The 57,671-nt window shown below is 68.6% G+C and carries 45 protein-coding genes and 1 tRNA gene (1 of these 46 running past the window's edge); 24 read left to right on the top strand and 22 right to left on the bottom strand.

Annotated elements, in window-relative coordinates:
• A protein-coding gene (locus tag QLH51_RS12500) for an SRPBCC family protein (RefSeq protein ID WP_125659677.1) crosses the window boundary here: on the top strand, positions 1 to 251 show its 3' end. Its footprint begins 322 nt before the window's first position; 251 of the gene's 573 nt are visible here — the last part of the coding sequence; its start codon lies beyond the left edge, outside the window; the stop codon is at positions 249 to 251.
• A gap of 13 nt (positions 252 to 264) precedes the next feature.
• The gene (locus tag QLH51_RS12495) at positions 265 to 1,491 is read left to right on the top strand and encodes a zinc-dependent alcohol dehydrogenase (RefSeq protein ID WP_125659680.1); all 1,227 of its coding nucleotides are present in this window, start codon (positions 265 to 267) and stop codon (positions 1,489 to 1,491) included.
• A gap of 9 nt (positions 1,492 to 1,500) precedes the next feature.
• On the opposite strand, the gene QLH51_RS12490 is transcribed toward QLH51_RS12495, so the two are convergent.
• The 5 genes from QLH51_RS12490 to QLH51_RS12470 form a co-directional block, all read right to left on the bottom strand.
• A complete protein-coding gene (locus QLH51_RS12490) occupies positions 1,501 to 2,388 on the bottom strand; it encodes a copper resistance protein B (protein ID WP_125659683.1) in 888 nt (295 codons plus the stop codon).
• Entirely contained in the window at positions 2,385 to 4,217 is a 1,833-nt protein-coding gene (locus QLH51_RS12485; RefSeq protein WP_125659686.1) for a copper resistance system multicopper oxidase, read from the bottom strand. The genes QLH51_RS12490 and QLH51_RS12485 overlap by 4 nt, the downstream gene beginning before the upstream one ends.
• Positions 4,218 to 4,278: 61 nt before the next feature.
• Positions 4,279 to 4,845 carry an RNA polymerase sigma factor gene (locus tag QLH51_RS12480; RefSeq protein WP_206429124.1) on the bottom strand — a complete coding sequence of 189 codons (567 nt, stop codon included), beginning with the start codon at positions 4,843 to 4,845 and terminating at the stop codon, positions 4,279 to 4,281.
• Positions 4,842 to 5,285 carry a periplasmic heavy metal sensor gene (locus tag QLH51_RS12475; RefSeq protein ID WP_206429125.1) on the bottom strand — a complete coding sequence of 148 codons (444 nt, stop codon included), beginning with the start codon at positions 5,283 to 5,285 and terminating at the stop codon, positions 4,842 to 4,844. The genes QLH51_RS12480 and QLH51_RS12475 overlap by 4 nt, the downstream gene beginning before the upstream one ends.
• Positions 5,282 to 5,545, bottom strand: a complete 264-nt coding sequence (locus QLH51_RS12470; RefSeq protein ID WP_125659689.1) for a hypothetical protein — start codon at positions 5,543 to 5,545, stop codon at positions 5,282 to 5,284. Before QLH51_RS12470 ends, QLH51_RS12475 begins: the two co-directional genes overlap by 4 nt.
• A gap of 600 nt (positions 5,546 to 6,145) precedes the next feature.
• Between QLH51_RS12470 and QLH51_RS12465 the strand changes: the two genes are divergently transcribed.
• Positions 6,146 to 6,619, top strand: coding sequence for a hypothetical protein (locus QLH51_RS12465; RefSeq protein WP_206429126.1), 474 nt, complete (start codon positions 6,146 to 6,148; stop codon positions 6,617 to 6,619).
• Positions 6,620 to 6,643: 24 nt separating this feature from the next.
• Here QLH51_RS12465 and QLH51_RS12460 read toward each other — a convergent pair.
• A tRNA-Cys gene (locus tag QLH51_RS12460) sits at positions 6,644 to 6,717 on the bottom strand.
• 169 nt (positions 6,718 to 6,886) lie between these two features.
• Between QLH51_RS12460 and QLH51_RS12455 the strand changes: the two genes are divergently transcribed.
• Genes QLH51_RS12455 through QLH51_RS12440 form a run of 4 tightly spaced genes read left to right on the top strand, consistent with a single transcriptional unit; the run spans position 6,887 to position 12,547 of the window.
• Positions 6,887 to 7,558: a protein-L-isoaspartate O-methyltransferase family protein gene (locus QLH51_RS12455; RefSeq protein WP_125659693.1), complete on the top strand. Its 672-nt coding sequence runs from the start codon at positions 6,887 to 6,889 to the stop codon at positions 7,556 to 7,558.
• A 7-nt stretch (positions 7,559 to 7,565) separates the two neighbouring features.
• Complete coding sequence (locus QLH51_RS12450; RefSeq protein WP_125659696.1) at positions 7,566 to 9,137, top strand: TolC family outer membrane protein; 1,572 nt, start codon at positions 7,566 to 7,568, stop codon at positions 9,135 to 9,137.
• A 32-nt stretch (positions 9,138 to 9,169) separates the two neighbouring features.
• A complete protein-coding gene (locus QLH51_RS12445) occupies positions 9,170 to 9,703 on the top strand; it encodes a DUF2497 domain-containing protein (RefSeq protein WP_125659785.1) in 534 nt (177 codons plus the stop codon).
• Between the two features lie 45 nt (positions 9,704 to 9,748).
• Positions 9,749 to 12,547 (top strand): valine--tRNA ligase, encoded by a 2,799-nt coding sequence (locus QLH51_RS12440; protein ID WP_125659699.1) that lies wholly within the window; start codon positions 9,749 to 9,751, stop codon positions 12,545 to 12,547.
• Positions 12,548 to 12,830: 283 nt separating this feature from the next.
• Here QLH51_RS12440 and QLH51_RS12435 read toward each other — a convergent pair whose 3' ends face one another.
• The 7 genes from QLH51_RS12435 to QLH51_RS12405 all read right to left on the bottom strand — a co-directional run bounded on the left by QLH51_RS12435 (position 12,831) and on the right by QLH51_RS12405 (position 23,275).
• On the bottom strand, positions 12,831 to 15,218 hold the full coding sequence (locus tag QLH51_RS12435; protein ID WP_206429128.1) for an ATP-binding protein: 2,388 nt from the start codon (positions 15,216 to 15,218) through the stop codon (positions 12,831 to 12,833).
• Positions 15,215 to 16,696: an ATPase domain-containing protein gene (locus QLH51_RS12430; protein ID WP_206429129.1), complete on the bottom strand. Its 1,482-nt coding sequence runs from the start codon at positions 16,694 to 16,696 to the stop codon at positions 15,215 to 15,217. Before QLH51_RS12430 ends, QLH51_RS12435 begins: the two co-directional genes overlap by 4 nt.
• 98 nt (positions 16,697 to 16,794) lie before the next feature.
• On the bottom strand, positions 16,795 to 19,137 hold the full coding sequence (locus QLH51_RS12425) for a xanthine dehydrogenase family protein molybdopterin-binding subunit (RefSeq protein ID WP_125659705.1): 2,343 nt from the start codon (positions 19,135 to 19,137) through the stop codon (positions 16,795 to 16,797).
• Entirely contained in the window at positions 19,134 to 20,123 is a 990-nt protein-coding gene (locus QLH51_RS12420) for an FAD binding domain-containing protein (protein ID WP_125659708.1), read from the bottom strand. Before QLH51_RS12420 ends, QLH51_RS12425 begins: the two co-directional genes overlap by 4 nt.
• Complete coding sequence (locus tag QLH51_RS12415; RefSeq protein WP_125659711.1) at positions 20,120 to 20,626, bottom strand: 2Fe-2S iron-sulfur cluster-binding protein; 507 nt, start codon at positions 20,624 to 20,626, stop codon at positions 20,120 to 20,122. Before QLH51_RS12415 ends, QLH51_RS12420 begins: the two co-directional genes overlap by 4 nt.
• A gap of 86 nt (positions 20,627 to 20,712) precedes the next feature.
• The gene (locus QLH51_RS12410; protein WP_206429130.1) at positions 20,713 to 22,341 is read right to left on the bottom strand and encodes a Na+/H+ antiporter; all 1,629 of its coding nucleotides are present in this window, start codon (positions 22,339 to 22,341) and stop codon (positions 20,713 to 20,715) included.
• Between the two features lie 70 nt (positions 22,342 to 22,411).
• Complete coding sequence (locus tag QLH51_RS12405) at positions 22,412 to 23,275, bottom strand: 3'-5' exonuclease (RefSeq protein WP_125659714.1); 864 nt, start codon at positions 23,273 to 23,275, stop codon at positions 22,412 to 22,414.
• A gap of 121 nt (positions 23,276 to 23,396) precedes the next feature.
• On the opposite strand from QLH51_RS12405, the gene QLH51_RS12400 reads away from it, so the two are divergent.
• The 12 genes from QLH51_RS12400 (at position 23,397) to QLH51_RS12345 (ending at position 36,814) form a co-directional block, all read left to right on the top strand.
• Positions 23,397 to 25,784, top strand: coding sequence for a TonB-dependent receptor (locus QLH51_RS12400; protein ID WP_206429131.1), 2,388 nt, complete (start codon positions 23,397 to 23,399; stop codon positions 25,782 to 25,784).
• Between the two features lie 19 nt (positions 25,785 to 25,803).
• A complete protein-coding gene (locus QLH51_RS12395) occupies positions 25,804 to 26,487 on the top strand; it encodes a Fe2+-dependent dioxygenase (RefSeq protein ID WP_125659718.1) in 684 nt (227 codons plus the stop codon).
• Positions 26,484 to 27,116, top strand: coding sequence for a PepSY-associated TM helix domain-containing protein (locus QLH51_RS12390; RefSeq protein ID WP_125659722.1), 633 nt, complete (start codon positions 26,484 to 26,486; stop codon positions 27,114 to 27,116). Before QLH51_RS12395 ends, QLH51_RS12390 begins: the two co-directional genes overlap by 4 nt.
• Positions 27,117 to 27,136: 20 nt before the next feature.
• On the top strand, positions 27,137 to 27,625 hold the full coding sequence (locus QLH51_RS12385; RefSeq protein ID WP_125659725.1) for a DUF2271 domain-containing protein: 489 nt from the start codon (positions 27,137 to 27,139) through the stop codon (positions 27,623 to 27,625).
• A 26-nt stretch (positions 27,626 to 27,651) separates the two neighbouring features.
• Complete coding sequence (locus QLH51_RS12380) at positions 27,652 to 28,497, top strand: DUF4198 domain-containing protein (protein WP_125659728.1); 846 nt, start codon at positions 27,652 to 27,654, stop codon at positions 28,495 to 28,497.
• Between the two features lie 2 nt (positions 28,498 to 28,499).
• The gene (locus QLH51_RS12375) at positions 28,500 to 29,462 is read left to right on the top strand and encodes an FAD:protein FMN transferase (protein ID WP_206429132.1); all 963 of its coding nucleotides are present in this window, start codon (positions 28,500 to 28,502) and stop codon (positions 29,460 to 29,462) included.
• A 148-nt stretch (positions 29,463 to 29,610) separates the two neighbouring features.
• Complete coding sequence (locus tag QLH51_RS12370; protein ID WP_125659731.1) at positions 29,611 to 32,040, top strand: TonB-dependent receptor plug domain-containing protein; 2,430 nt, start codon at positions 29,611 to 29,613, stop codon at positions 32,038 to 32,040.
• Positions 32,041 to 32,114: 74 nt separating this feature from the next.
• On the top strand, positions 32,115 to 32,822 hold the full coding sequence (locus tag QLH51_RS12365; RefSeq protein WP_125659734.1) for an NAD-dependent deacylase: 708 nt from the start codon (positions 32,115 to 32,117) through the stop codon (positions 32,820 to 32,822).
• 44 nt (positions 32,823 to 32,866) lie between these two features.
• Positions 32,867 to 33,187 (top strand): hypothetical protein, encoded by a 321-nt coding sequence (locus QLH51_RS12360; protein WP_125659737.1) that lies wholly within the window; start codon positions 32,867 to 32,869, stop codon positions 33,185 to 33,187.
• Positions 33,188 to 33,419: 232 nt separating this feature from the next.
• A complete protein-coding gene (kdgD, locus tag QLH51_RS12355) occupies positions 33,420 to 34,355 on the top strand; it encodes a 5-dehydro-4-deoxyglucarate dehydratase (RefSeq protein WP_125659740.1) in 936 nt (311 codons plus the stop codon).
• A gap of 33 nt (positions 34,356 to 34,388) precedes the next feature.
• On the top strand, positions 34,389 to 35,276 hold the full coding sequence (locus tag QLH51_RS12350; protein WP_125659799.1) for a LysR substrate-binding domain-containing protein: 888 nt from the start codon (positions 34,389 to 34,391) through the stop codon (positions 35,274 to 35,276).
• On the top strand, positions 35,255 to 36,814 hold the full coding sequence (locus tag QLH51_RS12345) for a carboxylesterase/lipase family protein (protein WP_125659743.1): 1,560 nt from the start codon (positions 35,255 to 35,257) through the stop codon (positions 36,812 to 36,814). The genes QLH51_RS12350 and QLH51_RS12345 overlap by 22 nt, the downstream gene beginning before the upstream one ends.
• A gap of 36 nt (positions 36,815 to 36,850) precedes the next feature.
• Here QLH51_RS12345 and QLH51_RS12340 read toward each other — a convergent pair whose 3' ends face one another.
• Genes QLH51_RS12340 through QLH51_RS12330 form a run of 3 tightly spaced genes read right to left on the bottom strand, consistent with a single transcriptional unit; the run spans position 36,851 to position 40,305 of the window.
• Positions 36,851 to 38,689: a hypothetical protein gene (locus QLH51_RS12340; protein ID WP_125659746.1), complete on the bottom strand. Its 1,839-nt coding sequence runs from the start codon at positions 38,687 to 38,689 to the stop codon at positions 36,851 to 36,853.
• Positions 38,686 to 40,026 (bottom strand): MFS transporter, encoded by a 1,341-nt coding sequence (locus QLH51_RS12335; protein ID WP_125659749.1) that lies wholly within the window; start codon positions 40,024 to 40,026, stop codon positions 38,686 to 38,688. Before QLH51_RS12335 ends, QLH51_RS12340 begins: the two co-directional genes overlap by 4 nt.
• A gap of 54 nt (positions 40,027 to 40,080) precedes the next feature.
• Complete coding sequence (locus tag QLH51_RS12330; protein WP_125659752.1) at positions 40,081 to 40,305, bottom strand: hypothetical protein; 225 nt, start codon at positions 40,303 to 40,305, stop codon at positions 40,081 to 40,083.
• A gap of 12 nt (positions 40,306 to 40,317) precedes the next feature.
• Between QLH51_RS12330 and QLH51_RS12325 the strand changes: the two genes are divergently transcribed.
• On the top strand, positions 40,318 to 43,167 hold the full coding sequence (locus QLH51_RS12325; RefSeq protein WP_206429134.1) for a TonB-dependent receptor: 2,850 nt from the start codon (positions 40,318 to 40,320) through the stop codon (positions 43,165 to 43,167).
• Between the two features lie 98 nt (positions 43,168 to 43,265).
• On the opposite strand, the gene QLH51_RS12320 is transcribed toward QLH51_RS12325, so the two are convergent.
• From QLH51_RS12320 to QLH51_RS12310, 3 genes are read right to left on the bottom strand one after another with little or no spacing between them, the layout of a single operon-like run.
• A complete protein-coding gene (locus tag QLH51_RS12320) occupies positions 43,266 to 43,442 on the bottom strand; it encodes a hypothetical protein (protein WP_164516183.1) in 177 nt (58 codons plus the stop codon).
• Positions 43,443 to 43,476: 34 nt separating this feature from the next.
• Positions 43,477 to 44,232 (bottom strand): acid phosphatase, encoded by a 756-nt coding sequence (locus QLH51_RS12315; protein ID WP_125659755.1) that lies wholly within the window; start codon positions 44,230 to 44,232, stop codon positions 43,477 to 43,479.
• Positions 44,232 to 46,898, bottom strand: a complete 2,667-nt coding sequence (locus tag QLH51_RS12310; RefSeq protein ID WP_125659758.1) for a TonB-dependent receptor — start codon at positions 46,896 to 46,898, stop codon at positions 44,232 to 44,234. The genes QLH51_RS12315 and QLH51_RS12310 overlap by 1 nt, the downstream gene beginning before the upstream one ends.
• A gap of 113 nt (positions 46,899 to 47,011) precedes the next feature.
• Between QLH51_RS12310 and QLH51_RS12305 the strand changes: the two genes are divergently transcribed.
• The 3 genes from QLH51_RS12305 to QLH51_RS12295 all read left to right on the top strand — a co-directional run bounded on the left by QLH51_RS12305 (position 47,012) and on the right by QLH51_RS12295 (position 50,231).
• Positions 47,012 to 47,911, top strand: coding sequence for a DUF6528 family protein (locus QLH51_RS12305; protein WP_125659761.1), 900 nt, complete (start codon positions 47,012 to 47,014; stop codon positions 47,909 to 47,911).
• Between the two features lie 11 nt (positions 47,912 to 47,922).
• Positions 47,923 to 49,065, top strand: a complete 1,143-nt coding sequence (locus tag QLH51_RS12300; protein ID WP_125659763.1) for a hypothetical protein — start codon at positions 47,923 to 47,925, stop codon at positions 49,063 to 49,065.
• Positions 49,066 to 49,199: 134 nt separating this feature from the next.
• Complete coding sequence (locus QLH51_RS12295; RefSeq protein ID WP_336620699.1) at positions 49,200 to 50,231, top strand: ROK family protein; 1,032 nt, start codon at positions 49,200 to 49,202, stop codon at positions 50,229 to 50,231.
• Between the two features lie 55 nt (positions 50,232 to 50,286).
• On the opposite strand, the gene QLH51_RS12290 is transcribed toward QLH51_RS12295, so the two are convergent.
• Both QLH51_RS12290 and QLH51_RS12285 read right to left on the bottom strand, forming a co-directional pair.
• Complete coding sequence (locus QLH51_RS12290) at positions 50,287 to 53,088, bottom strand: glycosyl hydrolase 115 family protein (RefSeq protein WP_206429135.1); 2,802 nt, start codon at positions 53,086 to 53,088, stop codon at positions 50,287 to 50,289.
• Positions 53,075 to 56,107 carry a glycoside hydrolase family 2 protein gene (locus QLH51_RS12285; protein WP_206429136.1) on the bottom strand — a complete coding sequence of 1,011 codons (3,033 nt, stop codon included), beginning with the start codon at positions 56,105 to 56,107 and terminating at the stop codon, positions 53,075 to 53,077. The genes QLH51_RS12290 and QLH51_RS12285 overlap by 14 nt, the downstream gene beginning before the upstream one ends.
• A 291-nt stretch (positions 56,108 to 56,398) precedes the next feature.
• Between QLH51_RS12285 and QLH51_RS12280 the strand changes: the two genes are divergently transcribed.
• The gene (locus QLH51_RS12280) at positions 56,399 to 57,109 is read left to right on the top strand and encodes a glycine-rich domain-containing protein (RefSeq protein ID WP_241217955.1); all 711 of its coding nucleotides are present in this window, start codon (positions 56,399 to 56,401) and stop codon (positions 57,107 to 57,109) included.
• A 32-nt stretch (positions 57,110 to 57,141) separates the two neighbouring features.
• Here QLH51_RS12280 and QLH51_RS12275 read toward each other — a convergent pair whose 3' ends face one another.
• Positions 57,142 to 57,606, bottom strand: coding sequence for a tetratricopeptide repeat protein (locus QLH51_RS12275; protein ID WP_125659773.1), 465 nt, complete (start codon positions 57,604 to 57,606; stop codon positions 57,142 to 57,144).
• Between the last annotated feature and the right edge of the window lie 65 nt (positions 57,607 to 57,671).

Below are 57,671 nucleotides of genomic sequence, written 5' to 3'. Positions count from 1 at the left end.
GTGCCGAACGGGGCGACGTGCCCAACAGCGGCTGGGTGTCGTTCACCCCGGCGGCACCCGGACGAGGCACGGTGGTGACGGCGATGATCGCCTATTCGCCGCCCGCCGGCATCGTCGGCAAGCTGGTCGCCAAGGTGACGCAGAAGGAGCCGGCGATCCAGGCAAGGCGCGACCTGCGCCGCTTCAAGCAGCTGATGGAAACCGGCGAGATCGCGACGACCACGCCCCCCAACCGCGAACCCAGATCGTAAAGGAACGTCAGCCATGCGCGCACTTACCTGGCACGGCAAGCACGACGTCCGCGTCGACACCGTCCCCGATCCCGAAATCCTCAACCCGCGCGACGCGATCATCAGGATCACGTCGACCGCGATCTGCGGGTCCGACCTGCACCTGTACGACGGCTATATCCCGACGATGCAGGCGGGCGACATCCTCGGCCACGAATTCATGGGCGAGGTGGTCGAGACCGGCCCGAAATCGACGCTCACGAAGGGGCAGCGCGTCGTAGTTCCCTTCGTGATCGCGTGCGGCAGCTGCTATCATTGCTCGAAACAGCAATATTCGGGCTGCGACAACGGCAACCCGGCCGACAATCAGGACATCGCGCAGGAACTGTGGGGACAGGTCGCGCCCGGCCTGTTCGGCTACAGCCACATGACCGGCGGCTATCCCGGCGGGCAGGCGGAATATGTCCGCGTACCGTTCAGCGACGTCGGCCCGATCGTGATCCCCGACGGGGTCGATGACGACAAGGTCCTGTTCCTGTCGGACATCCTGCCCACCGGATGGATGGCGGCGGAGAATGCCGATATCGAGGATGGCGACATCGTGGCCGTGTGGGGCTGCGGCCCGGTCGGGCTGTTCGCGATCCAGTCGGCGTTGCTGATGGGCGCGCACCGGGTGATCGCGATCGATCACTTCCCGCACCGGTTGTCGCTGGCGAAGGGATTGGGGGCGGAAGTCCTCAACTTCGAGGAAACCGACATCTACGACGCGCTGATGACGATGACCGGCGGGATCGGGCCCGATGCGGTGATCGACAGCGTCGGGCTCGAAAGCCACGGGCTGTTCGTCGACAACATCGTCGACCAGATCAAGGCATCGACCTTTCTCGGCACCGATCGTCCGCACGCCTTGCGCCAGGCGATCATGGCGTGCCGCAAGGGCGGTCGCGTGTCGGTCCCCGGTGTCTATGGCGGGATGATCGACAAGTTCCCGTTCGGCGCGCTGATGGAAAAGGGGCTGACGCTCAAGACCGGGCAGACCCATGTTCAGCGCTATCTGCCCGCGTTGCTGACCGCGATCATGGAGGAGAGGATCGACACGACCTTCATGATCTCCGACCGGATGGCGCTGGAGGATGCGCCGACCGGCTACCGGAAGTTCCACGACGAACAGAATGTCTGCACCAAGGTCGTGCTGAAGCCCGACTGGGCGAAGGGCAAGGTGCAGGCGACACCGGGCCGCATCACCCCCGACGGCGGATAATCGCCGCCGTCAGAACCACGCGCGAATGCCGGCGACCAGTTCGAGGCCGCCGGCATCCGCGCCACGATCGCGGGCGAAGCGCCGGGTGTCGCCGAAGCGCCGCTCCCATGCGACCCCGACATAGGGCGCGAATTCGCGGGCGATCTCGTAACGCAGGCGCAGCCCCAGTTCGGCGGCGGTGATGCCCGATCCGATGCCGACCGCACGAACGTCCTGCGCCGACAGGTTCACTTCGGCGCGGGGCTGCGCGATCAGTCGCTGGGTGATCCGCTGGTCGTAATAGCCCTCGACCCGCCCGGTCAGTTCGCCGCGGGTCGACAGGAAGGCATGGGCCTCCACCTCGAACCAGTATGGCGCCAGACCTTCGACCCCGACCGCGGCATGGGTGCGCGCCGGGGTGGGGCGGATGTCCTGCCGGACGCCGGCCTGCAGATTGAAATAGGGGCCGATCGCGCGCGAATAGAGCGCCTGCACCTCGGCGGACCCGAGCCGGTCGCCGCCTTCGCCCTCGCTCTTGACGACGAGGCGGTGGAGGTCGCCGCCATACCAGCCTTCGCCTTCCCACCGATAGCCGCCGTCGCGCCATTCGATGCGGTCGAGCAGCAGCTGGCCGAAACGCTGCCCGCCGCCTTCCTCCGCCATCATCGTCGCGCGCGACCGTGCCATGGCGTCGGCACCCCAGACGCGATCGGCGGCGTGCGGCATCGGCACCGGCGGGGCGGGGGCGCCGCCGGGGGGCAGGTCGGTACCTGAAGCCGCCGGGTCGACAGGGGGCGCGGGCGTGGCGTGGTCCATTTCGGAATGGTCCATCTGGCCATGGTCCATCTGGCTATGGTCCTGCGCCGGCGCCGGAGCGGCCGTACCGATGGCGAGCAGCAGCGCGAGCCCGGCGGTCATGCCGCGCCTCCCGCCGCGCGGACGGTGACGACGCGCATCATCCCCGCCAGCATGTGGTAGAGCATGTGGCAATGGAACGCCCAGTCGCCCGGCGCATCGGCGGTCAGGTCGACGCTGACGATCCCGCCGGGCTGGACGATAACCGTGTGCTTGCGCGGCGCATGGTCGCCCTGCCCGGTGACCAGTTCGAAGAAATGGCCGTGCAGGTGGATCGGATGCGCCATCATCGTGTCGTTGATGAGGTTGATCCGCACCCGTTCGCCCAGGGTGAAGGCAAAGGGTTCGTGGGTATCGACCATCCGCTTGCCGTCGAAGCCCCACATGAACCGTTCCATGTTGCCGGTCAGGTGGATGTCGATCTGCCGCCCCGGCGCGCGGACATCGGGGTTGCGCTCCAGCGCGCGCAGCTGGCGATAGGTCAACACGCGGTGGCCGACATCCTCCAGCCCCTGTCCCGGAAACCCGGTGCGGTCGGCGGGCATGGGGGAAATGGTCTGGACCCCTGGCGACTTCGCCACCTGCGGTGCCGCGGCGAAGTCGCGCATCTTCATCGCGCCATGATCCATGCCGCCATGGTCCATCGCGCCATGGTCCATCGCGCCGTGATCCATGCCGCCATGATCCATCCCGCCATGGTCCATCGCGCCGTGCTCCGGCGCATCGGCGGTGGCGAGACGGCGCGAGGCGTTCTGTTCGGCGGTCGGATCGGGCGAGCGGGGCGTGGCGTGGTCCATCGCCCCCATGCCCATGTCGGTCATCGTCGCCAGCGGACGCGGGCGCAGCGGCGGGACCGGCGCGACTATGCCGGGGCGCGGGCTCAGCGTCGCGCGTGCCATGCCCGACCGGTCGACGCTCTCGCCGACCAGCGTATAGGCACGGTCGAGCGGGGTCACGATCGCGTCATAGGTTTCGGCCACGCCGATCTGGAATTCGTCGACGGTCACCGGCGCGACGTTCAGCCCGTCGGCCTGCACGATGGTCAGCGGCAGGCCCGGAATACGCACGTTGAAGGTCGTCATCGCCGAGGCATTCACGATCCGCAGCCGCACCCGCTCGCCCGCGCGGAACGTGCCGGTCCAGTTGTCGGCCGGGCCATGGCCGTTGACCAGATAGCGATAGGTCGCCCCCGTCGCGTCGGCGATGTCGGCCGGGTCCATCCGCATCGCACCCCAATGCGCGCGGTCGCCGGCCGGCTGGTCGCGCCCGGTCAGCAGGCCGGCCAGCGTCTGCCGCTGGAAATTGTAATAGCCCGGCTGAACCTTCAGGCGGCGGAAGATCGCGTCGGGGCGCGACCGGCTGTGATCCGACAGGACGATGACGTGTTCGCGGTCATAGGCGACGGGGTCGGGCGCGGCGGGATCGATCACGATCGGCCCGTACAGTCCGGTCTGTTCCTGTCCGCCCGAATGGCTGTGATACCAGTAGGTGCCGTTCTGCCGCACCGGGAAGTCGTAGAGAAAGCTCTCTCCCGGGGCGATGCCGGGAAAGGACACGCCGGGCACGCCATCATACTGGAACGGGACGAGCAGCCCGTGCCAGTGGAGCGAACTGTCGACGTCGAGGTCGTTGGTCACGCGGATACGTGCGCGCTGCCCCTCGCGCAGGCGGATCAGCGGGGCGGGCGACATGCCGTTGATCCCGATCGCGCGCGACGGCCGCCCATCGATCACGCGGTTCAGCCGGCCGATGCGCAGCTCGATCAGGTCGCCGGACACTACCGGCGTCGCATCGGGCGCGGTGGCGCCGAGCGGCGTCCACGCCCCCAGCATCAGTCCGCCGCCGCCCAGTGCCGCGCCGCGCAGCAGCGCGCGGCGGTCGATCGTCGTCATCGTGTCGAACCCCGTCGAAAGCCCCTGTCGTTCCCCGATACGCAGGGCATCGCCGCGCCCCTCAGCGTTCGAGCAATTCGTTCAGCCGCGCGCGGGCGCGGCGGATGCGCGTCTCGACCGCTTTGGGCGTGATGCCGAGCAGCGTCGCGGCCTCGGCATGGCGCATTTCCTCGACGGTGCATAGCAGCAGGGGTTCGCGCAAGGCCGCGGGCAGGCCGGCCATCGCCGCACGCACCCGCGCCAGTTCCTGCCGGTCGGCGGCGGAGCGGGCCGGATCGGCGTCGCCCGCGGCGAGGGTGTCGGCAAGGTCGTCGATCGGCCGCGCCCCGAAGAAGAAGGCGCGCAGCGCGCGGCGGCGGGCCCGGTCGCGGCATTTGTTGAGCGTGATCGCCGCCAGCCATGTCGCCAGCGACCGCTCCGGATCGTAGCGCGATAAGGCGCGATACGCCGACAGGAAGGTATCCTGCACCACGTCGAGCGCTTCGTCGGGATCGGCGATGCTGTTGAGCGCGAGGCGGTACACCCGCCCCTTGTACCGCTGCATCAGCGCGGCGAACGCGGCCTCGTCCCCGGTCCGCGCCAGCGCCACCAGGGCATCGTCGCGCGTACTGGCATCGATCGCCGTCACTGAGTCGGCTGGGTAAGCGCGCGGTCCACCGCCCGGTCGAACGCGGGCAGCTGGTCCGGGCGCAGCAGCCGCCGCATGGCAAAGACATGCGCCAGCGTCGCCTTCTGCAACGTCCCCATGGTGCGGTGACAGGCATCGACCGCTGCGGCGACGCGCGGCCCCTCGCCATGTTCGGCGGCGATCGCGGCGGACAGCGCGGCATTGTCGGCGCGCATCTGCGCCTGCAACGCGCCGCGCCGCCCGGCAAAGTCGGTCTCGAGCGCGTCTAGCCGCCGGCGCTGGTCATCGCTCAGCGCCATGCCGTCATGCAGCAGCGCGTGCAGTTCGTTGCCATGGCTGCTGCCCTGCCGATCGTTGATCGCGCGCCCGGCCAGCACGCCCGCCACCGCCGCCACGAAGGCGACCAGCGCGACCATGATCGTCCAGCGACGCCGGCTCACCGGTCGCCCAGCAGGGTCGAAGGGGCGAGGGCGAGGTCGTCGGCCAGCGCCGGCGGTACGGGGCGGGGCAGGGGATCGGCGGCGATCAGCCCCAGCGTCACCGCGCCGATCGCGGCGATGCCGGCCAGCCGCAGCCCGGCACCGCGCGCTGCCCGCTCGCCGTGCAGGCGGTCGAACACGCCCGATTCGACGCCGTGCAGGCCGGGATGGTCGGGCGTCCGCGACAACAGCCGCAACGATCGGTCGAGAGGGTCGGTCATGTGCATGGTTCCTCGGCGGTCGGGACGGAATACGCACCCGGCCGGTCTTTCCCTCACCAACGCGGACGGCGCCATCCTGTCAAACATGGCCCGCCCGCGCCAGCGCCTATCGACCCGCAGCCCGAGCGGTGGCGGCAATTGCCCCCCGGCGGGGATATTCTTGCGAAGGTCGAAAGGTCCGCCCCGGTCCTGCCGTACCCCCGCGCAGGCGGGGGTCCAGAGTAACGGCAGGACGACATTCGTGGCTCTTGTACCCCCGCCTGCGCGGGGGTACGCGGGATGCGATCAAGGCGGCGGTTGCCGCATCGTCTGGACCCCCGCGCAGGCGGGGGTACGTGAACCAGAAAGGCTCCTGATCCTGCTGGATGGCGCTTCAATTCGCTGAATGTCGATCGGTCCCAAGGTTTGCGCCTCTGGCCGCTGGCCCCGCCTGCGCGGGGGTGCGAAAAACGGATTTTCGCGAAGGGACTTATGTCGGGAAGGGGGAGCAAATGGCGCACATGCTCCGCTGAACGTCGACCGCCCTTCGCATGGTCGCTGGCGTCGCCATCCCGGTGCGATATACCGATGGTCCGATTTTTCCGCGCGAAAGGTGGTTCCATGCCCGTGATGCTCGCTGCCCTGCTCCTGCTTCAGGCCGCTGCCGCGCCGTGCCCCGCCGTCGCGCCGCCACCGGTCGAACTGGCCGGATGGGCCACGCCGCGTCCGATCGATGCCGCCCGCGATACGGTGCTGACCCCCGGCGTCGCGGTTCGCGCGAAGCTGGTGGCGCAGTCGACGTTGCGCTTCGCCGTGCCGCCGCACAAGCCGGGGGATGCGGCGGCCCGGGGCGGCATCTTCCGTTTCGTCACGACGCAGCCGGGACGCTACCGCGTGGCGCTGGGCAGCGGTGCGTGGATCGATGTGGTCGATGGCGGCCGGGCGCTGGCGTCCGTCGGCCATGGTCACGGCCCGGCGTGCAGCGGCATCCGCAAGATGGTCGATTTCGACCTGCCCGCCGGGACGCATGTGGTGCAGATCGCGGGAAGCCGCGAGGCCGTGCTGACGATGATGGTGGTGCGCCTGCCCGGCTGAACGGACGGCGAATCGACCGTCCGTTGGAGGCGCGACCGGGAATCGAACCCGGGTGCAAGGATTTGCAGTCCTCTGCGTCACCACTCCGCCATCGCGCCTCGATACGGTGGGAGGCGGGCATTTGCGGGGCGCGCGGGCCGGTGTCAACCGTCCCGCTGCAAATTATACCCGGCCGCATCCTTGGCGTCGGCGCTTCGTCGCGATAGACAGCGGCTGGCGCGCGATGTGTGTTGCGCGGGTAAAACAGTTGTGCGACAGGATTGCACCATGACCGATTCGATGCAGACCCGACCCGATTTCGACGCGATGCGCCATGCGATGGTCGTCAGCCAGCTGCGCACCAGCGCGGTCAGCGACCCGCGCGTCATCGACGCCATGGCCGAAATTCCCCGCGAAGGCTTCGTGCCGGCTGCCCAGGTCGATGTCGCCTATCGCGACGCGCCGCTGCCGCTCGCCGGGGGGCGGGCGATCAATGCGCCGCTGATTACCGGACGGCTGCTGACCGCGGCCGGGATCCGGCCGACCGACCGCGTGCTGCTGGTCGGTGCGGCGATGGGCTATGCCGCGGCGGTGCTCGCCCGGCTGGCCGGTTCGGTCGTCGCGGTCGAGGAGGATGCGACGCTGGCCGCCGCCGCGCGCGATGCGATCGCCGATGCGACGGTGACGCTGGTCGAAGGGCCGCTCACCGCCGGCGCACCCGACGGTGCGCCCTATGACGTGATCATCATCGACGGCGCGGTCGAATCGGTGCCCGATGCGATCGTGCAGCAGCTCGCGCCGGGCGGGCGGTTGACCACCGGACTGGTCGATCGCGGCGTCACCCGGCTGGCGCTGGGCCGGCGGAGCGAGGGTGGCTTCGGCCTTGTCGATTTCGCCGATCTCGACTGCGTCGTGCTGCCGGGCTTCGCCCGGCCCAAGACATTCCAGTTCGCAAGGTAAGGGGCATATGCGGGGGGGCAAGTTCATCGGCGGGGTCGCGGTGCTGGCGTTGCTGGCCGGGCCGGCGCACGCGGAAACGCTGCGCGAGGCACTGGCGCGCGCCTATGCGACCAATCCGCAGCTGACCGGCGCGCGCGCCAACCAGCGTGCGAACGACGAAGCGGTGCCGCTGGCGCGGTCGCAGGGGCTGCCGCAGGTCACGACGCAAAGCTCGGTGATCGAGAACGTCATCACCCCGGCCAGCCGTGGCTTCACGCAGGCGCCGCGCTCGGGCACGGTCCAGCTGAACGTGTCGCAGTCGCTCTATGCCGGCGGTGCGGTCCGCAACAACGTGCGGGCGGCGGATGCGCGGGTCGATGCCGGCCGTGCCAACCTGCGCAGTACGGAGGCGAATGTCTTCACGCTGGTCGTCGCCGCCTATAACGACGTCATCCGCGACGAGGCGATCGTGCGGTTGAACCAGCAGAATCTGCGCGTGCTGGAGGTCAATCTCCAGGCGTCGAAGGACCGGTTCCAGGTCGGCGACCTGACCCGCACCGACGTCGCCCAGTCGGAGGCGCGACTGGCATCGGCGCAGGCGCAGTTGCGCAACGCCGAAGCCGCGCTGATCCGCAGCCGCGAGAATTACGTGGCGACGACCGGCGCACCCGCCGCGACGCTCGACGCGCCGCCGGCGCTGCCGAACCTGCCCGCCGATCCGAACGCCGCGGTTGGCGTGGCGGTGGCCAACAACCCGTCGCTGATCGCCGCACGCCGTACCAGCGATGCCGCCGGCTTCGACGTGCGCGTGGCGCGCGCCAGCCGGCTGCCGACGATCAACGCCATCGGCGGCGGCAGCTATACCAGTTTCCTCGGATCGGCGCAGTCGGTGCAGGGCACAGTGCTGCAACAGGACGGCGGACAGGCGCAGGTCGGCATGCAGGTGAGCCTGCCGCTGTGGCAGAGCGGCCGCCCGGGCGCGCAGATCCGCCGGGCACAGGCGCTGGAAGGGGCGGCGATCGAACAGGTCACGCAGGTCGAGCGCAGTGTCGTGTCCGACGCGCGATCGGCGTTCGCGGCGTGGCAGTCGGCGCTGCGCGTGATCCAGTCGTCGGAGGTGCAGGTCGCCGCCAACCGCCTGTCGCTGGAGGGTGTCCGCGCGGAGAACAGCGTCGGCACGCGCACGATCCTCGACATCCTGAACGCCGAACAGGAACTGCTCAATTCGCAGGTCCAGCTCGTCTCGGCGCGCCGCGACGCCTATGTCGCGGGCTTCGCGCTGCTGGCGGCGATGGGCCGGGCGGAGGCGCGCGATCTCGGGCTCGACGGCGGAGCGCTGTACGATCCGACGGTGAACTACAACCGCGTGCGCAACTCGGTGTGGGACTGGAAGGACGATCCGGCCCCGGTGCCGGTCGCGCCGAGCACGGTCAACAGCCCGGCACAGACCCCGGTCGTGACGCGCGAACTCGATCCGTCGCTGCAACGCAGCCCCAATCCCTACACCCCGACGCAGGGGCTGGACGCACCCAATCGACAGGGCGGCGCCCCACGGGCGACGCAAGGCGTTGACACGCCGCGCGCCAACCCCGAAGGCTAGGGGTTCGAGAGGCGCAAGACATGAGGGTTGCGATGGGGGATATCAGCAACGAATCGTCGATGGAGGACATCCTGTCCTCGATCAAGCGGATCATCGCCGAGGAGGGCGAGGGGTCGGCCCAGGCGTTGCGCGGACGCAAGTCGATTCGCACGGCGCAGGTCCGCGACCTCGACGACCGTGACGAGGTGCTCGAACTGAACCAGAGTGTCGCCGCCCCGCCGCCACCGCCACGGGTCGAGACGCTGCGGGCCGAGGCGCCCCGTGCCGAGGCCCCGCGCGCGCGTGCCCCCGAACCGCAGGACGAACCCGCGCCTGCCGCCGCAGCACCGGCCGCGACCGGCGATGCGTCGATCGTGTCGGACCGCGCCGCCGAAGCCAGCCGCGGCGCGCTCGACCAGCTGTCGCGGATGCTGGTGAAGCCCGAGACGCCCGGCAACGATTCGCTCGAAGGGCTGGTGCGCGAGCTGCTCCGCCCGATGCTGCGCGAGTGGCTGGATGCGAAACTGCCCGGCATCGTCGAGGCGATGGTATCGCGCGAGATCGCCCGGATCAGCGGGCGCGAATAACCCGCTCTCTTGCAACGCCGCCGCATCCGCGCCATGCGGCGGTGCATGAGCGAACTGCCCAAGACCTTCGACCCCGCCGCCATCGAGGCGCGCTGGTATGCCCATTGGGAACAGGAAGGGCTGTTCCGCCCCGAACGTCCCGGCGCGACGCCGTGGACGATCGTCAATCCGCCGCCCAACGTGACCGGCAACCTCCATATCGGCCACGCGCTCGACAACACGTTGCAGGACATCCTGGTGCGCCACGCCCGGTTGCAGGGCAAGGACGCGCGCTGGGTCGTCGGCACCGACCATGCCGGCATCGCGACGCAGATGGTCGTCGAGCGGCAGATGGCGAAGCACCAGCAGAAGCGCACCGACTTCACCCGCGACGATTTCGTGGCGAAGGTGTGGGAATGGAAGGCCGAGAGCGGCGGGCAGATCACCGGGCAGCTCCGCCGGCTGGGCTGTTCGATGGACTGGGCCAATGAACGCTTCACCATGGACGAGGGCTTTTCCGCCGCCGTCCTGAAGGTGTTCGTGCAGTTGCACCGCGAAGGGCTGCTCTATCGCGACAAGCGACTGGTGAACTGGGACCCCGGTCTCGGCACCGCGATCAGCGACCTCGAGGTCGAAACGCGTGAGATCCGGGGCAGCTTCTGGCGCCTGCGCTACCCGCTCGCCGACGGATCGGGGTCGATCGAGGTGGCGACGACGCGGCCCGAGACGATGCTGGCCGACATGGCAGTCGCGGTGCATCCCGACGACGCGCGCTACACCGCGCTGATCGGCAAGCAGGTGCGTTTGCCGATTACCGGGCGTCTGATCCCGATCGTGGCGGACGAACATGCCGACCCCGAACTGGGATCGGGCGCGGTCAAGATCACGCCCGGCCACGACTTCAACGATTTCGAGGTCGGCCGCCGCGCGGGAATCGAGGCGCGCGACATGCTGAACATGCTCGATGCCAAGGCGCGCATCGTGCAGACCGCCGACGGGCTGATCCCCGACGCCTTTCTCGGCCTGACGACCGCCGATGCGCGCAAGGCGGTCGTCGCGCGGCTGAAGGACGAAGGCGTCCTGATCCCGCATGTCGACAAGGACGGTGCCGAGCACGACGCCGAACCGCGTACCATCCAGACGCCGTTCGGCGACCGCTCGGGCGTGGTGATCGAGCCGTGGCTGACCGACCAATGGTATGTCGACGCCAGGACGCTGGCCCAGCCGGCGATCGAGGCGGTGCGGTCGGGCGCGGTCAGGATCGTGCCGAAGTCGTGGGAGAAGACGTACTTCAACTGGATGGAGAACATCCAGCCATGGTGCGTGTCGCGCCAGCTGTGGTGGGGGCATCGCATCCCGGCGTGGTTTGGACCAGCGAAAGACTTTGAAGCGGGCGTCGGCAATGCCGCCACATTTGTGGGTTTGGACAGCGCCGATATTCGCGAACAGGCTGCGGCGTTTTACGGCTTGCCCGCAGATCGTATTGTTCTGTCGGAGGATGGAGAGAACGCGGGTTTGCGGTGGTTGGATGAACCCGATCCTGCGGTAGTGCTGTGGCAAGACCCCGACGTGCTCGACACGTGGTTCTCCTCCGCGCTGTGGCCGTTCGCGACGCTTGGCTGGCCGGAAAACACCGATGCCACCCTCGGCGGGCGCTACAGCAACGACGTGCTGATTTCGGGCTTCGACATCCTGTTCTTCTGGGACGCGCGGATGTTGATGCAGGGCATCCATTTCATGAAGGAGGTGCCGTTCAGGACGCTGTACCTCCACGGCCTCGTGCGCGCCGCCGATGGCGCGAAGATGTCGAAGTCGAAGGGCAATACCGTCGATCCGCTGGGGCTGATCGATGCCTATGGCGCCGATGCGCTGCGCTTCTTCATGGCGGCGATGGAAAGCCAGGGCCGCGACATCAAGATGGATGAGAAGCGGGTCGAGGGCTATCGCAACTTCGCTACGAAGCTGTGGAACGCGACGCGCTTCGCGCAGGCCAACGGCATCGGCGCGTCGGCGACGCTGGAACCGCCAAGGGCCGAGCTGGCGGTAAACCGCTGGATCATCGCCGAGACGATCGAGACGGTGCAGGCGCTCGACCTCGCGCTGGCCGACCTGCGTTTCGACGGGGCGGCCAACACCATCTACCAGTTCACGTGGAGCCGGTTCTGCGACTGGTATCTCGAACTCATCAAGCCGGTGTTGCAGGGCGGCGCCGACGGTGGCGAGGAAACGCGCGCGGTCGCGGGCTGGGTGCTCGACCAGATCCTCGTCATGCTCCATCCGTTCATGCCGTTCATCACCGAGGAACTGTGGCATGCGTTGTCCGATCCCGCCCACCCCCGCGCGAACGACCTGATCGTCGCGCGCTGGCCGATGGCCGATGCCCGCGCGATCGATCCGGCGGCACGGGCGGAGATCGACTGGCTGATCCGGCTGGTCGGCGAAATCCGCGCGGCGCGGACCGAGCTGAACGTACCGCCGGGCGCGCGGCTGCCGCTGCACGTCCGCGACCAGTCCGCCGCGACGACCGGGCGGCTGGCGCGGCAGGGCGCGGTGCTCGCCCGGCTGGCGCGGATCGATGCGGCGGACGGAGACGCGCCGACGGGCGGTGCGCTCCAGATCGTGGTGGACGAGGCGACCTTCGTCCTGCCGCTGGGCGACGTCATCGATCTCGATGCGGAGCGCGCGCGCCTGACCAAGGCGATCGCGGCGGCGGAGAAGGAGCGCGATGCCCTGGCCGGGCGGCTGGGCAATGCGAGCTTCGTCGAGCGTGCGAAGCCCGAGGCGGTCGATAAGGCGCGCGCCGACCATGGCGACAAGATGGCCGAGGCGGCACGGCTGCACGCGGCACTCGGGCGGTTGGGGTAGCTTCCAGCGGGACGTCGGTCCGGCTATCCCGCAACCGCGCGATGGAATCGAGCGGGCTCGGTCGATCATCGAGGTGTCTGATCCATCCATATGGAACCGTCACCCCGGCGAAGGCCGGGTCTTCTTCGGCTCCTGCCGCGCGCTGTCACCGGGAAATCCCGGCGTTCGCCGGGATGTCGGCCGGTTCAACAGGGATGGATCGAACGCCAGCGGATGGGGTCCCGGCCATCCTCTCCGGCACCCGCGGCAATCCTGCGATACGCCGGTGCTGCCCGCCCGCCGGCTACCCGGTACGGGAAGTCTCTTGCGATGCGGCGTCGCCCGATCGCCCGGTAGCAGGCGTCAGGGCCGACAGGCTGCGTGCAAGGTCGGCGCTGCGGAACGGCTTGGTCAGATGCGGGATCGCGGCCTCGATCCCCGCCGCTTCGGCATAGCCCGACACGATCAGGCTGCGCAGCGCCGGCCGCTCCTCGCGAAGCAGGCGGACCAGTTCGGCGCCGGTCATGCCGGGCATCAGATGGTCGGTGACCAGCATGTCGGGGGCCAGCCCGCCGCGGATCAGCGCCAGCGCATCCTCCGCCGATGGGGATTCCACGACCTCGTATCCGATATCGCTCAGCATGTGCGCGGTGCTCATGCGCACCAGATCCTCGTCATCGACGACCAGCACGACCCCGCGGCCGCCCGGCGCCGCTTCGTGGTCGACCGGCGCCGGATCGGCTTCCGTCACGGTGCTGCCGACCGGCAGCCACAGGGCCATGGTCGTGCCGTGTCCGGGCTGGCTGTCGATCTTCAGCGCGCCGCCCAGCTGCCCGGCAAGGCCGTGGACCATCGACAGGCCCAGCCCGGTGCCCTTGCCGATGCCCTTGGTCGAAAAGAACGGCTCGATCGCGCGCCGCCGTGTCTCCTCGTCCATCCCCTTGCCGGTGTCCGACACCGACAGGCGGACATAATGACCGCGCGCGAGGTTCGCCGTCGTCGTCCGCTGGCTCTCGCGCGATGCCGCGATCGTCAGCGTACCGCCGCCGTCCATCGCATCGCGCGCATTCACCGCCAGGTTCAGCAGCGCCATCTCCAGCTGGTTCGGGTCGGCCAGCGCGGGCGGCAGGTCGTCGGCCAGACGTACCTGCAACTCGATCGTCGGGCCGACCGTCGACCCGACCAGGTCGACCATGCCGCCGACCAGTTCGCGCAGGTCGACCGCCACCGCCTGAAGCGGCTGGCGTCGGGCGAAGGCCAGCAGCCGCTGCACCAGCGTCTTGGCGCGCTCGGCCGATTGCAGGGCGCCGTCGATCAGACGCTGGTCGCGCTCGCTGCCCAGCGCCTTGCGGTGGAGCATGTCGAGCGATCCGATGATCGGCGTCAGCAGGTTGTTGAAGTCATGCGCCACGCCGCCGGTCAGGCTGCCCATCGCCTCCATCTTCTGGCTCTGGCGCAACGCTTCCTGCGCCGCCTCCAGCTCGGCCTCGCGCGCCTTCATGTGGCTCAGGTCGCGACCGACCGCGATGAAATTGTGACCGTCGGGCTCGGGCGCGACGATCCATTCGATCGGTTTCCAGCCGCCGTCTCGCATGGCGATGCGGTTCTCGAAGCGCGTCGGCCCGGCGGTCGCGGCCATGCGCGCGATCGCTTCCAGCGTCGGCGGGGCGTCCTCGGGATGCATGAAGCTGGCATAGCCGCGCGACAACAGCTCGTCTTCGGTCCAGCCGAGGACCCATTCCCATGCCGGGCTGACGGCCGACATCATGCCGGTGAAGTCGGCGCGCGCCAGCATGTCCTGCGACAGGTTCCACAACCGGTCGCGCTCCGCCGACTTCGCGGCGACCAGCGCTTCCAGCGTCTCGTTCATCTCCTGCAACCGCAATTCGGCGTTGCGCCGCGCCGTGATGTCGCTGAACAGCGCCGCGACCCGGCGCTGTTCCGGCCTGCCGACGCGAAAGGCGTGGACATCCCACCAGCGGCCAAGCGCTGCCGAACCCTGTTCGACGCGGCCTGCGATGCCGGTCGTCGCGACGGCACCGTAGAAATCGAACCAGTGCTGTTCGTGATCGGGGACGATTTCGCGCACCCGACGTCCGGCGGGATCGAACCCCGCCTGGGTCTCGAACGCGGGATTGGCTTCGACGAATCGATAATCGACCGGGTTTCCGTTGGAGTCGAGGATCATCTCGATGATGCAGAAGCCGACCTCGAGATTTTCGAACAGCGTCCGGTAGCGTGCCTCGCTCTCCTGCAGCGCGAGCAGCCGGGCGCGCGCCTCGTACTGGCGCCGCCGGGCGCGGATCGCCGATCGGGCGAGGCTGACCAGCGTCGTCGGGTGAAACGGCCGTTCGAGGAAGGTGACGTTGCCCAGCACATCCAGATGGCGCGCCGCCGCCGGATTGCGTTCCAGCCCGCCGCCCCGACTGGTCAGCAGGATGATCGGCAGGTCGGACCATTCTTCCTGTACGGCGATCCAGTCGGAAAAGGGGGCGAGGTCGGCGGTCGCGATCGCTTCCTCGGTCATCACCACCAGCCCGGCGCCGTGATCGAGTTCACCGATCAGGGCGGCGAGGGCCGGGCACGCCGCCGCTTCCAGCCCCGCTTCGGCTAGGATTCCCGTCGCGATCGCGGCATCGCGCCCGATCGGCGCGAGGACCAGCGCACGTTCCGACACCGTCCGTTGCTTCACGCGTGCTCGCCGTCCAGCAGGTCGCCGTTGCCGTGCAGCACGGGCACGCCGCGCAGCACCCCCTGAAACTTCGTCAGGGGCTCGCCCAGCGTGATGCCGTCGCTGCTGATGCGGTATTCGCGGATGGTGTTCTCGTGCGGACCGGTCCGCTTCTTGACGATCGAGATCGCACGCCGGACCCGGCCCAGCGCCTCGAAATAGCGCAGCAGGATGACGGTGTCGGCAAGGTAGGTGACGTCGACCGGCGTCTTCATGTCGCCGACCAGCCCGTGCTGTGCGACGGTCAGGAACGTCGTCGCCCCCTGCCGGTTCAGATATTGCAGGACTTCGTGCAGGTGCAGGACCAGCGCCTGTTCGCCCGGCATCGCCGCCTGATAGCCGTTGAGGCTGTCGATCACCACGGTCCGCGCGCCATGTTCCTCGACGCACCGCCGCACCCGCGACGAGAACTCGCCCGGCGACAATTCGGCGGCATCGACCTGTTCGAGGATCAGCGCGCCGCTGTCGAGCATCCCTTGCAAGTCGATGCCGAAGCTTCTGGCCCGCTGGATCAGCAGGCCGACCTCTTCATCGAACACGAACATCGCCGCGCGCTCGCCGCGGGCCACCGCGGTCTGGACGAAGGTCAGCGCGATCGAACTCTTGCCGGTGCCGGCCGGGCCCAGCACCAGCACGCTCGACCCGCGTTCGATCCCGCCGCCCAACAGCGCGTTGAATTCGGGCGAATCGGTGGTCATCAGATAGCGGTCGAACTCGCGCCGATGCTCCGCGGAGATCAGCCGGGGGTATACGCATACCCCGCCGGTCTCGATCGTCGCGTCGTGGAATCCGCCGCGGAACCGCCGCCCGCGATACTTGACCACGCGCACCCGCCGTCGCTCGGCGCCATATTCGGGCGCGAGTTCCTCCAGCCGGATCACGCCGTGCGCGACCGAATGGACGGTCTTGTCGTTGACGTCGGTGGTCAGGTCGTCGAGCATCAGGACGGTGGCGTTGCTTTTGGCGAAATAATGCTTGAGCGCCAGGATCTGCCGCCGGTAGCGCAGCGAGCTTTGCGCGAGCAGCCGGATTTCGGACAGGCTGTCGAGGACCACGCGGTCGGGCTGCACGCGCTCGAACACCTCGAAGACCCGCCTGGTCGTCTCGCCGAGTTCAAGGTCGGACGAGTATAACAGGCTCTGCTGCTGGTCCTCGTCGAACAGGTTTTCGGGCGGGATGAGTTCGTACACCTCGATCCCGCTCAGGTCCCAGCCATGCGAGGTCGCCGATGCGCGCAGTTCGTCCTCGGTTTCGGACAGGGTCACGTACAGGCAGCGCTCGCCCGCCGCGGCGCCGGTCATCAGGAACTGCATCGCGATCGTCGTCTTGCCGGTGCCGGGGCTCCCCTCCAGCAGGAAACTGCGCGCGCGATCGAAGCCGCCGCCCAGGACGTCGTCGAGGCCGGCTATGCCCGTCGCTGCATCCTTCGAAATCGTCACCGGCAACTCCTGACTGCGCCACTCATCCATCCTGCACAGCCTATGCCACAATCCGCCGGCAATAGTCATTGCGACAGATCAACCGCGGACGTACCCGGCTACAGCAGTCGATCGAGCGTGATCGGCAGGTCGCGGACGCGTTTGCCGGTGGCGCTATAGACCGCGTTGGCGACCGCCGCGGCGACCCCGGTGATGCCGATCTCGCCGATGCCGTGCGCGCCCATCGGGGCATGCGGATCGGCGATGTCGGTCCAGATCACGTCGATCTCCGGCACGTCGAGATGCACCGGAACGTGATATTCGGCGAGGCTGGGGTTCATGATCCGGCCGCTGCGTTCGTCGAACTGCGTTTCCTCCATCAACGCCATGCCCAGCCCCATGATGATGCCGCCACGGAACTGGCTGGTCGCGGTCACGGGGTTGAGGATGCGGCCGCAGTCGAACGCGCCGAGGAAGCGGCTGACGCGGACCTCGCCGGTCACGCTGTTCACCCGCACCTCGCAGAACAGTGCGCTGCGCGAATGCATCGACCAGTGCATGAATTCGAACGGCATCGACCCGGCCTTCGTCACGCTCACGCTGTCGCGCTGCGCACGGGCGAGGATCGAGGCGTAGCTCTCGCGCCGCGCCGGATCGTCGAGCTTGGCCAGCCCGCCGCCGTCGCTGCCGACCTCGTCCACCGACAGTCCGGCGAGCGGGGAATCGTTGCCGGCCAGCTTCAGCAGCGTCGCGACCAGTTCGCCATGCGCGGCGATGACCGCCGCGCCGATCGCCGCGGTCTGTTGCGAGCCGCCGGCCATGATCGCGCCGGGAATGTCGCTGTCGCCATAGCCGACCTCGATCCGATCGATCGGCAGGCCAAGGCGTTCGGCGGCGACGATCGCGGTGGTGGTCGACGTGCCCATGCCCATCTCCGCCGCCGCGACCTCGACCTTCGCACGCACGTCGTCGCCGTCGCGGACCAGCGTCAACCGCGCCTTGGCGCCCGGCATCCGGTAATAGGGATAGGTACCGGTGGCACAGCCCATGCCGATGCGCCATTCGCCCTCGGTTCGGGTGCCCGGCGTCGCGGGGCGGGCGTCCCAGCCGAACCGCGCCGCGCCATCGCGCCATGCCTTGACGATGTGCCGCGAGGAGAAGGGCAGGCCGCTGGTCGGGTCCCGGTCCGGTTCGTTTCGGATGCGCAGTTCGACCGGGTCGATGCCCAGATCGACCGCCAGCTCGTCGATCGCCGATTCCAGCGCGAACGTGCCGACCGCTTCGCCCGGCGCGCGCATGAAGGTGTTGGCGAGCATGTTCATCCGCGCCACCTCCACCTGCAACAGGATGTTGGGCACGGCATAGGCGCTGCGGGTGCCGAGGATGAACGGTTCTGGCATGTTGTTGTGCGGCGTCATCACCGACAGGCCGGTATGGACCAGCGCCTCGAACGTCCCGTCGGCATCGGCGCCGATCGCCACGCGCTGTTCGGTCAGCGTCCGCCCGCCGACGGTGCGGTACATGCCCTCACGCGACAGGGCGATGCGGACCGGCCGGCCAGCGAGGCGCGATGCAGCGGCGGCGATCACCTGATGGTCCCAAAGCCCCTTGCAGCCGAACCCGCCACCGACATAGGGCGAGGTCAGCCGCACCTGTCCGGGCTTCAGCCCGAACACGTCGGCCATGGTCTGCGCCTGCTGCGTCACCATCTGGCTGGCGTCGTGGATCACCAGCGTGTCGCCGACCCATGCCAGCGTCGCGGCGTGCGGCTCGATCGGATTGTGGTTGTGGCGCGGCGTGCGATAGCGCTGGTCGACGCGGTGTGCCGCCCTGGCCAACGCCCCCTCCGCATCGCCGATCGCGTTGCGCAGCGGCTGTCCCATGAACAGCCCCTGTTCCAGCCCGTTGCCCTTCGCGCCCGCCAGATCGGTGGTCGACGGCTCCTCGGCATAGGTCACTCCCAGCAGCGCGGCGGCATGATCGGCCTGTTCCTGCGTCCCGGCGAGGACGCAGGCGATCGGCTGTCCGTTCCAGTGGACGCGGTCGTCCTGAAAGATCGGCAGGTCGGCCGGCCCGACCGCATTGGCCGACGATCCGAACACCGGGGGCGTCGCCATGCGTGGCGCGTTCCGGTGCGTCATGACCAGCACCACGCCCGGCGCGGCCTCCGCCGGACCCGTGTCGATCGCCGTGATCCGCCCGCGCGCGATCGTCGAATAGGCAAGCGCCGCATAGACCATGTCGTCGAAGCGATGCTCCGCCGCGAACGCCGCGCCGCCGGTGACCTTCAACGCGCCGTCCAGCCGCGACACCGGCTTGCCGATCAGCCCGTGCTTGCGCGCGATCAGCGGGTCGGGCCTGCCGCCCGGCATCCAGCTGTCGGGGGCGAGCGGGACGACCCTTTGCAAGGCGCCCAGCATCAGCCCCTGCATCTTCTGCCTCGCGGAATCGACGATGCTCATGCCGCTTCTCCGGTGGTGAGGGCGCCCAGCACGGCGACGAGGGTCCGCGTGGCGAGGGCAGGCTTGAAGCCGTTGTCGCGCAGGGGCCGAGCATCGGCGAATTCGGCGGTGGCGGCGGCGTGGAACGCTTCCGGCGTCGCCGGACCGCCGCGGAGCGCCGCCTCGGCGATCGATGCGCGCCATGGCTTGGGTGCGACGCCGCCGAACGCGATCCGGACGTCGCCGATACGGTCGCCGTCCATCTCGATCGCCGCCGCGACCGAGACCAGCGCAAAGGCATAGCTCGCCCGGTCGCGTACCTTGCGATAGGTCGAACGCGCACCGAAGCGCAGCGGCGGCAGCTCGACGGCGGTGACGAGGTCGCCGGGCGCCAGCACCGTGTCGCGATCGGGGCGGTCGCCGGGCAGGCGGTGCAGGTCGCCGAACGGCAGCGTCCGGCGGCCCGGCGGACCATCGACATGGACGATCGCCTCCAGCGCGCTCAGCGCCACGCACATGTCGGACGGATGGGTCGCGACGCAGGCATCGGACGTGCCTAGCACCGCGTGTATGCGATTGAACCCGCCCATCGCATCGCAGCCCGATCCCGGCACGCGCTTGTTGCAGCGCGACCCCTCCACATCGTAGAAATAGGTACAGCGCGTCCGCTGGAGCAGGTTGCCGCCGACGGTCGCCATGTTGCGGATCTGTGCCGACGCCCCGGCAAGGATCGCGCGGGCCAGCACCGGATAGCGTGACCGTACCAGCGGATGTTCGGCCAGCGCGGTGTTGCGCACGGCGGCCCCGATCATCAGTCCGCCGTCGCCGGTTTCGGTGATCGTCGCGGGCAGGCTGCTGACATCGACCAGCGTGTCGGGCTGCGCGATCCGCTCGCGCATCAGGTCGACGATATTGGTCCCGCCGCCGAGATACGCCGCCCCCTTCGCTGTGCCCATGCGCACCGCTTCGGCCGGGTCGGCGGCGCGGGCATAGTCGAACGGGGTCATGCCGCCACCTCCGCGGTGAGGGTCGCGCGGATCGCGTCGATGATCCCGTTATGCGCGCCGCAGCGGCACAGGTTGCCGCTCATCCGTTCCTGGATTTCCTCGCGGGTCAGGGTGACGCCGGCGGACAGGTCGTGGCTCACGACGCTGGGCACGCCGCGCCGCGCCTCCGCCGCCATGCCGATCGCCGAACATATCTGTCCGGGCGTGCAATAGCCGCACTGGAAACCGTCATGCTCGATGAACGCGCTCTGCAACGGATGCAGCGCGTCGCCGTCGGCCAGCCCCTCGATCGTCGTGATGCTCCGGCCGTCATATTGCACCGCCAGCGCGAGGCAGGACAGGATGCGCTCGCCTTCGACCAGCACCGTACAGGCGCCGCAGGCACCCTGGTTGCAGCCCTTCTTGGTACCGGTCAGGTGCAGCCCCTCGCGCAGATGGTCCAGTAGCGAGACGCGGGGATCGTCGGGGATTGCCACTTCGATTCCGTTGACGATCAGCGACATGGCAAACCCTCCGATGGCAGCGATGCGCGAAGAGAACAGCTTGCGATGCGGGCGTCCACCATATTCGGATATGGTCCGAGTTCGGCCTACCCGCGATACCGCGCCTCCGCCAGATCGAGTTCGCGCACCAGTTTCCTCGCGGTCTCGCTGCCGATCGTCCGGCTGCGGATCAGCCGGCTCAGCTCGTCGCGTTCGGCCTTCACCCCGATCAGGCGGAGTTCGGCCGACAGCCGTTCCTGCGTGCGCAGCGCATCGGGCGCCCCCCCGGCCAGCCCGTCGATCCGCTCGCGATAAACGTCCATCACCCGCGCACCGGCGGCGATATACAGGTCGGGATCATCATGCGCTTCGGCCAGCGCATGCTGCTGCCGCTCGATCGCGCGCACCGCCGCCCGGGCGGTCGTGATGCGCGCGGCATCCTCCTGCGCCTGGTGCGAGGGCTCGGCGGGCAGCGTCAGCCCTTTCAGCAGTACCGGCAGCGCGAACGTCGCGAGCAGCAGCGACACGATGATGACCCCCGCCGCGAGGAAGATGGCAAGGTCGCGCGCGGGAAACGGGCTACCGTCGGTCAGCGTCAACGGCAGCGTCAGCACACCCGCCAGCGTGATCGCCCCGCGTACCCCGGCGAACGACGTCGTCGCCACCAGCCGCCAGTCGGGGCTGCGCAGCGCGCCCGGCGGCGCCTTGCGCAGGATGGTCAGCCGAAGCGACACCCACACCCAGCAGAAGCGCAGCAGCGCGAGGCCGGCGACGATCGCGAGGATATAGACCGCCAGCCACCATGGCGAGGCATGGCCGGTCAGCGCCACCGTATCCTTAGCCCCCTCGATGATCGCGGGCAGTTGTTCGCCCAGCAGGACGAAGATGATGCCGTTCAGCGCGAACTGCACCATGTCCCACACCGAATTGCGGCGCATCCGCGTGGCGGCCATCGTCTGCCGCGAAATCTCGACATAGGTCATCGTCACGCCCGCGCCGACCGCGGCAAGGATGCCGGAGGCGTGGAAATGCTCGGCCAGCAGATAGGAGCCGAACGGGATCAGCAGGCTGACGAGGATCTGCGATCCGCTGTCCTCGCCGAAGCGGCGGGTCACCCAAGCCTTGGCGCGCGACACGACGATGGTCAGCACGACGCCGATCGCGAGGCCCGCGCCCGCGACCCACAGGAAATTGACCGCGGCGGCGGTGGCGGAAAAGGTGCCGGTCAGCGCGGCGGCGATGGCGAAGCGCAGGCAGACGAGGCCCGATGCGTCGTTCAGCAGCGATTCCCCTTCGAGGATGTGCATCATCCGCTTCGGGATCGGCACGCGCGCCGCGATGGCCGATACCGCGATCGGATCGGTCGGCGACACGACCGCCGCCAGCGCGATCGCCACCGCCAGCGGCATGGCGGGGATCATCCAGTGGATGAAGAACCCCATGCCGACGACGGTCAGCAGCACCAGCCCCAGCGCCAGTTCGACGACGGTCGACAGATCCTTGAACAACTCGTCCTTGGGGATGCGCCACCCGTCGAGGAACAGCAGGGGCGGCAGGAACAGGAACAGGAACAGTTCGGGATCGAGTTCTACCCGGTGTTCGGTCGACAGGCCGATGACCCCGCCGAGCGCGATCTGGACCAGCGGGGTCGGAACCGACCAGGGGAGCATTCGGGCAACGGCGCCGCTGACGACGACCGCCAGCAGCAGGAACAGACTGATCGATACGACTTCCAAACATCCTCTCCCGCGATCCTGCCGGGGGTGTAGAGGGTCGTCGTCGCACGCCGCAACCCGTATCGACCGGCTATTCCCCGGTCGGCGCGGGCAACGCGTCCTCCGCGACGATCGCGATCGCCGCGCCGCCGCGGCGCAGCTGTTCCGCCCGGCGATACTCGGCATGGGCATGGACGAACCGGCCGAAGGGCTGTGCGTTGCTGATGACCAGCATGGTCGATGTAGCACCGACGGCGGCCATGATCCGCGCGCCCTGCGCCGCGAGGCGGCAGGCGAGCGGGCCGTCCCTCGGTGCGCCGAGGATCGCGATCCGGTGTCCTTTCAGCGGTCCTTCGGCCGCGGGTCGCGGTGCCGGTATCTTGGGCGTCGGCGGCGGGTTCAGCCATTCGGCCAGCGACACGCCGGTATGAGCCATCGCGCGCACCACCACCAGCCCGGCGGTGCGGGCATCGCTTAGCGCATCGTGGTGGCGGTGACGGATATTCAACGAGCGGCTGAGGGTGTTCAGCTTGTGATTGGGCAGTTCGGGCCAGGCGCGGCGCGCGACGCGGACGCTGTCGAGCCAGTTCGCCTCGATCGCGGGCAGGCCGTGCCGATGACATGCCGCCGCCAGTGCGCCCTTGTCGAACGACGAATGCGCGACGGTCGTCCGGCTCGACAGATGGCCGCCGACGATCGCATGCACGTCGGCGAAGGTCGGCTTGCCGGCGACGTGTTCGCTGGCGATGCCGTGGATACGCGTGTTGAACGGCGAGAAGTCGTCGCACGGATCGAGCAGCGTGTCGTAGGCGAAGACTTCCACGCCGTCGCGAAAGCCGACGATGCCGATCTGGCAGATGCTGCTGACGCGCGAGCAGGCGGTTTCGACATCGATCGCCACGAAATCGACCGGTGTCGCGTGCGGGGCGGCATGAAACGGGGGACGGGGGCTCACCGGCGCGGCCTAGCACAATCCCTTCCCCGGCGAAAAGAATGCGACAATGATAAGAATAGGTCGCAATAGCATTGACTCTGCGACTAGGTCGCAATAGCTGGCCCTCAACCAGGGGGACGACATGATCGAACAGAAGAGTTTTCTCGCAATGGCCTGTGTCGGGTTCATTGCGTCGGCACCGGCCATCGCCGCCGAGCCGGAGGGGGGCAAGCCCGACCGTCCCGTCGCGATGCAGGACCGCGTCGACGACCGCGACGTGATCGTTGTCAACGGACAGCGCACGGCGGGCGCGAAGGTCGAAAGTCCGAAGGGGACATCGGCGCTGATCGATACGCCGCAGACGATCACCGTCCTGAACGACCAGACGATCCGCAAGCAGAACCTCCAGACGCTGCGCGACGCGTTGCAGACCATCCCGGGCATCACCTTCGGCGCGGGCGAGGGCGGCGGCGGCTATGGCGATTCGATCAACCTGCGCGGCTATGCGGCGGCCAACGACATCACCATCGACGGCGTGCGCGATTCGGCGCAGTACAGCCGCACCGATCCGTTCAACCTCCAGCAGATCGAGGTCTATAACGGCGCGAACACCGTCTTCAACGGATCGGGGTCGGTCGGCGGCACGATCAACCTGGTGTCGAAGGTGCCGGGTGTCGAGGACCTGTCGATCGTGCAGGCGTCGGTCGGCACCGACGAATATTACCGCGCATCGGTCGACGCGAACAAGCGCGTGTCCGATCTGGTCGCGGTGCGGCTGACCGGCGCCTATCACCACAACGACGTGCCCGGTCGCGATGTCGAGAAGTTCGAACGCTGGGGCATTGCACCCTCGGTGACGATCGGCATCGGTGGCCCGACCAGCCTGACGCTGGCCTATGTCCATCAGGAGGATCGCAATACCCCGCTGTACGGCGTGCCCTTCTATCAGGGCCCGATCGGGGGCGGGGTGCTGCCCGGTGTCGACCGGTCCGACTATTACGGCATCGCGAACCTCGATCGGCAGGACCAGACGGTCGACCGCTTCACCGCGACGTTCCGCCATGCGATCGACGACCGCCTGTCGGTCCGCAACCTGACCCGGTGGCAGCGTGTCGCGCAGGACAGCGTCACCAGCGCGCCGCAGGGAACCTATTGCCTGGGCACCACCGGGTTGCAGCCGGTCGGCGCGAACGCGGCGGCGACCGTCGGTATCGCCTGTCCCGCAGGCCTCGCCCGCGGCAACTGGCGGCCGTCGGGACCGCGCGGGCTGGTACGCGATCAGGTCAACGACCTGCTGTACGACCAGATCGACCTACGCCACGAAGCGGGCGAGAAGGGCCGGGTCCGCAACGTCGCCAATATCGGCGTGTCGGGGACGATCGAGAACTATCGCATCACCAGCGGCAGCCTGCTGCGCACCGCTGCGGGCGCCGCGGTGACCGCGCCGGACCTGACCATCGCCAGTCCCGACACGCGCTGGACCGGTCCGGTCAACCGGACCGTCACGTCGCAGGCGCGCTCGGAAACGCAGAACCTTGCCGTCTATGCGTTCGACACGCTGGAACTGGGCCGGTATTTCGAACTGAACGGCGGGGTCCGCTGGGAGGTGCAGGACGCGACGTTCCGCAACCTGCCGCTCGCCTTCGTCCCGCCGGGCACCACGCCGCTGACCGCGCTGCAGCAACGCCCGCAACGCTCGACCGAGCGGCTGTTCTCCTATCGCGGCGGGGCGGTGTTCCACCCGGTCGAAACGGTCAGCATCTATGCCGGATACGGCAAGTCGAAGACGCCGTCGTCGCAGACGGTGCGGCTGGGCTGCGGCGTGCTCGCCACCGCCAGTGCCGCCGATCCGTGCGCCGTGGCACCCGAGACCGCCGAGAATATCGAGGCGGGGGTGAAGGCCGCGCTGTTCGGCCGCAAGCTCGAACTGACCGCCGCGGTGTTCCGCAACGAACGCACCAACTACCGCGTGCCCTCCAACGATCCGGCGCTGCCGGCCGGGTTGCAGGTGCTCGACGGTCGCGCGCGGGTCGACGGCATCGCGCTGGGGCTGTCGGGATCGATCCTGCCGGCATGGACCATATTCGCCAACTACACATATCTCGACGGCCGGGTCCGGCAGTCGATTTCCGACCGCGATCTGGCCGCCGGCGTCCGCGATCCACAGTCGGAGGCGCGACTGGTGCAGACGCCCGAACATTCGGGATCGCTCTTCACCACGTACAAGCTGCCGTTCGGGCTCGAGATCGGCTATGGCCTGACCTATCAGGGGGCGATCGCGCTGAACGTGCCGAATGCGTTGCAATCGGTGCAGTTCCGCGCCGACGACTATCTGATCCACCGGGCCTATCTGGCCTATACGATCGCGGAGCGGGCAACGGTGCAGCTGAACGTCCAGAACTTCACCGACGAACGGTATCTGACCGGCATCCGCAGTAACGTAAACGCCACGACCGGCGCGGTCACCGGCGGCTGGGCGATGCCCGGCGACCGGCGGCAGGCGGTGCTCAGCCTCTTCTATAACTTCTGACGGGGACGGGCGGCGTTCCATGCTGATCGCAATTCCGCAGGTGCTGGACGCCGCCGCCCTGAACCGTGTCCGCGCGTTGATGGCGGACGGCGACTGGATCGACGGCAACGTCACCTCCGGTCCGCAATCGGCACTGGCCAAGCGCAACCGCCAGCTGGCCGAGGACAGCGCGGCGGCGCGCGAGGCGGGTGCCGTCGTGCTCGACGCGCTGGGCCGGTCGCCGCTGTTCGTCGCCGCCGCGCTGCCGCTGAAGGTCTTTCCGCCGCTGTTCAACCGGTACGAGGGGGGCGAGGCGTTCGGGCTGCATGTCGACAACGCCATCCGCATGAAGCGCGGCACCGATTTCCGCATCCGCAGCGACCTGTCGGCGACGCTGTTTCTCGAAGACCCCGCCAGCTATGACGGCGGCGAACTGGTGATCGAGGACCGGTTCGGCCCGCAGACGGTCAAGCTGCCCGCCGGGCACATGGTGCTGTATCCCGCCTCCAGCCTGCACCGGGTGACGCCGGTCACGCGCGGCGTGCGCACCGCCGCCTTCTTCTGGTTGCAGTCGATGGTGCGCGACGATGGCGAGCGCCGGCTGCTGTTCGACCTCGACCAGTCGGTGCAGGCGCTGGGTGGCGAGCGGGGGCAGGGCGATGCCGTCGTCGTGCAGCTGACCGGGCTGTACCACAATCTGCTGCGCCGCTGGGCCGACGCATGACCGGCGTTGCCGCCAGGCGCCGGCGCAACTGGCGCGCATGGTGGGCGAAGCAGCTGATCGCGTGGCACTGGATCAGTGCCGGCGTGTCGCTGGCGGCGATGCTGCTGTTCGCGATCACCGGCATCACGCTGAACCATGCCGGGGCGATCTCCGCCGAACCGGTCGTCGCCGAACGCACGGCGCAACTGCCCGGCAGCCTGTTGCGGACGCTGACCGCCGCCGCCGCGACGAAGGGCACGATCCCTGTTCCGGTCGCGACCGATATCGAACGGCAGGTGGCGCTGGACGTCGCCGGACGGCCGGTGGAATGGTCCGATGGCGAGGCCTATGTCGCGCTGCCGCGGCCCGGCGGCGACGCGTGGGTCAGCATCGACCTGACCAGCGGGGCGATCCGCGCCGAGATGACCGATCGCGGCTGGATCAGCTACCTGAACGACCTGCACAAGGGGCGCAATGCCGGCTCGGCTTGGTTCTGGTTCATCGACGTGTTCGCCATCGCCTGCGTCCTGTTTTCGATCACCGGGCTGCTGCTGCTGCAACTGCACGCCAAACGCCGCCCGTCGACCTGGCCGCTGGTGGCGGGCGGGGTGGCGTTGCCGGTGGTGCTCGCCGTGTTCCTGATCCATTGAAGTCCGGGGGAGATAAACCGATGCGTATCCTGTCACTGGCGGTACTGGGCGGCGCGACCGTCGCCGCCGCGCCCGCGCCGCCCGCGGGGACGATCACCGTCACCATCCCGCGCCTGTCGGTCGCCGAATATCACCGCCCCTATGTCGCGGTGTGGGTCGAACCGGCGGGCGGCGGCGCGGGGCGCACGCTGGCGCTGTGGTACGACGTGCGGAAATCGGGGGCGGAGCCGGGCACCAAATGGCTCACCGACCTGCGCGCGTGGTGGCGCAAGGGGGGCCGCAGCATGAAGCTGCCCGCCGACGGCGTCAGCGGCGCGACCCGCGCGCCCGGCACCCACAGCATCGCGCTGCCGACCGACCTGCGCCCCGGCAATTACGTGCTGAACGTCGAGGCGGCGCGCGAAACCGGTGGCCGCGAACTGGTGCAGGTGCCGCTGACCGTACCGCTCAAGGCCGCGCGTGCCACCGGATCGCACGAACTGGGCGCCGTCACGCTCGCCGCCCGCTGAAACCCCTTCGCCCGAGGATTAGTCCCATGACCCGTTTCGCCCGGCACCTGCTCGCCGCCGCCGTCCTGCTCTCCGTTCCGACCATCGTGTCCGCCCATCGGCTGTGGATGCTGCCGTCGGGCACTGTCTTCTCCGGCACCGACAGCTGGGTGACGGTCGATTTCGCCGCATCGAACGACCTGTTCTATGCCGACCACCAGCCCGGCCGGCTGGACGGGGTAAAGGTGTGGCAGCCCGACGGCAGCGCGGGACAGGTTCAGAACGGTGCGACCGGGCGCTATCGATCGGTGTTCGACGTGAAGCTCGACAAGCCAGGGACGTGGAAGATCGGGACCGAAATGTCGGGCCTGATGGGCAGCTTCAAGGTGAATGGCGAGGAGAAGCGAGTCGGCGGGCGCGGCGGACCGCCGGGACCCGACGGAGTGCGTCGTCCGCCGCTGACCGTCGCCGACATTCCCGCCGACGCGACCGAGGTGAAGCTGACCGAAACCAGCAACCGCAACGAGATCTTCGTGACCGCGGGTGAGCCGACGCGCACGGTGCTGAAACCCACGGGCAAGGGGCTGGAGGTCGACTTCGTGACCCATCCCGACGAACTGGTCGCCGGCGAAGCGGCGCGGTTCCGCTTTCTGGTCGACGGGCGGCCGGCGCCGGGGCTGAAGGTGACGGTGGTGCCGGGCGGCAAGCGCTATCGCAACGCGGAGGGCGCGCGCGAGCTGACGACCGGGGCCGATGGCGTGCTGGCGGTCGATTGGCCGGCGGCGGGAATGTATTGGCTGAGCGCCGCATACGAGGATGCGAAGCCCACCGCACCGCGCGCGACCGGACGGCGGATGGCCTATGTCACCACGCTGGAGGTGATGACGCCCTGACCTTGCCGCCGCGTATCGTGCTGCCGACCGGGCCGTCGGCGGCCGCGCTGGCCGGGCACGATCCGGATGCGCCGGTCGCGACCCTGTCGGGGGTCGCGATGGGGACGGAGTGGCGCGTACGGTGCGCGTTGCCGAAGGACGCCGATACCGGCGTGTTGCAGGACGCGATCGAGGCGCGGCTCGGCGAACTCATCGCGCAGATGAGCCATTGGGAGCCGGCGTCAGACCTGTGCCGTTTCAACGCGCTGCCCGCCGGTGGCTGGGCGGACCTGTCGCCCGACTTCGCGGCGGTCGTCGACCTGTCGCTGCGGGTGGCCCATGCCGGCGGCGGTGCCTTCGATCCTGCGATCGGGCGACTGGTCGATCTGTGGGGCTATGGCCCCCCTGGGCCGCAGGACGCTCCCGACGCGGCGGCGATCGACGCGGCGCGCGCGGCATCGGGGTGGCAGCGGCTGCGGCGCGACCCGATGGGCCGCCGCCTCCGCCAGCCCGGCGGACTGTCGCTCGACCTGTCGGGGGTGGCGAAGGGATATGCGGTCGATGCGGTCGCCGACCTGCTGGCGGGGCGGGGGGTGCGGCATTGCCTGGTCGAGATCGGCGGCGAACTGGCCGGGCGCGGGATGCGGCCCGACGGCGATCCGTGGTGGGTCGAGCTTGAGCCAGCGGCGGGCCTGCCGCCGCTGCGGCTGGCGCTGCACGAATATGCCGTCGCGACCTCGGGCGACTATGTGCGCGGGGGCCATTCGATCGATCCCCGCACCGGCCGGCCGGCGACGAACGGGGTGGTGGCGGTCAGCGTCGTGGCCCCGACGGCGATGCTGGCCGATGCGCTCGCGACCGCGATTGCGGTGGGCTATCCCGACATGGGCACGTTCGACGTCGCTGCACGGATAGTGGTTCGCGACGGTTCGGGTTTGCGCGAGGTGCTGACACCGCGCTTCGCGGCAATGCTGATCCCGTCGTGAGGCGATGGCCGAGGGAACGGTCGGGCCAGCCGGTCCATTCAATTCCTACCGACCTTATAGAATTTCTTTGGCTTCAAGCCCGCGGGCGCACGGTATGCGGTGGCCGGCCGCCGCCGACCCATGCGGCAAGAAACAAGGAATTCAGGGAATGACCAAGGGCCGCACCATCGCCCTGCTCGGGGCGTCGCTGCTGACGCTCGCCGCAACGGGCGCCGTCGCGCAGACCGTCGCACCGTCGCCGGAAGCTGCGCCGCCGACGCAGGACGACCCGGCACAGACCGCGACTCCCGCCGACGAAGGCGACGCGATCATCGTCACCGGCACGCGGACCGCCGGGCGTACCCGGCTCGACAGCGTATCGCCGGTCGACGTGCTGAGCGGCTCCAGCCTGCAGCGGCAGGGAACGACCGAACTGGCGGCGGCGCTGGCGACGGTGGCACCGTCGATCAACTTCCCGCGCCCCTCGGCCAACGATGCCACCGATGCGATCCGCCCGGCGACGCTGCGCGGCCTTGCCCCCGACCAGACGCTGGTGCTCATCAACGGCATCCGCGGCCACACCTCGGCCAATCTCAACACCAACGGCACGGTCGGGCGCGGATCGGCGGCGGTCGACCTGAACACCGTGCCCACCGCCGCGCTCGACCGGATCGAGGTGCTGCGCGACGGCGCGTCGGCGCAATACGGGTCGGATGCGATCGCCGGCGTCGTCAACCTGCGCCTGCGCGAGGCGCGGCAGGGCGGCGGCGCGTCGGTCACCTACGGCTTCTACGACACGCAGGTCGATACCGCGAACAACCGGCGCAGCGTCACCGGCGAGCCGGTCGTCACCGCGACCGCGTGGCAGGGGATCGGCTTCGGCGCCGACGGCTTCGTCACCGTGTCGGGCGAATATACCAGACGGCAGCCGACGAACCGTGCCGATATCGACCGCCGCGTGACCCCGAACCGCGTCACCGGCCGCTATGGCGATCCCGCGGTCGAACAATATACCGGTTTCGTCAACGCGGGCACGTCGCTCACCGACAATGTCAGCCTGTATGCGTTCGGCGGCTATCAGGATCGCGACACGCGCAGCGCCGCATTCCCCCGCAACGCCAATGCCCAGACGACGCTGGCCGGCTATCCGAACGGCTTCGTGCCGCTCATCAACACCAAGACGAAGGATATCAATTCGGCGGTCGGGCTGCGCGGCGATTTCAGCGGGTACAATGTCGACCTGTCGTTCAGCTATGGCCGCAACACCGTCGATTTCCGGACGCTCGATTCGGCCAACTACGCGTTCGGCGCGGCGACCCCGCGCAACTTCTACGACGGGCAGGTGGCGTACGACCAGTATGTCGCCGGCCTCGACGTGACGCGCAGGTTCGACGTGTTCCAGTCGTTGAACGTCGCCTTCGGGATCGAGGGGCGGCGCGAAGGCTACAAGATCTCGCCGGGCGAGCAGGCATCCTATGGCTACCCCGCGACCGGCGCGACCGGCGGCGCGCCGGGTGCGCAGGGGTTCGGCGGCTTCAGCCCGGCCAACGCCACCGAACGTGGCCGGCGCAGCGGCAGCATCTATGCCGATGTCGAGGCGCAGGTGACCGACCGGTTGCTGGTCGGGATCGCCGCGCGCGGCGAGCATTATTCGGACTTCGGCTCGACCGCGACCGGCAAGCTGTCCGCACGCTACGACGTCACCGACTGGTTCGCGCTGCGCGGCACCGCCTCGACCGGCTTCCGCGCGCCGTCGCTCCAGCAGCAATATTTCACCCAGATCGCGTCGGTCGTCACCAACGGCGTACCGATCCTGACCGGCACCTTCCCGTCGGTCAGCCCGGTCGGCAGCGCGCTGGGCGGTCTTCCGCTGGAACCCGAACGGTCGACCAACCTGTCGATCGGCACGGTGATCCGCAGCGGCGGGTTCGACCTGACGATCGATGCCTATCGCATCCGGCTGCGCGACCAGATCGGACTGTCGGAGAACATCCAGGCGACGGCCAGCCCGCAGGTCGCCGCGCTGCTCGCGCCGTACAACGTGTCGGCGGCGCGCTTCTTCATCAACGGGTTGCGCAGTACCGCGAAGGGCATCGACGCGGTCGCGCATTACCGGACCCGCACGGCGGCGGCCGGCACGTTCGACCTGACGCTGGCCGGCAACATCAACGCGATCGACGTCACCAGCGTCCCGACCTCCACCGCGACGCTCGATCCCGCGCCGACGCTGTTCGCGCGCAGCCGTATCCTGACGCTGGAACAGGGTACGCCGGGCGAAAAGGTGACCGGAACGATCGACTGGTCGCTCGACCGGCTGGGGGCACTGGCGCGCGTGACCTATTACGGCAACGTCAACCAGCCCGGCACGACGCCCGCCGCCGACGTGCTGACGGGCGACCGCGCGATCACCGATCTCGAACTGCGCTATACCGGCGACAGGGGCGCGCAGCTCGGCATCGGCGTCAGCAACCTGTTCGACGTCTATCCGCGCGCCACCGCCAGCGCGAACAATTCGACCGGCGTGCTCGGCTTCCCGTATTTCTCGCCGTTCGGGTTCAACGGCCGGTATCTCTACGTGCGCGCCGGGCTGAACTGGTAACGCGACGGTGGCGGGGGCGGCCATGCCGGACCCCGCCACTTCCGGATGGCGCGGCGGTGCCCTATGGATCGGCCATGCAGCCTGTCCGCAACATCGTCGTTTTGACCGGGGCGGGCGTCTCCGCCGAATCGGGCATCGCGACCTTCCGCGGTCCCGGCGGGCTATGGGAGGGGCACCGGGTCGAGGATGTCTGCACGCCCGCCGCGCTGCGCGCCGATCCGGCCCTCGTCCACCGCTTCTACGACCTGCGGCGCGCAGCACTGGGCGGGGTCGCGCCGAACGCCGCGCACCACGCGCTGGCGGCGCTCGACCGGGCGTGGCCGGGCGGGCTGCTGATCGTGACGCAGAATGTCGACGATCTCCACGAGCGCGCGGGGGCGACGCGGCTGCTGCACATGCATGGCGCGCTGCTGTCCGCGCTGTGCGCCGCTTGCGGCGTGCGTACGGCCCATGCCGGAGCATTGCCGCCGGGCAGCCGCTGCGCGGCGTGCGGTGCGGCGGCATTGCGACCCGACATCGTCTTCTTCGGCGAGATGCCCTACGCCATGGACCGCATCGTCGACGCGATCGGCGGATGCGACCTGTTCGTATCGGTCGGTACCTCGGGCGCGGTCTATCCCGCCGCCGGCTTCGTCGAATGGGCGAACGATCGTGGTGCGGCAACGCTCGAACTCAACCTCGAACGATCGGCCGGATCGGACCGGTTCGACGAAAGCCGCCTCGGTCCGGCGGGCGAACTGGTGCCGGCGTGGGTCGACGAACTGCTGCGCGAACGGCGGTAACGCCGGCCCCGTGCCTTTGGCCGGGCGCCATGCTAGGGCGCGCCATGGCCAAATCCCGAAGCAATGCCGGTACCGTCGCGGTCGACGGCGTCTCCTATGACTGGCACCTCCATAGCGAGCCGCACCTGTCGGACGACGAAGGGTGGAAGGGCATGACGATCGCCCTGCTGCAACAGGACGCCAAGCGCGAGGCGCTGGTGGAGTTCCCGGCGCCGAAGCGGTTGTTGAAGGGATTGCCGCGCGGCCGCCTCCAGCTCGACGATGCGACGATCGTCCGCTGCGTCCGCGCCGCGCTGTCGACCGGCTGGGACCCGATGTCGCGCGGCCGGCCCGTCGTGGTGGTGGTCGACGCCGAAGGGAACTGAACGCCGGCGCGCTGGGAAACACGCGCGGTTCGCGTGGCGGGGCAATCTTCCATCCGACCCCCATGCCGCATCTTGCCGCCGATACGATGCGGATGTGCTGCGCGGCCGATCCAGTCCGATCGCGCATCGATCCAACTGCTGTTTGGTTTGGACGCTTCCGACCCCGCTTGATACCCCGACGGTCGACAGGGACGGCCGACCGGCCTTCTGCAAGCGAGTACGGGAAACAGCCATGGCGACGACCGATCCGACCACGATGATGCGCCGCATGGGTGGGGGGCTGCTGTCCTTTCCGGTCACCCATTTCGATGGCGAGGGGCGGTTCGTCGAGGATGCGTATCGCGCGCATTGTGCATCGATGCTGTCGCACCCGCTGACCGGGCTGTTCGCGGCGGGGGGGACCGGCGAGTTCTTTTCGCTGACCCCGGCGGAAGTCGCGCGCGTCGTCGCCGCCGCGGTCGATACCGCGCAGGGCACGGTGCCGGTCATCTCCGGCTGCGGCTATGGTACCGAGATCGCGGTTGGCATCGCCCGCGATGCGGAGGCCGCCGGTGCCGACGGGTTGCTGCTGCTGCCGCCCTATCTGGTCGGGTCGAAGCAGGACGGACTAGCCGCGCATATCGAACGGGTGTGCCGCGCCACCGGCCTCGCGGTCATCGTCTACAACCGCGACAATGCCGTGGTCGATGACGAGACGCTGGCGCGGCTGTGCGAGCGCAATCCGAACCTGGTCGGGTACAAGGACGGCGTCGGCGACATCGAACTGATGACGCGCATCCATGCCCGGATGGGCGACCGGCTGACCTATATCGGCGGCCTGCCGACTGCGGAGACCTTCGCCACCCCCTATCTGACGATGGGGGTCACGACCTATTCCTCGGCGATCTTCAACTTCCTGCCCGAATGGGCGCTCGCCTTCTACGCGGCGGTCCGCGCGCAGGATCATGCGACGGTGCTGGCCGAACTCAAGCGGTTCGTCCTGCCCTATATCGCGCTGCGCAACCGTGGTGCGGGCTATGCGGTGTCGATCGTGAAGGCCGGGATGCGCATCGTCGGTCAGGATGCCGGGCCGGTCCGCACCCCGCTGACCGACCTGTCGGCTGCGGAGGAGGCCGAATTGCGCATGCTGATCGAGGGCGTCGCCACCCCCGTCCGCGCCGCCGCCTAGCCAGTGCGGCACGGGCGGCCTAGCATGGTCCCCATGTTCGAACTCAGCCAGCTCCGCTGCTTCGTCGCCGCGGCCGAGGAACTGCATTTCGGTCGCGCCGCGGCGCGGCTGAACATGACGCAGTCGCCGCTCAGCCGCCAGATCCAGCTGCTCGAACGCATCCTCGACGTGACGCTGCTCGAACGCACCAGCCGCACCGTCGCGCTGACGCCTGCGGGCCGGCTGTTCCTGGTCGAGGCGAAGCGGATCGTGCGGCTGTCTGAAAGCGCGGCCCTCGCCGCGCGGCGGGTGGCAAAGGGGGACGAGGGGCGGGTGGCGATCGGCTTCACCGCCGTATCAGGCTATACGCTGGTGCCGCAGGTGGTGGCGCAGGCGCGCATGGCGCTGCCCAACATCCAGCTGGAACTGCATGAAATGGTGACGACCGATCAGGTCGAGGCGCTGTTGACCGGGCTGATCGACATCGCCTTCGTCCGGCCCCCGGTCGACCGGCACGAATTCGAAACGCTGGCGGTGCGCCACGAACCGCTGGTGGTGGCGTTGCCGCCGGGCGATGCGCGGGCGGGTCAGGCCGACTTCACGCTCGCCGATTTCGATGCCACCCCGCTCATCATGTATGCGCGGCAGGGCGCGGGCTATTTCCACGCGCTGCTTGCCGGGTTGTTCGAAGGGGCAGGGGTCGCGCCCGACTATGTCCAGCATGTGACGCAGATCCATTCGATGCTCGGGCTGGTCCATGCCGGGCTCGCCGCCGCGATCGTGCCGGAATCGGCGACGGGCCTGCACCTGCTCGACGTGCAGTTCCGCCCCCTCGTCATCGATCCGCCGCGCCCGGTCGAGCTGCATCTGGCGTGGCGGCGCGACAATGCCAATCCGGCGCTCGATCCGATGCGGCGGCTGTGCGCCGACGTGGTCGCGTGATCGACCGGCGCAGCGTGCTGGCCGGTCTTGCGGCGACGCCGGTCGCGGCGCGCGGCGCATCCGCCGACCCGGTCGTCGCCACTACCTACGGTCGGGTACGCGGGGTGCGCGAGGGCGGGGTCGCGGTGTTCCGTGGCATCCGCTACGGCGCCGATACCGCGCCGCGCCGTTTCCGGCGCGCGCTGCCGCCCGCTCCGTGGGCGGACATCGCCGATGCCACCCGCTACGGCCTCGCCGCGCCGCAGACCCGTGCGACCGAACCGACCGGCGAGGACTGCCTGTTCCTTAACGTCTGGAGCCCCGGCCTCGACGATGCGCGGCGGCCGGTGCTGGTCTATCTCCACGGCGGCGCGCATGCCCATGGTTCGGGCAGCGATCCGCTGACTGCCGGCGGCAATCTGGCGCGGCGCGGCGACGTGGTGGTGGTGACGCTCAACCATCGGCTGGCGGGCCTCGGCTACGCCTATCTCGCGGCGCTGGGCGGTCCGGCCGAATCGGGCAATGTCGGCAATCTCGATATCGTGCTGGCGCTGCGATGGGTCCGTGCCAACATCGCACGGTTCGGCGGCGATCCGGCGCGCGTCCTGCTCTTCGGCCAGTCGGGCGGCGGGGCGAAGGTGGTGACGCTGATGGCGATGGCCGAGGCGCGCCCGCTGTTCCACCGCGCGGTGACGATGAGCGGCCAGCACGTCACCGCCGCAGGACCGCGCAACGCCACCCGCCGCGCGGCGGTATGGATGGAGCGCGCCGGCGCGCGCGACCCCGCCAAACTGGCGCGGCTGCCGGTCGACCGCCTCGTCGCGGCGATGGCCACCCCCGATCCGGTCGAGGGGAGGGGCGAGATCAGCTTCACCTCGACGCTCGACCATCATGTCCTGGCGCGCCATCCCTTCTATCCCGACGCTCCGCGCGAGGCGGCGCATATCCCGCTGATCTGCGGCAATACCCATGACGAAACCGGCTATTGGCTGCGCGATACGCTGCTGAAGGGCGACACCGACTGGACGAACCTGCCCGACCGGTTGTCGGCGCAGATGGTGAAGGACATGGACCCGGGCTTCGTGATCGAACGCTACCGCGCGATCTATCCGGACCGGACGCCGGGGCAGATCCTGCTCGCCGCCTCCACCGCCGGGCGGTCGTGGCCCGGACACCTGATCCAGGCGGAGGCGCGCGCCGCGCTGAACGGGCCGACATGGATGTATCAGCTCGACTTTCCCGCGCCCGGCGGCGGCGGGGTGCTCGGCGCGTACCACACGCTCGACATCCCGCTGGTGTTCGCCAACATCGGCGTCGCCGACGCACCGACCGGCGACGGCCCGGCGGCGCGCGCGGTGTCGGCGGCGATGGCCGACGCCTTCGTCCGCTTCGCCGCGACCGGCGATCCGAACGGCGGGGGGCTGCCCGCATGGCCGCGCTTCACCCTGCCCGAACGCGCGACGATGGTGTTCGACACGCATAGCCGCGTCGTGCACGATCCACGCCGCGACGAACGCCTGCTGTTCGCGGTCGCCCCCTATATCAAGCCCGGCGGGTAGCCGGCTTTCCCGCGACCTGCGACGTCCGCACCGGGTTCAGCCGCGATCCCACGGAAAGGCGAGGCTCGGCATCTGGGCATAGCGCCGCATCGTCACCGCGATCCGCGCGCCGCAGCCGGGTTCCAGCCGCAGCGTCACGCTCCGTCCCGCCACCGCCTGCACCCGCCCGTCGATCGCGACGCGTTCCAGCCGGTGTTCGGCCCATGCCCCGCCCTGCATCGCCACCTCGCGCGGGGCGTCGGACAGGTTCACCAGCACCACCGTCACGCCGGTATCGTCCATCGCCTCGACCAGCGCAGCGACCCCCTCGGGCAGCCCGGCACGGCGCCTGCCGGTGTCGAACCAGCGCAACCGGCAGTGCAGCGGCACGCCGCCCTGCGGCGGCGAGGTCGGCGACCATGGCGGGCGGGCGATGTGCAATCCACCGGTCGTCTGCTGGATCAGCGCGGTGACGCTCGCCGGGTTCTTGTCCAGCGTCCAGTCGGCCAGCCGGTTTTCAGGGACCGTCGTATCGCCCTCGACCAGCGCCAGCCGCTCGCGCACCCGCTTCAAATCGCCTTCCAGCGCGGTCTCGGCCCAGCCGGGATTCCTGCCCTCGAGGAAGCCGATCCAGGGGTGCTCGCCCGCCGCCGCCCGGTCGGCGGGGGACTGGGTAACGTACCAGATTTCGAACCCGTTGGTGCGGTGCGGACCCTGCTTCCACCCGTACCATCCGTTCGCGCCGTACATGGTGGGCGTGTGCCACACACCTTCGATCGTCCGTCCCGCCGCATCGATCCGGTCGCGCTGCCGTCGCCACAGCTCGATATAGGCGCCGTCGCCGGTCAGCAGCGTCCCGTTCAGGAAGGCGGGGAGGGCGCGCAGCACCCGGTTGCGGTTCTCGCGCACGCCCGTCTGCGGCACCAGCGGCGAGAAGCCCCAGCCATAGACCCCGCCCCACCAGCGCCCGCCCGCCGCGCCGCCGATCGTGCCGTCCAGCCCGACATTGCTCGGCAGGATATCGCCATTGGCCCGCGCCCGATCGACCCATGCGTCGAGGTAATCGAGCACCCACCGCCGATACCGCTCGCCCCCGCCCAGGGCATAGGCATTGAGCCCCAGCATCGTGCAATGGGTATTGAGCGGGGTGTCGCCGACCACCTCCATATATTCGGCGTAATGCCCGAGCGTCTCGGCATAATTCCCTTCGCCATGCTCCATGCGGAACCGGCTGGTGTCGAACGGATCGCCCGCCCAGTCCAACGCGCTGGCGGGGTGCAGCATCGGCCCCCGGCTGCCGTTCATCGCGCTCTTAACGATGCGGTGGTGCGGGTCGTAATTGGGCGCGGCCGGATCGGCCCCGGTATAGAAATCGGCGAAGCGGCAGGTCCGCTCGATCAGCTTCGCATCATGGGGCGTGTTCAGCCCCATGCGATTGAACCCGGTCAGCCCTTCGGAATTATGCTGCCAGTCCATCTGCACCGGGAACTCGCGGTGGTACATGCCCGTCCGCGCGATCGCGACGTCGACCGTGCATGCGGCGGCATATTGCCGCAAATGCCCCTCCCAGAAGCGCCGCGCCATCGTCAGCACCTCGTCCGCGCCGCCCAACGCATGGAGCAGCTCCCAGTCGTTGGTCGCCTCCGCGGCATCGTCCGGCCCGTCGTTCGCACCCCAGCGCGGAAAGACCTTCAGATACCCGCGCGCATCGACATATTTGCCGTAATAGGCGCGGCAGGCAGCGGCATTGGCGGCGAGCAGTTCGCGTTGCAGCACCGCCCAGCGCGGCGGCGCCATCGGCGTCGCGATCCGCACCACCCCGGTCGCTGCACGCACCGCGGCGGGCAGCAGCAGGCCGGCTGCCGCCCCGCCGAGGAACCCGCGCCGTGCGATCACTTCGCCAGTTCCAGCCGTCGGATGGGGCCGACGATGCCGTAGAAGGCGACGATCGTCAGCAGGCAGTGCGCACCGACGAACACCAGCGCCAGATCGAACGACCCGGTCGCCGCGACGATATAGCCCACCACGATCGGCGTCACGATTCCGGCCATGTTCCCGAACATGTTGAACACGCCTCCGGCCGTGCCCGCCAGCTCGCGCGGGGCCACGTCGGACATCACCGCCCAGCCGAGCGAGGCCACGCCCTTGCCGAAGAAGGCGACTGACATCAGCGCGACGACCATCCATTGCTGGTCGACGAACACGCAGCCGATGATCGCACTCGCCAGGATCATTCCGACCAGCAGCGGCAGCTTGCGCGCGGTGTCGAGCGACCCGGTCCGCGCCAGCAGGCGGTCCGAGAGATAGCCGCCAAGCAATCCGCCTGCGAACCCGCACAGGGCAGGCGCAGCGGCGGCGAACCCGGCTTCCATGATGTTCAGTCCGCGTTCCTTGACCAGATAGATCGGGAACCACGTCACGAAGAAATAGGTGAGCACGTTGATGCAGTACTGGCCGAGATAGATGCCGATCATCATCCGGCTGGCGAGCAGCTGGCGGACGTTGACCCAGGTGAAGGTCGAGACGCGGTGCGCCACCGCATCCTCCATCCGCACCAGTCCGCCGCCTTCCTCGATCAGCGCGACCTCGGCGGCGTTGATCGACGGGTGGCGCACGGGGCTGTGGATGTAGCGGACGAACACGGCGGCGGCGACGACGCCGATCGCACCCATCGCGAAGAACACCGAACGCCAGCCATAGTCGTGGACCAGCCAGCCCATGAACGGCGCGAAGGCGACCAGCGAGAAATACTGCGCCGAATTGAAGATCGCCGACGCGGTGCCGCGCTCGCGTCCCGGAAACCACGCCGCGACCAGCCGCGCGTTGCCGGGAAAGCTCGGTGCCTCGGCCAGCCCGACGAGGAAGCGCAACGTGAACAGCATGGTGATCGCCGAGATGCCGGGGACGAGGCCGACGAACCCCTGCGTCGCGGTGAACACCGACCAGAGCGCGATCGCGGCGGCATAGACCCGCCGCGTGCCGAAGCGGTCGAGCAACGCACCGCCCGGCACCTGCGCGATGACATAGGCCCAGGCGAAGGCCGAGAGGATATAGCCGGTCGCGACCGGTGACAGCCCCAGCTCGGCCGACGCCGCGCTGCCCGCGATCGAGAAAGTCGCCCGGTCGGCATAGTTGATCGACGTGATCAGGAAGATCAGCGCGATGATCCGATAGCGGACATGGGTCGGGCGCGCGGTGTCCACGGCGCTGCCCGTAACCGACGGAACAGTCATGCATCCTCCCATGTCCGCCGGATGCGCGTCCGGCCAGTCTGTTGTCCCTCGACGCTAATGGCAGGCGCGGGCCGGGTCCAAGCCAAAAAGGCGCATGATCCAGCCATGTTTCGGCTCGATCGCCGACGTGCCGGGCGGGCGTTCTTCCCGGATCGTGCGATCGGCGCAATGATCGATGCGGAATCGGAATTGGCGTCGGACGGTTTGCAGCGGATAGGCAAGCATCAGGATGAACCGGCCACAGACGCCGGAGCCGGCTTGCAACGGGCCGGAGAACATAGGGGATGATCCATGGCCGGCATCACGAATCTTCGCCATCTGCTCGTCGTCACCAGCGCGCTCGTCGTGCCGGGGGTCGCATCGGCACAGGGCATGCCCGAAACCAATGTCGAAAAGGCGGCACGCGCGCCGGGCCAGCAGAGCGACACCGCCGCTCCGCCGCAATCGCCCGCCGCCCCGGTCGAGCCGGACGTCACCGATGCCGCCGCAGCGGAGATCGTCGTCACCGGCTTTCGCGAGAGCCTGACCAGCGCGATCAACATCAAGCGCAACAGCACCTCGGCAATCGACGCGATCAAGGCGGAGGATATCGCCGAGTTCCCCGACCTGAACCTCGCCGAATCGCTGCAACGCATTCCCGGTGTCGCGATCAGCCGGGTGAACGGCGAAGGGCGCAACATCTCGGTCCGCGGCCTCGGTCCCGAATACACCCGGGTGCGGATCAACGGGATGGAGGCGATCGGCACCACCGGCGGCACCGATAATTCCGGTGGCGTGAACCGGGGGCGCGGGTTCGACTTCAACATCTTCTCCTCCGACCTGTTCAACAGCCTCGCGGTGCGCAAGACCGCGACCGCCGATGTCGAGGAAGGGTCGCTCGGCGCGACGGTCGACCTGCAGACCGCACGACCGTTCGACTTCAAGGAAGCGACCGCCGTCGTGTCGGCGCAGGCGAGCTACAACGACCTGTCGGAAAAGGTGACGCCGCGCGTCTCGGCGCTGCTGACCACCACCTCGTCCGACGGGCGGTTCGGGGTGCTGCTGTCGGTCGCCTACGAACAGCGCAAGCTGCGGGAGGAAGGGGCGAACATCACCCGCTGGACCTATGGCGGGTTCAACGGCGGCTTCGCCCCCGGCTCGACGATCGCCGGAAAGACGATCGCACAGATCAACGACACCAACCCCGATACCGCACTGTTCCACCCGCGCATTCCCGGCCTCGTCAGCTACGACATCGAACAGGAACGGCTGGGTGCCGCGCTGTCGCTGCAGTTCCAGCCGACCGACGCGACGCTGCTGACGATCGACGGCCTGTATTCGCGGCTCGACGGCACCCGCACCGAATCGCAGTTCCAGGCGATCGGATTCAGCCGTTCGGGCACCGGCAAGCCGCAGACGATCATCCGCTCGGGCGTGGTCGATGACGACAACAACATCGTTTCGGGCACATTCGACAACGTCGACCTGCGCACGCAGGCGCGCTTCGACAAGCTGACCACCGATTTCTATCAGGTGACCGGCACGCTGGCGCAGGACATTGGCGACCGGGTGAAGGTCGGCGGCGTGGTCGGCTATGCCCTGTCCGACTTCCGCAATCCGGTCCAGACGACGGTGACGCTCGACGCGGCGAACACGCAGGGGTTCTTCTACGATTTCTCGACCCGGTTCCCGACCATCCGGCCGGGCGTGGACATCGCCAACCCGGCGACCTTCGCCTTCACCAGCGGCACGTCGGAAGTCCGCATCCGGCCGCAGACCGTCACCAACAGCTTCCTGAACGCCAAGGGCTTTCTCGAATGGCAGGCGAGCGACGGCATCAAGCTGAAGGTCGGTGCCGACTGGCGGCGATTCGACTACGACTCGACCGAACGCCGCCGCACCTCGGGCGAGAGCGTCGTCCAGACGCTGACCCCGGCGCAGATCGCGGCGGGCACCCGCCTGTACGACGGCTTTGGCAAGGGGATCGACGTGCCTGCGGGCACGCCCGGCGGCTGGATCGTGCCCGATCTGGCGGCGTTCGAGCAGCTCTACGGTCTCTATTCCAATCCGCTCTACGCGACCGGCGGCGTGGAGGCGACGTCGGCACGCGGGTCGTTCACCACGGTGCGCGAGGAAGACACCGGGTTATGGGCGATGGGCGAGTTCAACCTCGCCGACGCCGGGCTGCCGGTGCGCGGCGACGTCGGCGTGCGCTATGTCCGCACCGACCAGCGCTCGACCGGCTATGCCAGCCGCGGTACCGCCTTCGACTTGGTGGTGGCCGAGCGCGATTACGAGAACTGGCTGCCGTCGGGCAACATCGTGTGGGACATCACGAACACGCTGCTGTTCCGGGTCGGCGCGGCCAAGACGATTGCGCGCGCAGGCATCGGATCGCTGTCACCCGGCGGCAACGTCTCGATCTCGGGCGGCAATCGCGGCTTCTCCAGCGGAAACCCGGACCTGAAGCCGACCGAATCGACCAATCTCGACGTGGCGATCGAATGGTATCCGACGCGCGGGGCGCTTTACGCCGCGTCGTTCTTTCACAAGGACATCAGCACGTTCGTCCAGACGCTGAGCGTCGATGTGCCGTTCAGCGAACTGGGGCTGCCCGCCTCGATCCTCGCGGGTACCTCGGCATCGCCGACCGACGTCTTCATCGTCAGCCGGCCGGTCAATTCGGACGGTGGCAAGCTCAAGGGCTTCGAGGTCAACGTGCAGCAGCCGCTGACCTTCCTGCCGGGCATGCTCCGCAACTTCGGCGTGCTGGCGAACTATACCTATGTCGATTCGAACATCAGCTACCTGACCGGCACCGGCAGCGTCACCCAGCCGCTGATCGGCCTGTCGAAGCACGCCGCCAACGGCACGCTGTATTTCGAGACGCCGCGCTTCTCGGTTCGTGGCTCGGTCGCCTATCGCTCACGCTATCTGACCGCGGTGCCGGGGACCGAAGGCAACAGCTACAACGGCACCAGCGCCACCACCAACTTCGACGCCCAGCTTTCCTACAACGTCACCGACGCGTTCAAGCTGAGCCTCGAGGCGATCAACATCACCGATACGTTCAACGACCAGTTCGTGGACGAAAGCAACCGGCTGAACGTGCGCACCCATAGCGGACGGCAGATACTGGTCGGCGCGCGCTACGCTTTCTGAGGTACCGCGTAGGGGCTCTCCCCGCTACGCCCACTCGGCCGCCCTTCGGGGCGGCCTTTTTTCTTTGCGACATCGGCGTCGGCAGGACGGCTGGGGGACTATTGACCTCGCCGCATCCCGGCGAAGGCGTAGCCGGTAATGCCGCAAACCAGCAGCGCGATGCCCAACCCGATCGCCGCTCCCCAACGCGCCGCCACCGGCCCGGCGAGCAAGCCGCCAAGGACGAGGCCGATGATCGGCAGGACCACCAGCAGCAGGCAGCCGATCGCGATCATCGATCGGTCGCCCTAGGGGCTTTCGCGCTACGCGTCATGATCGGGGTTCCTTGCCGGCCAGTGCCGAACCGATACGCCGGCGTGCCACGACGCGAAAGGCCCGCGCCAGTTCTTCCCGCGCCAGATCGAGGTCGGCGCGGAAATGGGGATCCCCGTGGAGCCGTGCGACGATCGCAGCCGCCGCCTGCCTGCCCGCAGCCACCGCGCTGGCATTGTGGGCGCCGCAGATGACGCGGCTGTCGCCATATTCCCGGCCGCGTTCGAGGATATGGCTGGCGCGATCGGGTATGAGTTCTGCGATGACGAGCGCGACGCTCGTTCCCCAGCTGGTATGGCCGGACGGAAAGTCAAAGCTATGTTCCAGCGCGGCGCGCGGCTGGCATACCGGTCCGGGATCGATCAGGAACGGCCGCCGGCGGGCGTATCGCGGCTTCACCGCGTTGACCGCCGCCGCCACGTCACCCCGCATCCGCGTCAGCAGGCGGGCCAGTGCCGGTGTCGTCCGTACCGACAAGGGGCGACCGGCGGCGGGCGAGAAATCGGCAAGCATCGCCGGTATCGTCTCGTCGACGTCGCCGATCGCCTGGTTCCACCGGGGCGAGCCTTCCTGTGCCCGTGTCGAGCGGAACGCGGCGCGATCCGCCTCGTCCTCGATCGACCCGGTGGAGGGCGGGGGAGGCAACACGCCGGTGAGCGCGACCCCCGGTCCCGACAGATACCGTTGCGCCGCTGCGGGCGCGATGGCGACCGTCGATGCCAGCGCCAGCGCGATAATGCCTGCGGCCCGCATCAGTACCGGACCAGCGCGCCGATGTAGAAGGCCCGGCCGTTGTCGATCTCCTCGCGCAACAGGCCGAAATCGGGACCGAACATGCGCTGCGGCCGGAAATTGGTCAGGTTTCGGCCCTGCGCCACGATCGTCCAGTGCCGGTCGAGCTTGAGCCGGATCTGCGCATCGAACAGATCGCTGGTGGCATAGCGGCGATCCTGCAACGGGTCGGCGGTCGACACCGAATAGAGGATCGGCGACAGCCGGTTCCACGCGCCCTGCACCATCAGCGGCCCGGTATTGTAGAACAGCTTGACGTTGGCGACGGTGTTCGCGCTTTCGAACAGGCCGGACAGGCGTCGGCGCGTGACGTTGTCGGCCAGCGTCACCTCGGGCGGGGTCGGGTCGAGCAGCGTCAGGTTGGCGGAGAAGCCGAGCCCGTCGAGCGGGCCGGGCAGGAACCGCATCCTGGCGACGACCGCGTTCAGCTCGACGCCCTTCACGGTCGCACGACCGGCGTTCACCGGGCGGATGCGCGTGACGAGCTGCTGCTGGCCGTCGAACAGTTCGGTCGCCTGGTTGCGAACGGTCACGATCTCATCGTCGATGCGCTTGGCGAATGCCGCCGCCGAGAACAGGATGTCCCTGTTGACGTAATATTCGAGGCTGATGTCGTAATTGTCCGCCCGGCGCGGGTTCAGCGACGGATTGCCCGACGTAACGCTGATCGCGCCGGTCGAACTGTTGACGTTCACGGCCTCGCGCGCCGCCAGGTCGTCATAGTTGGGGCGGCCGAGCGTGCGACTGAATGCCGCGCGCAGCCGCAGCCGCCCGGTCACGTCCCAGTCTGCCTGTGCGGAGGGCAGCCAGTCGCTGTAGCTTTGTCCCTGTTGACCGGGGGTATACACGCCGCCCCGCAGACTGTTCGATGCGGTGGTCAGCGTCGTGCCTTCGAAACGCAGGCCGGCGGTCAGCCGCACCGTGTCGGTCGCATAGCGCGCCATCAGATAGGCGGCGGCGATGTCCTCGGTCAGCCGGTAATCCTGCTGCAGGTTACCCCCCGCATTGGCCGTGTTGGGGGCAAAGCTGCCGCGATTGGCGTCGAACACGCGTTGCGCCGCATCGGGATCGACGAACAGCATGCGGTAACCGCGGCCGTTATAGGGCGCATACCTCTCGCCCGCGAGTGCCGGCGCAAGCAGCAGCGTCGAGGCGGCGGTGTTGCGATAGTTGTCGATCGCGAAGTCGTAGCGTCGATCGAGGAAACGGGCATAGGCTCCGGCCGCCATGCCGAAACCGCGATCGTCGCCCTGCATGTTGACGCCGATGTTGGCGCGTGCGGTCAGCGCATTCTCGCGATTGTCGTCGCTGTTGGTGCCATATTCGAACTGGCGGTAATTCGCAGCTGTGCTCACGATGGCGGGATTGGCGAAGTCGAAATAGGTGAACCGGCCGGGCGTTATCTCGTACCGATAGGCGAGGTTCGGCGTGTTCGCGATGCGATAGGTCGCGAAGTTGGCATCCTGCCGGTAGGTGGCGATGGCGTAGTTGAGGCCGAAATCGGCGTGGATGCGGTCGGTCGGGGTCAGCTGGCCGTAGAAATCGGCATATCGCATGCGACGGGTCTGGTCATATTCCGCCAGATCGACCTGCGCCGACGCATTGCCGACGCTGCCGCCGCCCGCCGTCACATTGGTGAAGTTGGTGAAGCGGTTGGTCGCGGCGGTGACTGCGGTGTTCGCCGTGACGAGGTTCGATTGACGCTCCTCGTCATTGGTGTGCCGGAAATCGGCCAGCGTCAGCGCCGCCTTGAACCGCTCGTGGTCGTCGAATTCCAGCTTGCCGAACATGCCGTAGCGCTCGCGGACGTTGTCGTAATGGAGCCAGCGGCGGCGATCCGGGGCGACGAGGGCGTTCGACACGTCGTTGGTCGGCGACGTCAGGCGGGCGCCCGTCGCGGGATCGAAATAGAGATAGTTGTCGGTGGCCGAATTGAGCGAGGCGGAGTCGCGACGGAAGTAGCTGCCCGACACGACGACGCCGAATTTGCGATCGGGACCGAAGGTGGTCGACGCGATCAGTTCCGCCTGCCCCGATGGGCCGCGGTTGCCACGGGTACGCTCGAAGTCCCACTGACCTATGTCGAACCGCCCGCCGAAGAAGCTGCGCCCCTTGCCGTCAAAGGCGCTGCGCGTCCGCAGGTTGGCCGTTCCGCCGATCGCGTTGCCATTCATCGCCGCGGTCACGGACTTGTAGACTTCGACCCTGCTCGCCAGCGACGATGGAATGACGTCCATCGACACGTTGCGCCGCCCGATTTCATTGGCGGGCAGGGTGACGCCGTCGATCTGGACGAGGTTGTAGTCGGCGTTCAAGCCGCGGATCGACAGGAATTGCGCCTCGCCGCGCGCATTGTTCTGGATGGTGGACACGCCGGGGACGCGGGTCAGCGCCTCGCCCAGGCCGAAGTCCGGCAACGTCCCGATCTCGTCCGAACTGATGCTGTCGGATATCACGGGAATTGCGCGCTTCGCCTCGATCTCGCGTACCGCCTGAAGCCGGGCGCCGGTGACGACGATCTCCGCTTCGGGCTGCGGCGGGGCGGGCGGCGCCTCCTGCGCATGCGCGCCGAGCGGCAGGGACGTGGAAAGCAGCAACAGGCCGCGGTGGATCGTGAACAGCTTCATGACAGTCCCCCCTGTTCGGACAGCATCGACGTGCGGTCTCATTTAATAACTATAGGTGACATAACGATGACGGTCGAGTAGAAAGATCGTGGTCAACAAATCAGGAGGGGCCGATGCCAGGCTGGACGTTGAGATTCGGGATCGCCGTAGCGGCTGCCGGTGCGTGCCCGGCATGGGCCGCCGACCGGCTATATGCCTGTGGCGACGATCAGGTTCGCGAGTACGAGGTCTCGGACACGGGCGTCGCGCGCGAGGTCTGGCGGTGGAGTGCCGCGGATGCGGCGGACCTGCCCGACGGGTATCGACGAACGCTGCTGTCCAAGATCGACGACTGCAAGCCGGTCGACGGGGGGCGGTCGATCCTCGTCACGGCTTCGACCGGTGGGGTCGCACTGGTCAACCGCGCGACCGGTCGGGTTTCGTTCCGCGCGACCGCGCCGATGGCGCATTCCGCCGATGCGTTGCCCCACGGCCTGATCGCCGTCGCCCTTTCGATCCATCGCGACGGCGACCGGCTCGAACTCTACGACCGGCGTCGAAGCGAGGCTCCGCTCCTCCATATGCCGTTGCCATCGGGTCACGGCGCCGTGTGGGACGCGAGACGCCGCCGCCTGTTCGTTCTGTCGCACGATCTGATCCAGGCTTACCGCATCGGCGGCACCGCTGCCGCGCCGGCGCTGGTGGAGGCCGCGCGCTGGACGCTGCCGGGGCGCCGCGACGGACATGACCTTTCGTACCGCTCCGGCGGCAATTATCTGGTGACGACCGACGACGGCGTATGGACCTTCGATCCGGGCAAGGGCACGTTCGCCGCGCTGCCGACGCTCAACCCCAAACTGCGCGTCAAGGCGGTCAGCTTCACGGGCGATGGCAACAAGGGCCGTCTCGCATGGGTGCAGGCGGAGGAGAGCTGGTGGGCGAAGGGGTTCACGATCGCACGCGCGGACGGCAGCGATCCGGTGCGGGTGCCGGTGGAGGGAATGCATCTCTACAAGGTCCGCTGGATCGACTGAGGTGGCGGCAGGTGTTGGTGGTCTATTGCATCGCCCACACCGGCAAGAGCCTCTTGTGGGCGGCGGGCGACCTGCTGACCCTGTACATCCTCGTCAGCCGCTACGGCATGGCTCCGGCGCTGGCCGGAGCGCTGTTCCTTGCCGGACTGACCGCCAGCGCGCTGGCCGATCTCGCGGTCGGCGCGTGGCTGACGCGACGACCGCGGGACGCCGCGCCGTTGGCCGCAGGCGCGCTGTGCGTGGCTGGCGTCGCCTTCCCCTTGACGATGCTGTCGGCTCCGCTCGGCGCCGGTATGGTGCTGGTCGCGGCATTGCTGTTCCGGATCGCCTACGCCGGCTGCGACGTTCCGCACAATGCGTTGATGGGCCGGCTGGCGGATGATCCGGCGCGTGCCACGGCGTTGTCGCGTGGCCGGACCCTCGGCACCGGTATCGCATCCATCGTTGCGGCAGGCTGCATCGGTCTCATCGGCGACATCGGCATCGGCCCGATGCTGTGGGGGATCGGCGCGGCCGCGACGCTGCTGGGCCTCGCCATGGTGCCGTTGCTGACGCTCTTCCCGCTCGCTCCCGAAGGAAGGTCGCCCAGATCCGGATTCCGGCCGGGCCTGCCGGCGACGTTCCTGTTCGCCAGCGTGATCGGCATCGTGGCGCTGGGCGCACTGGGCAAGGCGATGCTCCATTTTTCCGATATGCCGGCGCCGATGCAGGGCGTGTCGATGCTCGTCATCCTGATCGTGGGGCGAACCGCATCGGCGTTCGTTCCGTTGCCCATGTCCTCTACCCGTCAGGGACTGACCCTTCTCGCAGCGATCTATGCCGTATCGGCGGTGGTGCCGGTCCTCTTCATCGTGCCGGAAGCGCAATCTGCTGCGCCCCTGTTGCTCGGCGTCGCGATGGGCCTGTCCAATCTGGTGGGCTGGGCGCTGCTATCCATGCTGGCTCGGGACGCCCGCGACTACGGCTTCTACACCATGGCATCCAAACTTGCCCTCGGGGCGGCGGGCCTCGCGCTCGCCGGCGGCCTCGGGGGTTTGCCGATGTTCACGGCGCATGGCTTTCGGCTTTTCGCCAGCGGCATCGCATCGGCCTGCATCGTCGCTGCCGTCCTGTGCTTGACATGCCGTCCCCGCCGCGACCTTCATGCAGCATGAACGGCATCAGCGCAGGCGAATTTCCCTCACGGTTCCTGCGGGAAGACGGCAGGCGGACTGCGACCGCGAACGAACGGGTATTGCTCGACCTGCTTTCCCGCCACGGTCCGGCAAGCCGGGCGGATCTTGCGCGATTGACGGGACTTGCACCGCATTCGATCACGCGGCTGGTCGAGCCGCTCCTTTCGCGCGGGCTGATCGCGGAAGCCGCGCCCGTCGCACAGGGCCGGGGCAAGCCAAGTACCGCGCTTCACCTGATCGGCAGCGCCGCCTTTTCCGTCGGCCTGTCGGTCATGACCGATGCGGTGTCGCTGGTACTGCTCGACCTCGCCGGTACGATCGCCGCCATGCATACCGAACGGCTGGAGGACACGGCGATCGTGCCGGCCTGCCGCCAGATCGCGCGCCTCATCGACGGCGCCGTGGCGGAGGCGGGATGGGATCGCGCCGCGCTGGTGGGCATCGGGGTCGGCGTCACCGGGTATTTCATCGGTGACGGGGCCCGGCTGAATCCGCCGCAACTGCTCGACGCATGGGCATTGGTGCCGCTGGACACGATCCTCGCCGACGCGTTCGATGCCAGGGTCTGGGTCGACAATGACGGCAATGTCGCCGCGATCGGCGAAGACATGCTGGGTCATGGCCGGACCACCAGGGACTTCGCCTACCTGTACTTCTCCGCCGGTTTCGGAGGCGGCGTCGTCGCGGCCGGCCGGTCGCTGCGCGGTCGTCACGGCAATGCCGGCGAGTTCGCCTCGATCCTGCCCACCGACTGGCCGCAGCCCAACCTCGAAACCCTGCGCCGCAGTTTCGTCGAAACCGGGCTGGCATTTGCCGACATTCAGGCGATGCTCGATGCCTTCGACGCGGATCATCCTGCGGTCGGTCGCTGGCTGGACACCGTGACGCCGTCGCTCAACCTCGTCGCGTCGGCGATCTCGGCAACGCTCGATCCGGAAATGATCGTGCTGGGGGGCCGGATGCCGCCTGCACTGGCGCAGCGCATCGTCGAACGCATCGCGTTCACCAATCCCGAGCGCCGCGGCTTTCACCGGCCCGCGCCACGGATCGTCGGTTCGGCAATGGGCGGCGATGCGACGGCGATCGGTGCCGCGACGCTTCCCCTGCGGGCGGCCTTCTTCGATCGCGACGGCAGCGCGGAATGATAGTTCTCGTGCAGGCGGGCACCGGCCGCATCCGTCCCGGACCTCCCGCGCAGGACTATCGAAGCGGCGCCCCGTATTCCTGCGGTGCTCCATCCAGGCGGACCTCGATCCGATCGAGCAGCAGGCCGGGGGAGGCGGCGAACAGTTCGAGCGTGTGGCGACCGGCCGGGAACTGCGGCAAGGTAACCGAGCGAACCGCCGTGTTGCTCAGCATGTTGCGCTTCCATTCGTCGCTGCGCCCGAACGTCGCATAGTCGAGCGTCTGAAGCGCGCCGCCATCGACGCGCAGTCGCAGGCGCAGGTCGTGCGACGCGGTCAGGGGATGGGTCGGCGACAGCACGACGCGGATGTCGGCATTTCCCCGCGCGTCGGTGTCGAAGCGATAGGTGAGCGGCGATGTCGCCGTGTTCCCGGACGAAAGGGTCAGGCGACTGCGCAGCATTCCCGCGAACCCGGGCACGCCTTCCCAATCGGGACTGGTCGCGCTTGCCGGCGACAGGGTGATGATCCGGTTGATGATCGGTGGTTCGCCGTTTGCCGGCGTGACGATACGGATCGGGATGTCCAGCGTCCTGCCGCCGCAGGTCACGCGCATTCCGCTCGAACCGCTTCCGTCATGGCTCAGCGCTATCCGGGTCCGATAGCCGTTGCCGGCGTGCAGGCTGCCGCGCGTGGCAGAAGCCACGAAGCCCCGTGGCGGCGCCAGCGACCATGCGGCATCCGTCCCGCCCGAATAGAGGGTGAAGCCCCGCGTCCTTGCCTCACCCGCCACATACGCCAGATCGCCGCCGTCTATTCCGCAGGCATCCTGTCGCGGCAGGGGGACGTGCGCGAAGGCAGGGGTACGGAATACTGGAAGGTTGCGCGGCGCGGCGTTCATCATTCCCCGCCATTTGCCGTCGTTCAGCGCGTTGTAGGTCGCGGTATCGTCGACGATGCGTTGCTGGGCGATGCGGGCCTGTTCGGATAAAGCGTTCATGTCCGCGCGCACGACGTTGCCCACGCGATTGATCGCTTCCGACGAACTGCCCGGCACGATCGGTGCGCGCAGCGCCTTGGCATGTTCCTGCGCCAGATCGAGTTTCAGGATGCGCTCGTTCAGGCTCGCCGCGCCGCGCACCGGATAGAGTATGAGCTGGAAGAATGCGTCGCGCCGGTCGGCGGGCAGCGTGGCTCCGATCGCTTCCGCCTCGGTCACCAGCGCTGCGTGGCGATCGAGCCGCCGCTCGGCTTCGTCCCCGCCGCTGCGCAGATACTCGCTGGTGCGGACCGGCGTGACCGGTTCGACCTGGCTGAACCCCATGAACTCGGGTCGTCGTTCGAAGGCGAGATCGTAATAGCCGAGCATCAATCCGGCGATCCGGTCCGCAACGCCGTCACCGAACTGCCGCGCCGCCCAGTCACGCATATGGGTGCGCGGCGCCTGCGCGAAGGTGCGATGGTCGAACGCGAGATCGAGGAAGTATTGGGTCAGATATTCACCCGGCTTGATATCGCCGACATTCACTACCCACAGCTTGCGGGCCTGCGATTGCCACGCGCGGTCCATCTGTTCGCGGACCAGCGCCGGGTGCGTCGTCGCCAGCCACAGATAGTCGTGCGGCCGCCCCCAGTAGGACAGGTGGTAATAGACCCCCGACCCGCCGCGCCGCGCCTGTTCGGCCGGGGTCGGCAGCTGCGCGATATAGCCGTAATTGTTGTCGGGCCACACCAGCGTCACGTCGTCCGGCACCGTCAGCCCGGCGCCATAGGTGTCGAGGACTTCCTTGTACAGCGTCAGCGCCTGCGGCACCTGCGCCGCCGGTCGGCCTTGCGCCCTTGCCAGCAGGTCGCGCTGGACCGCGATCGCCTGCGCCGTCGCGTCGCGCGCCTGTTCGGGGGTGTCGGCGCCTTCCATCGCCGAGTCATGCTTGCCGCGCAGGCCGATCGAATAGAGGTGTTCGCCGTCCTTCACGGCCTCGACCCGCTCGCGCCAGTAATCGATCATCCCGGCGCGATTGGTGAAGAAGTTGAACGGGCCGCGCACCCGCTCATCCCATTCGCGGACGTTGTTGCGTAGCATCGGTTCGGCATGCGACGTGCCGACGACGATGTCATGGGCGCGCGCCGCCGCCGCGTTGCCGGGTATCTGGTAGAAGGGCGTGGTGCTGTCGTGCATCGCCGGCCAGATCAGATTGGCCTTCAGCCGCCACATCAGTTCGAAGATGCGCGCATAGGTTCCGGGCCCGATATCGCCGACCTGCGGCTCGAACGTCTTCGCCGCCCAGGGTTGCAGCCCCCAATCCTCGTCGTTCAGGAAGATGCCGCGATACTGGACCGATGGCGAGGCCGACAGTCGCAGCGCGCCATCGACCCGCAACCGGTCGACCCGGCGCGGCGTCACGTCCGCCCACCATTCCCATGCCGACACGCCCAGCTCGCGCGTCAGGTCGACGACGCCCCACACGCTTCCCCGGCGGTCCGATCCGGCGATCAGCAGATAGCGCCGCGACGGATGACGCCTCGATCGGACCAGCATCCGCCCATAGCGTTCCCACGTCCCGTCCAGTGCCGAAAGGTCGATGCCGGCATCCGCCACGACCGCGCGGACCAGCGCCGAATCCAGCGTCCCGATCACCACGCACAGTCGGGCGCAGGAGGAGACATCGTCCGCGACGACCGTCGTGCGACCGGTCAGTTGCCGGAGGTCGCGGGCGAGCAGGGCACCCGCGAGTCCGGCGGAAGAGGAACCGTCATGGACGATCCCGGCGACCGTCCGCCCGTCGAACAGCACCGCATCCTGCGCGCCCGCCGCCGCCGGCACCGCCAGCGCAGCGACGGCACCCAGCCAGCGCCACATGCCGTCACCGCGGCCCATGAAAATCGGCCTCGACGATCGCCAGTCGCCACCCGGCGGGCACCGCATCGGCCCCGGTATCGCCCGCCTGCCGCGCGGTCGCCAGTTCGACGATCCTGCCGAACGCGTCGCGATCCCCGGTCGGCCCGACCTGCGTGATCCGCACCACTTGCCCGGTGGCGGCGGGGAAGGGGATCGCCGCATAGCCCAGCTGCCGCTCGGTCTCGCCGCGCCACACCTCGCGGCCGTCGACATGGATCGCGAGCGGATAGGCGCGCGATCGCCATCCGACCAGCTTCAGCTCGATCTCGTTCAACGTCACCGGCCGGGCGAAGCGATACTCGATCCATGCCTTGCCCGGCGTGCCGTCGCTCACCCAGCGCGACAGTTCGTTGTCGTCGAACGTCCTCGCCGCATCGCCCTGATTCGATCCGGCGGTGACGGCGACCGGCACCTGCGTCGACCGGGTGATCTTGAGCGAGCCCCCGGCCGGGGTCGGTCCGCGCGTCAACAGCCCCGGCTGTGCCGCCTCGGCAAAGTCGCGCGACAGTCCACCCGACACCGGCCCGGCGGCGACCGTCGGGATGGCCAGCGTCGCCGTCTTCAACCCAGGCGCGCTTGCCGTCAGCCGGACGGTGCCACGCGCCTGTCCGGCCCGCAACAGCACGCGGTTCACACCGCCCTCGACCGGCAGCGTGCGCGACAGGATGTAGTTGTCCTCGCTGCGCGCGGTCCCGGCCGTCGGCGTGGTTCCCGGTACGACCTCGCCCTGCACCGCCTGCGTCGGGCGCGTCTTGCCGGTGCTGTCGCCCTGCGCGATGCCACCGCGCCATTCGGCGGGACCGCCTAGCGTGAAGGCGACCTTGTCGTTCGCGGTCGGCACGCGGCGCCCCTGCGCGTCGACGACCTCGACATCGACCAGCGCGATGTCCGCGCCGTCCATCACGAACCCGCGCGGGCCCGTGCGTGGGGTGAGCTTGAGCGCGACCGGTGTGCCGACGGTCTGGACGACATGCTCCGACCGGCGGCCGTCGGTTCCGGTCGCCACGGCGCGCAGTTCGCCCGCCTGCCACGGCACCGCCTGCCATTCGAACAGGAACCCGCTGGAGCGCCTGCCCACCCCGAGCGACCGGCCGTTGAGGAACAGTTCGACCGTAGCGCCATTCGATACCACGCTGACCGGCTTGCGGGTGTCCGGCGCGTAGTTCCAGTGCCCGATGATGTGCGTGGCCGGCTTCTCGGGATCGACCCAGCCGTTCCACATCACCCGATGCGCGTAATAGCCCTGTTTGGGCAGGCGTACCGCATCGACTTCACCCGACCGGCGATAATTGTTGTCGCCGCGATAATGGGTGTTGCTGTCGGACCAGATGATGTTGACCCCGCCCGAACTGACCCGTCGCCCGGTGCCGGGCCGGATGCGGTAATAGTCGTACCACCGGCGGACATCCTCGATCGCGTGACTGTCTTGGTTGCGGTTATAGTCCGGGGAATCCTTGTGGAACGGGGCGGTATGTTCGTCCTGATACAGTCGCGCACCCTCGTCGCGGCTATATTCCATCGCCCACATCGGATGCTTCGCGCTCTTGTTCAGGTACAGCATCTCGCCGCCATATTCGGCGGTCCCGCTGTCGAGCATCTCGCGCGATCCGATCGCCCGGCCGCCATGCGGGTCGTGCGCGTCGCGGATGGCCTTCATCTCCGCCATGTGCGGTTCGCTGATGCTCTCGTTGCCGCTTTCGTAGAACAGGATCGACGGGTTGTTGCGATTGTAGAGGATCGCGTCGCGCATCAGTTCCTTGCGCTGGTCCCAGCGGCGACCCTCCACGTCATGCTCGGCGTCGCCAGCCGGCATCGCCTGCGGTAGGCCGACGCGGTCGGCACTTTCGATATCCTGCTTCGACGGGGTGATGTGCATCCAGCGGACCAGATTGCCGCCGCTCTCCACCATCAGCGCATTGGAGAAATCGCTGATCCATGGCGGAATCGAAACGCCGACCGCCGGCCATTCGTTCGAGGTCCGCTGGGCATAGCCATGGACCTGCATCACCCGTCCGTTCAACCGGATCATGCCGTCGCCAAATCCGGTCGAGCGGAACCCGGTCAGCGTATCGACCGCGTCGATCACCTTGCCCGCTTCGGTCAGGCTGGTGGTGACGCGGTAGAGATAGCCATAGCCCCAGCTCCAGAAGTTCAGGCCTGTCAGCCGCCGCGCGGCGGTCAGCGTCCGGGTTTCGCCGGGCGCCAGTGTCGCGCTGCCGCCATCGACCCGCGCGACGACGCGTCCGGCCGCGTCGCGCACCTCGACCCGGTAACCGATCGTGCGGGGGCGGTTCTCCTCGTTGCGGACCTGCGTCTCGGCATGGATCGTGGCGGTGCGCGCCGCGATGTCGAAGCCGTCGGCCCAGACATATTGCCCGGTTGTGCCAAGCGTCGAATAGAGCGGCAGCGTCTGATAGGTTCGCGGGGTCAGGTGCAGCCGGACGTTCTTCGTGATCCCGCCATAGTTCACGTTGAAGTTGCGGTCGTTCCACTGGAAGCCGCTTCCGGTCGCGCGTTCCTTGTATCGCCAGTCGTTGTCGACCCGCACGGCGATCACATTCTCGCCGGGCTTGAGCGCTGCGGTGATGTCCGCGCCGAACGCCATCGCGCCATGTTCCGACAGGGCGACCGGGTTGCCGTTGATCCAGACCTGGGCGGCCTGCCGGACGCCTTCGAATTCGAGGAACGCCTTGCCCTGTTCGGCGCGTACGGGAAGCGTGATACGCTTGCGATACCAGTTGATCGCTGTCGACAGGTCCTTGATGTCCCGCGCGAATGCTTCGCGCTCGTTGAACGCGTGCGGCAGCGTCGCGCGGCTCCAGCGTCGATCGTCGAAGATCGCCGCCTGCGCGCCGGCCGGGTCCCCCGTCGTCGTCAGCCATTCCGCATTGAGATTATAGGTCGCGCGCAACGATCGGACGACGCTGGAGGCGTCATGTGCCGACGCGGACGTCGCCAGTGCCAATGCGGTAATGGACGCTGCAAACAATGATCGCATCCGACATTCCCATATCATGGTATATGCGTCCATGATGTGAATATGGGCTGCTTGAAGCAAGGCGAAATCGGCATATTCGTCAGCCAAAATCGATTGTCAGGGTTTGATCCGTCCGGCTGGAACGTCACCCCGGCGAAGGCTGGTGTCTCCATCGGCTCCTGCTGCGCGCTACTACCGGGAGATCCCGGCCTTCGCCGGGATGACGCCCGTTTCAGCAGGGATGGATCAAACTCCGGAAGGCTTTCGCAGGCGTCATCATATCGCAACATTATCCCATCATATTAATGGGACATGGAAACGAAATGCTCCGCGCATCCGGCGCGAAGGATCCTCATCGGGAGGATCGAAACCCTGGCTATCGGCCAGACCGACGCAACCCTCGGCTTCGAGGGGAGGCTGGCCGCAGAGAACGGCTGGAGCGAAGCCTTCGCGGCACGGGTCGCGACCGAATATCGTCGCTTCCTCGCCCTGATCGCGATTGGTGACGAACAACTCACCCCATCGGACGCGGTGGATCAGGCGTGGCACCTGCACCTAGCCTATACCCGCGATTATTGGCACGGCCTGTGCCGTGACATCGTCGGGCGCGACATCCACCACGAACCGACCAGCGGCGGTCCCGAGCAGCGCGAACGGTATCGCGACCGCTATGCTTTCACCCTCGACCATTATCGCGCCACCTTTGGCGAATCGCCCCCCGCCGACATCTGGCCCGACCCCGCCGAGCGCTTCGCCGGACGGTTCGTCCGCATCGATCTGGAGCAGCCGCCCGCTCCGGCCGGGGCGAGATGGACGGCGCTCGGGGCCGGCGTGATGGCGGTGATGGTCGTCGCGGGACAGCATTGGGCGGTCGCCGTGATGCTGGCCGTCATCGCGATCGTCGCGCTGTGCCAATTGTTCGGTCGCCTTCGCCGCGGTGGCTGGGACGGGTTCGAAGGGGATTTCGGCGGGATCGACGGATCGGACGGTGGCGATGGCGGGTGCGGGGGTGGCTGCAGTTGAGCGAACACCCCGGAGAACGCGTCCGGTCCGCCCTATCGCGTCTTTCCGAGCGCTGCGGCCCGGCGGGCGTCGGAGGCGGCTCGTTCGGGTTTGCCGAGCCGGGCCTGTACGATGCCGCGATAATGATAGCCGCGGGCGTCGCGCGGGCTGCGCCGCACCGCGCGGTCGAGATCGGCGAGAGCGCCTGCATCGTCGCCGGCCTCCATCCGCAGCAGCGCGCGGTTGACCAGCGCGTCGGCGGTCGGCTCGACGCCAATCGCACGGTCGAGCGTGGCCAGCGCACCGGCACGATCGCCTTGCCATGCGCGCAGCACCGCGTCGCCGGTCAGCGCTTCCGCCCGCCCCTTGGCCCCCGGTGCCGCCAGCCCGAACCGGGCGCGGCATTCGGCCAGCGTGCGTCGCGGATCGGCGACGGTACACCGGGTCCAGTCGTTCCGGACCGGTTCGCGCGGTTGCACGAGCCGGGCACCGGTAACCACCATGTCTTCGGTCGGCATCGCCGCGACTTGTTGTGGTGCGGCCGCATCAGGGGGGGGCGGCCGCAACACAACAAGTCGCGGCG

The organism is Sphingomonas sp. 2R-10 (assembly GCF_030062225.1).
GTDB lineage: Bacteria > Pseudomonadota > Alphaproteobacteria > Sphingomonadales > Sphingomonadaceae > Sphingomonas.
This window is presented reverse-complemented; position numbering and strand designations above follow the sequence as displayed.

Coding starts and splice junctions, on each gene's coding strand:
- kdgD (WP_125659740.1), top strand. CDS start 33,420: ATGGCGACGACCGATCCGACCACGATGATGCGCCGCATGGGTGGGGGG.
- QLH51_RS12370 (WP_125659731.1), top strand. CDS start 29,611: ATGACCAAGGGCCGCACCATCGCCCTGCTCGGGGCGTCGCTGCTGACG.
- QLH51_RS12275 (WP_125659773.1), bottom strand. CDS start 57,606: ATGCCGACCGAAGACATGGTGGTTACCGGTGCCCGGCTCGTGCAACCG.
- QLH51_RS12455 (WP_125659693.1), top strand. CDS start 6,887: ATGACCGATTCGATGCAGACCCGACCCGATTTCGACGCGATGCGCCAT.
- QLH51_RS12330 (WP_125659752.1), bottom strand. CDS start 40,305: ATGTTCTCCGGCCCGTTGCAAGCCGGCTCCGGCGTCTGTGGCCGGTTC.
- QLH51_RS12415 (WP_125659711.1), bottom strand. CDS start 20,626: ATGTCGCTGATCGTCAACGGAATCGAAGTGGCAATCCCCGACGATCCC.
- QLH51_RS12360 (WP_125659737.1), top strand. CDS start 32,867: ATGGCCAAATCCCGAAGCAATGCCGGTACCGTCGCGGTCGACGGCGTC.
- QLH51_RS12450 (WP_125659696.1), top strand. CDS start 7,566: ATGCGGGGGGGCAAGTTCATCGGCGGGGTCGCGGTGCTGGCGTTGCTG.
- QLH51_RS12350 (WP_125659799.1), top strand. CDS start 34,389: ATGTTCGAACTCAGCCAGCTCCGCTGCTTCGTCGCCGCGGCCGAGGAA.
- QLH51_RS12290 (WP_206429135.1), bottom strand. CDS start 53,088: ATGGGCCGCGGTGACGGCATGTGGCGCTGGCTGGGTGCCGTCGCTGCG.
- QLH51_RS12470 (WP_125659689.1), bottom strand. CDS start 5,545: ATGACCGACCCTCTCGACCGATCGTTGCGGCTGTTGTCGCGGACGCCC.
- QLH51_RS12325 (WP_206429134.1), top strand. CDS start 40,318: ATGGCCGGCATCACGAATCTTCGCCATCTGCTCGTCGTCACCAGCGCG.
- QLH51_RS12310 (WP_125659758.1), bottom strand. CDS start 46,898: ATGAAGCTGTTCACGATCCACCGCGGCCTGTTGCTGCTTTCCACGTCC.
- QLH51_RS12395 (WP_125659718.1), top strand. CDS start 25,804: ATGCTGATCGCAATTCCGCAGGTGCTGGACGCCGCCGCCCTGAACCGT.
- QLH51_RS12335 (WP_125659749.1), bottom strand. CDS start 40,026: ATGACTGTTCCGTCGGTTACGGGCAGCGCCGTGGACACCGCGCGCCCG.
- QLH51_RS12465 (WP_206429126.1), top strand. CDS start 6,146: ATGCCCGTGATGCTCGCTGCCCTGCTCCTGCTTCAGGCCGCTGCCGCG.
- QLH51_RS12495 (WP_125659680.1), top strand. CDS start 265: ATGCGCGCACTTACCTGGCACGGCAAGCACGACGTCCGCGTCGACACC.
- QLH51_RS12400 (WP_206429131.1), top strand. CDS start 23,397: ATGATCGAACAGAAGAGTTTTCTCGCAATGGCCTGTGTCGGGTTCATT.
- QLH51_RS12420 (WP_125659708.1), bottom strand. CDS start 20,123: ATGACCCCGTTCGACTATGCCCGCGCCGCCGACCCGGCCGAAGCGGTG.
- QLH51_RS12490 (WP_125659683.1), bottom strand. CDS start 2,388: ATGACCGCCGGGCTCGCGCTGCTGCTCGCCATCGGTACGGCCGCTCCG.
- QLH51_RS12285 (WP_206429136.1), bottom strand. CDS start 56,107: ATGCGATCATTGTTTGCAGCGTCCATTACCGCATTGGCACTGGCGACG.
- QLH51_RS12425 (WP_125659705.1), bottom strand. CDS start 19,137: ATGAGCATCGTCGATTCCGCGAGGCAGAAGATGCAGGGGCTGATGCTG.
- QLH51_RS12445 (WP_125659785.1), top strand. CDS start 9,170: ATGGGGGATATCAGCAACGAATCGTCGATGGAGGACATCCTGTCCTCG.
- QLH51_RS12380 (WP_125659728.1), top strand. CDS start 27,652: ATGACCCGTTTCGCCCGGCACCTGCTCGCCGCCGCCGTCCTGCTCTCC.
- QLH51_RS12315 (WP_125659755.1), bottom strand. CDS start 44,232: ATGCGGGCCGCAGGCATTATCGCGCTGGCGCTGGCATCGACGGTCGCC.
- QLH51_RS12485 (WP_125659686.1), bottom strand. CDS start 4,217: ATGACGACGATCGACCGCCGCGCGCTGCTGCGCGGCGCGGCACTGGGC.
- QLH51_RS12365 (WP_125659734.1), top strand. CDS start 32,115: ATGCAGCCTGTCCGCAACATCGTCGTTTTGACCGGGGCGGGCGTCTCC.
- QLH51_RS12280 (WP_241217955.1), top strand. CDS start 56,399: ATGGAAACGAAATGCTCCGCGCATCCGGCGCGAAGGATCCTCATCGGG.
- QLH51_RS12305 (WP_125659761.1), top strand. CDS start 47,012: ATGCCAGGCTGGACGTTGAGATTCGGGATCGCCGTAGCGGCTGCCGGT.
- QLH51_RS12385 (WP_125659725.1), top strand. CDS start 27,137: ATGCGTATCCTGTCACTGGCGGTACTGGGCGGCGCGACCGTCGCCGCC.
- QLH51_RS12320 (WP_164516183.1), bottom strand. CDS start 43,442: ATGATCGCGATCGGCTGCCTGCTGCTGGTGGTCCTGCCGATCATCGGC.
- QLH51_RS12390 (WP_125659722.1), top strand. CDS start 26,484: ATGACCGGCGTTGCCGCCAGGCGCCGGCGCAACTGGCGCGCATGGTGG.
- QLH51_RS12440 (WP_125659699.1), top strand. CDS start 9,749: ATGAGCGAACTGCCCAAGACCTTCGACCCCGCCGCCATCGAGGCGCGC.